Genomic DNA, 56,572 nt, shown 5'->3' on the forward strand with positions numbered 1-56,572 from the left:
GAGTTCTTGTGCGCCGTCGATGGCACCGTGTGTGAGCGTAGTGTCGGGTGTTGTGGCGGTGTCCTCAAGGCTTTTTGGTGAAGTGGTGGCGCAGGCGCCAAGCAGGATAAGACTGAGTGTGCCTGCGGTAAGGAGCCGTTTCATGCGGGGGCCTTCCGTGTAATGATGCTGCGGGAGCTGAGTGTGGAGATGAGGAAGATGAAGGCTGAGGTAAATGCGATACTTGCGCCGGCCGCTGTTGCCAGATACCACGAGGCGTAGAGGCCGATGACGACTGAGCTGGCTCCAAAAAGGGCTGCGAGGCACATCATGTGGAGTATGGAGCGTGACCATTGGGCGGCGGTGGCTGCGGGGGCAATGAGCAGTGCGACGACAAGGAGTGTGCCCACCGCGCGGTAGGAGGCGACGAGCGCCAGGGTGACGAGCAGGGTGAGGGCGATGCGGGCAAGGTTGGGGCGCATGCGCAGCGTGTGGGCGAGGGAAGCGTCGAAGGCGAGGGCGATGAGTGGTCGCCGCAGCAGGTAGGTGACAAGGATGGTGACGAGGAGTGCGATACCTAATGGGATGAGTTCGCTGGGGGTGATGGCCAGGATGTCGCCAAAGAGGATGGCGGTGAGGTCTGTGGCAAATGATGCGGAATAGGACACGATGATGACGCCGAGGGAGAGCATGAGGACGAAGGTGACGCCGATGCTGGTGTCGTCGCCAAGGCGGCTGCCTTTGCTGAGCCACCCGATGATGAAGGCCATTGCGAGGGCGCTGATGGCTGCTCCTAAGAGTGGCGGTAGTCCAATGAGGGCTGAGATGGCGACGCCGGGAAGCATGCCGTGAGAGAGAGCTTCGCCGAGGAAGGACATTCCGCGTATGACAACCCAGGTGCCGGCAATTGCACAGATGAGGGCTGCGAGGAGGCCGCCTAGGAGGGCATTGGTGAAGAAAGGAGCGTGAAGGGGTGTGAGGAGAGAAGTCACGCCAGCGACTATATAATGAAAACGGTTATCGGTATAGGTTAGGGTTGGTGGGTGACCAACGAAAGCTCCACACCATGCCCGAGTCGTCTTGACATTGAAAACCTCAGCATTCGCAGGGGTGATGTCCTGGCCATTGACAGCCTTCACCTGCACTTAGACGCGGGAAAGGTCACATTAATTCGTGGCGCTAACGGCAGTGGAAAGACCACTTTGATCCACGCTATCGCGGGCTTGCTGCCCAGCCAGGCAGGCACGATAGTGGGGACCCATCAGCGCCGTATCGCTCTGGTCCCTCAAATGCTCCCCGCTGCCCAGTCCCTACCGCTGACAGTCAAAGCCGCCGTCACCATGGGGTGCTGGCCGATTAAAGGGCTGCTGCGTCCCACCGATACACGCGATGTGAACGCTGCCCATCGCGCACTCGAAGCGGTGGGATTAGGAGATCTAGCTCACCGACAGCTCGCAACCCTGTCAGGCGGACAACGGCAACGCGTGCTCGTTGCACAAGCCATCGTGCAAGCACCGCATATTTTATTAATGGATGAACCCACAGCTGCGGCCGATGCTCACAGCTGTAAGGTGATATTTGAATCAGCAAAGCGTTGCGCCCAGGCAGGCGCGATTGTGCTGATAGCCAGTCATGACGACGATGCTCACCAGTGGGCTGATCGCGTGATCACACTTGAGGCAGGGCGCGTACTGAGTGACACCCTTGCCAAGCCAGGTAGGATTACCTAAGTTGCACACAATGTCCGCTGACAACGCGGGCCAAGTCCGACCTCGGCGATCAGAGGCGGAAGCGAATGGAGGATTGCCGCGTGACTACACTCAATGTCGCCGTTGTTGGCGCAGGCCCCGCAGGTATCTACGCCTCGGATATCCTGTCAAAATCAGAGCTTGATGTCAGTATCGACCTTTTCGAGCGTCTTCCCGCACCCTACGGGCTTGTCCGTTACGGCGTCGCCCCAGACCATCCACGCATTAAACAAATCATTGTGGCCCTCTACCGTATTTTGCAGCGCGGCGATATTCGCCTCCTAGGCAATGTGGAAGTTGGTCGAGACGTATCCATTGACGACCTACGTGAGCACTACGATGCCGTCATCATCGCGACCGGTGCCGACCGTGATGCACCCCTGCCCATCCCCGGCATTGACCTCCCTCAATCCTATGGTGCAGCGGACTTTGTCAGCTGGTACGACGGGCACCCCGATTACCCGCGCACATGGCCACTTGAAGCCAAAGAAATCGCTGTCCTTGGTGTGGGTAATGTTGCCCTCGACGTGGCGCGTGTCCTAGCAAAACATGCGCAGGACATGCTCGTGACCGAAGTGCCAGAAAATGTGGCCACCGCGCTAGCGGCCAACCCCGTCACCGATGTGCACGTCTTTGGTCGACGAGGCCCAGCCCAAGTGAAATTCACGCCACTGGAACTGAGAGAACTTGGGCATGTACCAGATGTTGACATCATCGTGTCCGAAGAAGACTTCGACTTCGACGAAGGGTCACAGGAACAGCTGCGTAGCTCCAACCAACAGCGGCAGGTCGTGAAAACCCTCACCCAATACGCGTCACTTGACCCAGAAGACCGTACCGCCTCGCGCCGCATCCATATCCACCTCTTCCAATCCCCAGTCGAAATTGTGCCTGACGAACACGGTAACGTGCGTGCCATTCGCACTGAACGCACAGAACTAACCGGCGACGGTTCGGTTCGCGGCACTGGTGTGATCACCACATGGCCCGTCCAAGCGGTGTACCGCGCAGTTGGCTACTACTCCAGCCCCATCCCTGGCATTCCCTTCGATACAGCGCGCGGTATCGTGCCCAACGACGAGGGACGTGTTCGCGCGGATGTGAGCGACAATGCCGACGTGATCAACGGACTTTATGCCACCGGCTGGATCAAACGTGGTCCCGTTGGTCTGATTGGTTCCACCAAATCAGATGCCCAACAAACCATTGCTCACCTCGTTGAAGACGCTCAAGCAGGCAAATTACATGCCCGCGGCACCCATGTTGGACATGAGGCAATGGTGGCGTTACTGGCCGACCGCGGCGTGGAATACACGACATGGCAGGGTTGGGAACTCCTCGATGCCTACGAGCAAAGCCTGGGGCAGGCCTTTGGTGAAGTGCCCGGCGACCGTGGAGGACGTGAACGCATCAAGGTCGTGTCGCGGCGTGCAATGACGGATATTTCACGAGGCGAAGCCGTCGATCCAGCAACAGCTGACCTCATCGGTCAAATGGGAGAGATGGGTGTGCCGACAGCACCTGATCGTTTTGACGACTACACGGGCCCAGGACGCCGCCGCTGAACGTGTCTTCTGAGTAAGGCCTGAAAAACTCCTGCCGAGTTGCTGCTCGGCAGGAGTTTGTTGCACGGGACGACTAATCTTGAGGGAAGACCTACCGCACACTGACCGTGCGACGCGCAGACTGTATGTTTGCTCCGCAAATGGGAAGACCTCGCGCGCACAGACCGTGCTATCGGTGGGATAGATTCGATGACGTGCAAAGAAAGACCTCCCCATGCCAGATCGACATTTCAACGGCCTTAAAACAGCCCTCTTGCTGGGCGGTATGTGGTTCCTTTTGCTCCTTGTTGGCGGTCTGATCGCAGGTGGGACGAGAAACTCCATATGGCTATGGATCTTTGCCGGTATTGGACTAGCCTCAACACTGTGGTCATATTGGAATAGCGCCACACTTGCACTACGTTCCATGAATGCCCGTCCCGCATCGCCCACCGAGTATCCACAACTCCACGCCATCGTGAACGAGCTAGCTTCTCGGGCAGGTCAGGTTGCCCCCACCGTGTGGGTGGCACCTACGCGCACCCCCAATGCGTTTGCTACAGGCCGAAATCCTCAGAACGCCGCTGTGTGCTGTACAGAAGGGATCCTTGAAATCCTGGGTGAACGTGAACTGCGGGCCGTGCTGGGGCATGAACTGATGCACGTGTATAACCGCGATATTCTCACCTCGTCCATTGCTGCAGCAATGGCGGGCATTATCACCTCCATCGCGCAAGTGATGTTTTTCTTCGGTGGGGCTGGCCGCAATAACGAAGGCGGTAACGTCCTATCGGTTATCGGGATGCTTGTGGCTGCACTAGTGGCACCATTTGCCGCCATGCTCATCCAATTTTCGATTTCACGTACGCGCGAATACGACGCAGATGAGGATGGGGCGCGGCTCACCGCAGACCCGTTGGCGCTTGCCTCGGCATTGAAAAAGCTGGAGCGGGCCACAGATCACGTCCCTATGGAACCCACTCCAGCCAATCAAAATGTTGCGGCAATGATGATCGCCAACCCCTTCAGGGGGGCATCGCTGACACGTTTGTTTGCCACGCACCCGCCAATGGAAGACCGGATTGCCAGGCTGGAACGGATGGCTGGCTACCGGTAGGGGAGTGGGCGTATTCGACCTTGTCTTGCGCTGGCCTTAGCGGTAGTTGACGAATTGAAGGGCCACGTCGAGTTTTTCTCCTTCAGGCCCCTTAAGTAAGGCAATGACGGCTTGGAGGTCGTCACGAGACTTTGAAGAAACGCGAATTTCGTCACCCTGTATTTGAGCCTTGACACCTTTGGGGCCCTGCTCGCGAATAATCTTTGTGATTTGTTTCGCAATATCTTGGGCAATGCCTTCACGTAAAGGCGCAGAAAGCTTATAGATTTTGCCCGACGCCTTCGGTTCGCGATCTTTCAAATCAAGCGCCTTGAGGGAAACGCCACGGCGGAAAAGCTTTGACTGGAGCACATCAACGATGGCCATAATGCGCTCCGGTGTATTTGCTTCCATTTCAACAACGTCGCCAGATAGGCGAATTGCTGCATCAACACCGCGGAAATCGTAGCGTTGCCCAATCTCTTTCGCCGTTTGATTGACAGCGTTATCAACCTCTTGGCGGTCAAGTTTGGAGACAATGTCAAATGAGGAATCAGCCATGGGTGGCTCCTTATTTTCGTCAGTGTGGTTCCGTTACGGCCAGGCGATTGGCGTTACGGTATCGATCTCTGCTATTCTTCCACGGCACCAACATTTTTGTGGTGCAAGGCGGGATACCCGAGTGGCCAAAGGGAGCTGACTGTAAATCAGCCGCGGAATGCTTCGGGGGTTCGAATCCCTCTCCCGCCACGTATCCAGGTCACTGGAATAACTCCCAGGTCACTGGGAAACGCATGTGAGGTCATTCTCAATGGTGCGGATTGCGTGAACAATCCGAACTAAGATAGGCTTTCCGGCGTTGCCCCGATAGCTCAGTCGGCAGAGCATCTCCATGGTAAGGAGAAGGTCAAGGGTTCGATTCCCTTTCGGGGCTCTGGTTGCGGCCCGGAGCCGCTACCGCTGCGGCGGGGTAGCTCAGCTGGTCAGAGCGCACGACTCATAATCGTGAGGTCGCGGGTTCGAGCCCCGCCCCCGCTACCAGTTTCAAAACACCGTGCGCCGCACACAGACAGCAAGTGAGGAACCATCATGGCGAGCAAGTCGCAGGACGTCCGCCCCAAGATCACTCTGGCCTGCTCGGAGTGCAAGGAGCGCAATTACATCACAAAGAAGAACCGTCGTAACACGCCGGATCGTCTGGAATTGGCAAAGTACTGCCCACGCTGCCGCAAGTCGACAGCACACCGCGAAACCCGCTGATAGCGGCTCGCATATGCAAACCCCCGGCGTAATCCGGGGGTTTTCGCATACCTGCCCGGCAGCGCTGCCATTCCACCGACATAGCACCGGCCTGGCGCTTCCGGCATCGCATTCGAAGATGGGAGACTAGTAGGGTGAGCATACAGATCCACACCGCGGTTGCCCTATCCACGTTGACGACACTGCGCGTTGGTGGCCAAGCGGCGCGTCTCATCGAAACCGATAGCCGTGACGCGTTCATTGACGAGGCGGCGCGGGCTGACGCTGCGGGCATCCCTTTGCTGGTCCTAGGTGGAGGATCCAACCTCTTAGCCTCCGACAGTGCCTTTGACGGCGTCGTACTGCGCGACCTGCGCAGCCACATCACTACGGCCACTAGTGGCAACAAAATACAGGTGACCGCGACTGCTGGCACCACCTGGGATGACCTTGTGACAAGCACCTTGGAACAGGGCTTGGCGGGCCTGGAAGCTTTGTCAGGGATACCGGGTACCGTGGGGGCGGCGCCCGTACAAAATGTGGGCGCATACGGCTGCGAAGTTGCTGACACACTGCATTCCATCCGTGCATGGGATCGCGCGCAGCGCCGTCTGGTGACGTTAACAGCAGCCGACCTTGCGTTGAGTTACCGTTCGTCGCGCATTAAACGTTCCGTAGAGACTCCCGATAGTGCCGGACACATATGGGGCCCAACCGGCAGGTGGATCGTCCTGGATGTCACCTTCACCCTGAAGCGTGCACCCACATCGGCGCCAGTACGCTACGGAGAACTTGCCCGTGCCCTTGACGTGGAAGTGGGACACAGCGCTGACGCGTGGGCTGTACGCGACGCAGTGGTGAGGCTGCGCGCCAGCAAAGGTATGGTTTTGGATGCCGCAGACTATGACACGTGGAGTGCCGGTTCCTTCTTCACTAACCCATTGCTCACACCTGCAGAGGCTGCAACACTGCCCCCAGAGGCGCCACGCTTTGCTGCAGGTGGTAATGACGCTGGCCTCATCAAAACCTCCGCAGCATGGCTCATTGACCACGCAGGATGCCCTAAAGGTTGGGCCCCCGACGAGTGCCTCAATCAGGATGGGACACCGCGTGCCAGCCTGTCGACCAAACACGTGCTGGCTCTGACGAATCGAGGCAGCGCCTCGGCACGCGATATTGAAGCCCTCGCCCGAGCGGTGCGCGCGAAAGTGCGCGACTGTTACGGCATCACCTTGGTGCCTGAACCCGTTGCCCTAGGTATCAACTGGGACTAGGTAAGGCGTGGTCAATGTCCGTTGGAGTCTTCTAGCGGAAAGGTGCCAAGGGCATCGGCGATCACCTGCGCATATAGCGTCGTTCCTTCGCCGTGGGGATGCACAAGGTCTTGAGCAAGAAGATCGGTGCGCTCAGCGATAGCACGATCCCACGACGCTACACGTACCCGGTCAGGATGTGCCGAGGCGAAGGCGCGGATCGCGTCATTGGACGGTGGAATCCACGTGGTCCGAGGCGGCCCATAGGCGGTTACCACAACCAGGCGACGCTGGGGTGCCAATGAGGCAAACAGCGCTTCAAGCTGACCTGCATCCACCTGTGTATTCGTTGCCAGTGACACAACCACATAGTCACGCGCACCCCACGTGGCATCAAGGGTAGCGAGGACGTCACCGGCCACCATAAACGACCTGCTCACCTCGCCATCAACCACAATCCCCGGCAGTGCCGTTTGGAGGGCGCCCTGCGCGCCAAGGGTGACAGAGTCACCAATAACGCTCACCTGCTCGCCGTTAACCTGGGCGAACTGAGGCTGTTTCGCTGCTTCAGCAGCGGCCGCCTCCGCTGCACGCTGCTGGGCGTAGGCCGCTTCATTGTCGAGTGGGTTAAGACCAGTGAGTGGTGCAATGGTTCTGGCATCAATACGCGACGGTGTACTCGCGGCCTTTTGGCCCGCAATAATTGCCTCCTGGGCGCTTGAAAGTGTCGGCTGGCTCAGGAGCGCTGCCACGCAGGCACAACTCACGGCAATGGCCACACCAATACGTCGATTCGTCAGGCGTGATTCATCTTTCACATATGTGCGTCGAAGCCAGGCGCGTACCCCCATACGCCTGGCAGGGCTTTCAATCCAGCGGAATGAGGCGTCAGCAGCGATGGTGGCACCAACGGTGACCAACAAGGCGCTCAGCCACAGGGGCAGGTGAGGGAAGGCGTAGAAGGAAAGGACTGCAAGCGGCCAATGCCAGAGGTAGATGCCGTATGAACGCTGCCCAAACCACACTAATGGGCGCCATGACAGCAGCAATGCTAAAGACTGGGCAGGGTTGCGCCACATCAAACGCATCGACTGTTCGCAACGACGAACGATGCTGCGCTGAGACTCCAGGTGGGCGCAGGTTGGCTCGACATGAACCTCTGGAAGGAGGGCCGCAATCAATGCGGCGGCGGCAACGGATGCGAAGATCAGTATTCCGGTGTTTCCCAGCGGTGCCAACGAAGAAGAAAGCACGTCCGTAATATCGACAAAAGATGTCACCACAAGGATTACCAAGGCACACCAGCCGATGAGGCCACGTCGTTGCCGCACAGTCGGCGTAAGCGCCTCGTGGTCGCTGCCGTCAAGTCGGCTTCCGCGCCACAGCGCCATCGACGCGCCCAGCATGAGGCCGAAAGCGTGGGTATCAGTGCCCATATGGACCCGCGATGGGCTTGCGCCGTGAAACAGTAGGTACAGTGCCCACGCTGCTGACGCAATACTGAAGGCAGCAGCAACAACGGACGCGAGCCGCAGTGTTGGGCGTGCCACGCGTGTGACGAATACAAAAAGGGCCCACAGGAGCAGCGGCCAGACCACATAGAACTGGGCTTCCACAGCCAAAGACCACATATGGGTCAATAGCAGCGGTTGGGTATGGTCAAAGTAGCTCGACCCAGCACCAATCTCAACCCAATTCGACACAAAGACAAGCGACGAAAAGAACTGCCGCCGGATGGCGATAAGGGCGTCTCCCCCTACACATAACGCCAAAGTAGTACACACCAGCACCGTCAGTGCCAATGCAGGAAAAAGACGCCGAAGACGACGGCGTGTGAACGACACATAATCGACGCGACCGTGTATTTTCCACTGACCAATGAGCAGCGACGTGATCAGAAAACCTGAGAGCACAAAAAAGACGTCAACACCGAGTATGCCTGCAGGTACAGCACCAGGTATCAGGTGGTAGCCCAGTACGAAGGCAACAGCGATGGCACGTACGCCATCAAGGGCGTTGAGATGGGATGATGGCACACGAGTGTGCTGTGGCGTCGTTGAAACAGGACGACCTGCGTCCATATCATGCGACATCGGTGCCTCTCTTATTCGTCGGGTGCTACGGCGTGAGTGTCCTCGCACCTATTGACTCAGGCCAGCCCCCTTCACGATGGCCACGACGATCCTAACGGATCGCCAAAGAGTTACAGTGTAATACCATCTGGCAGACGCACTATGCACGCCGTAACGGGAAACACACTCACGTATCGAGCCATGCCCGAATCTGCTCATGCCACCGCGCTTTCGACGCGTCCTCCGCCAACGATGCGTCAACAGATTGGTGGGCCAGCATGGCAAGCTGAGTATCCGACATGCCGTGGATATCGCGGGCAGCACCATACTGTGCCAGTAGGCGCGAATGGAAGAGCAGCGGGTCGTCAGCTCCCAGCGCCACCGTCGCCCCCGCCTCGACAAGCACAGGTAACGGCACGCGGGAAAGATCCTGATAGACCCCCAGATGCACATTGGAAGCAGGGCACACCTCGAAGGCAATACCCGCATCAACAACGCGACGCAAAAGGTCAGGGTCTTCACTGGTACGCACCCCATGGCCAAGGCGGCGCGGCGCCAACGCCGCAACGACCTCGCGCACCGAATCCGGGCCCAGTAATTCACCACTATGCGGAAGAGCAGCCAGGCCCGCGTCCCGCGCAATACGGAAAGCAGGCGCAAAGGCAGACGTGTCACCAACACGTTCGTCATTGGACAGACCAAAACCCACAACGCACCCGGGGCCACTGCCCGCATATCGGGCCGCAAGGCGTGCCAGCGTGCGGGCATCCAACGGGTGGCGGATACGGGAAGCAGCTACGACAACAGCAACCTCCACACCGGTGATGGCCGAGGCGTGGCGGGCTTCGTCAAGCACAATCTCTAACGCTGGGGTAATGCCACCAACCCAAGGGGCGTATGACGTGGGATCTACTTGCATTTCGAGGCGCACAGAACCTTCGAGGGCCTCGTCTTCGGCAGCTTCACGCACGATACGGCGCATCGCCGCTTCAGAGCGCACCAGGGCGCGAGCCGAATCGTAAGAACGTTGAAAGCGGAACCATCCGCGCGCATCAGCAGGGACCGTTAAAGGGTCCAAATCCAATAGGTGCCCAGGTAGCCGCACACCTTGTTCCCGCGCCATATCCAGTAGGGTCTGCGGGCGCATCGCACCAGTGAAATGCAAATGCAGGTGAGCCTTCGGGAGGCGTTGAAGGTCACGGCGCCCCGGCGGCGATGCAGGAGCACTTGTTAACGTCAGGTGGTGCATTAGTGCGCATCCAGCCACAAAATAATGTCGCGAATAATACCTGGCCCCTCAACTTCATTGAGCACTTCATGGCGTGCTCCATCCACCATACGCAGGTGTGCATCCATGTTGCCGCCGGCACGGGCAGCCTCGATGAGGTGGACCGAACCTGCTGGTGAAACCAGCGTGTCGCTACTGCCGTGGAAAATCAGCGTTGGCGTGTGAAGGTGCGCCGCGCGACGCAGAACCTCATCACCCTGAACAATCATTGTGGCGCCGGTAATCAGGGGGACGGGGCCGTGGTGGCACAGGGGATCGGCATCAAAATCGCGTTGAACCTGCGGGTTGCGGGCAAGGACTGATTCTGCGGGCGCCGAGTGGGTGGTGCTGGCAGGTAGCGCTGGGAACGTGCGCGCCACATTCAGGAGGCGCCGCGCCACATGGGCTGGGACGGCTGGTAGTGGCCGCATCGCTGGGCCAGTCAGGATCGTGCCGCGCAGACGGGTGGGGTTGAGGATTGTCGAGGCGGCGGTGACCAGTCCGCCCATTGAGTGCCCAAAAAGGAATAACTCAGGTGTGCGTGCCTGGGTGAGGACATCGTCGCGGATTTTGAGGTGGATATTGATGAGGGCACCGAGGTCAACACGCGCTCGCGGACCGTCGGATGTGCCGTGGCCAGGATGATCGTAGGTTGCGCAGTCATAGCCTGCGCCATTGAGAGCCTCGATGAGCGCGCGGTATCGGCCATGATGCTCGCCATAACCGTGGGCGATCAGCACGGTGCCGTGGGGATGCTCAGTTGTCGTTGGGAAGTAGACAATCTGCATAGTGTCATTGTGCCAGGTTCTGGTGGTGTTCACGCGCCTATAGCTCAACGATCTGACATGTGGTCAGCCTTGAGGCAGGTCAGTGACACATGTCAAGAGTGCCGTCTCGTCATATCGCACACTGATGTGTTGTACGCAGCGGGCACACGTTACCAAGCCAGTACGGCACATAGCCGAGCCAAATAAGTGAGCCAAATAGCCCACTGTTCTGCCTTTTGGTATCTGCCGTTGCTCGGTTGGTGCAGGTCACAGCAGGTGTCGATGCTGATCTCTTGCAAAGGAAGTGGCCCCAAGGCTGAGCAGGTGACTGTTCATCCTTGGGGCCACTTTTTGGGTAGCCTGTAACGCGGAGGACTACTTCGCGAGGCGGGGCTGCCGCGCAGCGCGGGGACGTCGTGTAGCGGAGGGTTACTTCGCCTCGGCCATCAACGCTTGAATACGGCTCACACCTTCAACAAGATCCTCGTCGGAAAGGGCGTAGGACAAACGCAAGAAGCCAGATGGGCCAAATGCCTCACCGGGCACCACTGCCACCTCTACCTCACTGAGGATAAGATCCGCCAATTCAGATGAGGTCGTTGGCACGGTGCCACGAATCGACTTCCCTAGCACGCCATCCACATTCGCATAGCAGTAGAAGGCACCCTTGGGAGTCGGGACCTCAAAGCCATCAATATCACGCAGCATCGCCAGCATCGTGCGGCGGCGGCGATCAAAAGCCGTGCGCATCTGGTAAACAGCATCCAGCGAACCGGTCACCGCCTCCAATGCTGCGCGCTGCGCCACATTGGACACATTGGATGTCAGGTGCGACTGGAAGGATGTGGCAGCAGCAACAATGTCGGTAGGGCCAATCATCCACCCCACACGCCAACCTGTCATCGCATAGGTTTTCGCAACACCGTTAAGGACCAGCGTCTGGTTCGCCAACTCGGGAACCAATTTGACGATATGGGCAGGTGCGGCATCTTCGTACAACAGATGCTCGTAAATCTCGTCGGTAATCACCCAAATACCGTGCTCAAGGGCCCACTGGCCAATAGCAATTGTCTCCTCAGGCGTGTAGACTGCGCCGGTCGGATTCGACGGTGAACAATGCAACAGCAGTTTTGTCCGAGGGGTACGTGCCGCTTCGAGCTGTTCCACGGTGACCTTGTAGTCCTGGTCTGCACCTGCAAAAACCTCGACAGGTACGCCACCAGCCAGTTTGATGACCTCCGGGTACGTCGTCCAATACGGGGTTGGCAAAATAGCTTCGTCGCCCTCATTGAGTAGCGCCGCGAATGCCTGGAAAACGGCCTGTTTGCCGCCGTTAGTGATGAGCACCTGGGCAGGGGATACCTCATAGCCAGAGTCGCGCAGCGTTTTTGCGGCCACAGCCTCACGTAGTGACGGCAGTCCAGCAGCTGGCGTGTAACGGTGCATCGCTGGTTCTTGAGCGGCAGCGAGGGCTGCCTCGACAATGGGGGCAGGTGTAGCGAAATCGGGTTCGCCTGCACCGAAACCAATCACCGGACGGCCCTCGGCCTTCAGGGCCTTGGCACGTGCATCAACAGCGAGGGTAGCTGATGGGGTGATGGCAGCAAAACGAGCAGAGACACGAGAAAGTGGTGTATTTGTCACATGTACATGGTCCCACGCTTGATACACATCTGAAAGTATTAGTCGAATATCGGGCGCATGGACAAGACCACAAAAATGTTCCAATCGTGCTCCGGGTTGGACAGATAGCGAAAGTCCCCACTACACTCGACCGAGCAGGTTTCATGGCGCAGGTCGTCGTTGAAATATGCCGTAGGGCAGTGGCGCAATTGGTAGCGCACCGGTCTCCAAAACCGGCGGTTGTGGGTTCGAGTCCCGCCTGCCCTGCCATCACGTGATGACAGTTCTATTAACCGAGGGGAGAGCTCGCATGAGCGGCATTGAAGCCACCGGCGACGAGGTAGTCCACAAGGACCGCACGAAAACTGGTGCTACCCGCTCGCGCGCTGAAGCTGAGCGTGACGACAAGCCACGCCCCAATATTTTCCGTCGCGTCATCATCTATATCTCTCAGGTAATTTCTGAACTGAAGAAGGTCAACTATCCCACGGGGAAAGAAACCTGGACCTACTTCCTGGTCGTCATCTTTTTTGTGGCAGCTATCATGCTTTTCACTGGTGCTCTCGACTACGGATTCGGTAAACTAAACGCAGTCATCTTCGGCTGAGACCGAAATAACCCGCCCGCAGGAAACTGCAGGCGGGTTTCTTCTCAGTCGAACAACTCAGCCGACACCAGGAGTACGCCATGAGCGAAGACCTCACCACCGCCTCGGATGCCATTGAAGACGATATGGCAGCCGTTGACCAGACGCCACATGACGGCACCTCAGTGGACGCAGTCAACGATGGCTCCAACCAAGACGACACTGTTGACGCTGATCCCATTGAGCAATTCCGTAAAGAAATTAGCCTAATCCCAGGCGACTGGTACGTGGTGCATACCTACTCCGGTCATGAACGTAAGGTGAAAACCAACCTGGAGCAGCGCATCGCCAACCACAATATGGAAGATTCAATCTTCCGCGTGGAGGTGCCGGATGAATACGTCATGGAATACCGCGGCAACGCAAAAAAGCGTGTGCGTCGCGTGCAGATTCCAGGCTATGTCCTTGTGTGCATGGATTTTGACGAGGCCAGCTACCGTGTCGTCAAAGACACGCCTGCGGTCACGGGCTTCGTTGGTGACCAGCACAACCCGGTGCCGATCACAATCGACGAAGTCGTTCACCTTTTGACACCCAACGTCCTTGAAGCAGCTGCGGCAGTGGCCAAGACCGGTCCGGCGCCTGTTCAGCAGGTCCAGTTGGCCTACGAGGTGGGCGAAGTGGTGACCGTCACCGACGGCCCGTTCGAAACGATGACTGCGACAATCTCGGAAATCATGCCCGAAGCGCAAAAGCTCAAGGTCCTTGTCACCATCTTCGAACGCGAAACACCCCTGGAACTTGGTTTTGACCAGGTGGCTAAGCTTGAGAAGTGACGTCTCCCACCCTGGCTTGGGGATAGCCCTAGTCGGGGTTTAAGATCAAAGTCTGTGTGTTTGGGTGCATTGTGCCCAACATGCGACGCTGCAGTAGCCGCTGCGGCGTGGAAATACGAAGAAAGACCCGAAATATGGCACCGAAGAAGAAGGTCACCGGCCTCATCAAGCTGCAAATTGCAGCTGGCGCCGCGACCCCCGCTCCGCCTGTCGGCCCCGCACTGGGCCAGCATGGCGTCAACATTGTCGAGTTCACGAAGGCCTACAACGCTGCAACCGAATCGCAGCGTGGCTCCATCGTGCCGGTGGAAATCACCGTGTACGAAGACCGCTCCTTCACCTTCGTTCTCAAGACCCCTCCGGCCTCGGAAATGATCAAGAAGGCTGCTGGTGTGGCGAAGGCCTCCGGCCGTCCCAACACCGAGAAGGTCGGCAAGATCACCGACGCACAAGTGCGCGAGATCGCCCAGGCAAAGCTCGTTGACCTCAACGCCAATGACCTGGACGCCGCCGCTAAGATCATCGCCGGCACCGCCCGCTCTATGGGCATCGTCGTCGAAGGCTGACCTGAAATAGTCCCCCTGTGGTAGGGCCGCGCTGCCCACACCACAACTGCAAGGAGAAGAAGCAGAATGGCAAAGCGCTCAAAGGGCTACCGCGCCGCGGCGGAGAAGATTCACGCCGGCGAAATCTACGCCCCCCTGGCTGCAATGGAACTGGCCAAGGAAACCACCGTCACCAAATTTGACTCCACCGTCGAGGTTGTCCTTCGACTTGGCGTCGACCCCCGTAAAGCGGACCAGATGGTTCGCGGCACCGTTACCCTGCCGCACGGCACCGGCAAGACCGCCCGGGTCTTGGTCTTTGCCGTTGGCGAACGTGCACAGGAAGCAATCGCTGCTGGTGCTGACGAGGTCGGCGGCGACGAACTCATCGAAAAGGTTGCCAAGGGCTACACAGACTTCGACGTTGCTGTGGCAACCCCGGACCTCATGGGTAAAGTTGGCCGCCTAGGTCGCGTGCTCGGTCCTCGTGGCTTGATGCCCAACCCGAAGACCGGCACCGTCACCATGGATGTGGCGAAGGCTATCAACGAAATCAAGGGTGGCCGTATTGAGTTCCGTGTCGACAAACACGCGAACCTGGCTTTCATCGTTGGCAAGTCCTCTTTCGATGCCGTGCAGCTGGCTGAAAATTACGCCGCTGTCCTCGAAGAGGTCCTGCGACTCAAGCCGTCAGCAGCCAAGGGTCGTTACATCTCCAAGGGCACTGTGTCCACCACGATGGGCCCAGGTATCCCGCTGGACGTCACTAAGACACGTAACGTCGCATCTGCCGACGCCTCCTGAGGCCTCGCTCCAATAGCAACATAGGCCCCGCTCGTACTGAGGCGAGCGGGGCTATGCGCATACCAGGCGACTTTTCGGCACCGATCCCAGTACTGCGACTTTTTGCGCCAGCAGTGGGCCAGTCCACAGTGCTGCGACTTGGCGATGCGCCAGACAGCGACTAAAGTGGGTCGAGCCGAAGACCGTCGGATCTCTGGATTTCCAGAGCCAAGTGCGCAAGCTGCCGACGCAGGTGAGTGATAGTTCCTTGTGGGACCTATGGGTTTTGTTAGCCCGGCACGCACCTGCGCGCCGGGCTTTTCGCATTCGACGGTTACCAACTGGAAGGAGGACCATGGCGAGGTCTGACAAGGTGGCAGCTGTTGCCGAACTCGTGGAGCGTTTCCGCGGGTCCAATGCAGTCCTGCTTACCGAATATCGCGGCCTGACCGTGGGGCAGCTCAAGCAGCTCCGCCGCGGACTGGGCGACAACGCGAACTACGCCGTGGTGAAGAATACGCTGGCGCGACTGGCAGCTCAGGAAGTCGGCCTTGACTTCCTAGCTGAGGACCTCACCGGTCCAACCGCTATCGCCTTCGTCTCTGGTGACCCCGTTGAGGTCGCCAAGGCGCTGCGTAATTTTGCCAAGGAGAACCCTGCACTGGTCGTGAAGTCCGGTGCAATGGATGGTTCGCAACTCTCTGCAGAAGCAGTGAAGAAACTTGCCGATCTCGAATCCCGCGAGGTCCTGCTGGCCAAAGCTGCAGGTGCCCTCAAGGCCAAGATTTCCCAAGCTGCCTACGCATTCAACGCTCTGCCCTCCAAGGCAGTGCGCACCATCGACGCTCTGCGCGAAAAGCAGAGCGAAGCGGCCTGACCACGTGACAGGCCCCGCACGACTGGGCGTCCCAATGACTCGCAGACGATGCGGATCTCACAAACCCTCTGCTCACGTAGCAGGCCAAATTAGGAAGGATGCCAATCATGGCAAAGCTCTCCAACGATGAGCTCATCGAAGCTTTCAAGGAAATGTCCCTCATCGAGCTCTCCGACTTCGTGAAGCTCTTCGAAGAGACCTTCGACGTGACCGCTGCCGCTCCGGCCGCTGTTGCTGTTGCTGCCGCTCCCGCCGCTGGCGAAGAAGCTGCTGCTGAAGAGAAGTCCGAGTTCGAGGTTGTCCTCGAAAGCGCTGGCGACAAGAAGATCGCCGTTGTTAAGGCTGTCAAGGCCCTCACCGGCCTCGGCCTGAAGGAAGCCAAGGAGCTTGTTGACAACGCTCCTTCGACCATCTTCGAAAACGCCAAGAAGGAAGATGCCGAAAAGGCCAAGGCTGAAATCGAAGAAGCCGGCGGCACCGTCACCCTTAAGTGACCTCCCCTCCTTCACTGATCAACTGATCGCCGTATCCCCGAGTAGCTCCTATGCTGCTCGGGGATACGTGTATGTGCGACACGCGCCCAGCAGTCACTCGTCTGTTTCCCGCCTGATATGGGGAGGGCCATGATGCAGCCAGCTAAGCTTTGTGGCTCCACACCGGTTGACGTACGCCAGTAACTGGGGGTCTTATCGTTCGTGACGTTGTGCCCGCGCTAATCGCAGCCAAGGCCGAATCGGCAGCATCTGAGGCAGGTGAAATATTGGGTCGCACTGCCAGGTCGTCATGCATGGAAAGAATCAGGTATGATCTATCTGCCCTAGTAGCTCAGTCGGTTAGAGCAGCGGACTCATAATCCGTGGGTCACGGGTTCGAGCCCCGTCTGGGGCACTGCGCGCGACGAAACGCGAGATGCGACATAGTTGCCTCTTGCGATTTGCCAATCAGGGATAACCTCGCTAGAGTTTCATCTCGCGTCAGCATTCCGGCGTAGCTCAATGGCAGAGCATCCGACTGTTAATCGGACGGTTACTGGTTCGAGTCCAGTCGCCGGAGCAATACAGCCCCTGGCCCAACGGGTCAGGGGCTTAGTGTTATCGTGAAACTAACCACATACGCCTTATTGTCTTGAATGTCAAGTCTTTCGTGCCTAGTATGGGAAGTTGCGCCTTGCTATGCCCGAGGTGATCCGTGCCCACCCGCCGTAACCGGCGCTTGGCGGAATAGGGACGGAATCAGTTAATGGGTCGCAGGTGCCATGCGCATCGCAAACGCAGGGAAGGATCCTCGTGGCTGCAAGTCACTCCGCTTCCAATATTCCCACCCAGACTTCGCGTATCTCCTTCGCGAAACTGAGTGAACCATTGCAAGCTCCGAATCTCCTCGGACTTCAAATTGAAAGTTTTGATTGGCTCCTTGGTAACGACGCGTGGAAAGCGCGCGTCGAAGCTGCCAAAGCCGCTGGACGTAACGACGTCCCCGATACCTCAGGTCTGGAAGAAATCTTTGAAGAGATTTCCCCCATCGAAGACCTTGGCGCAACGATGGCGCTGTCCTTCAGGGACCACCGCCTCGAAAAGCCAAAGTACACGGTCGAAGAAGCCAAAGCTAAGGATTACACCTACTCGGCCCCCATGTACGTCACCGCCGAATTCATGAACTATATGACCGGCGAAATCAAGTCCCAAACCGTCTTCATGGGCGATTTCCCGCTGATGACGCCACGTGGCACCTTCATCATCAACGGCACCGAACGTGTGGTCGTTTCGCAGCTTGTGCGTTCCCCCGGTGTGTACTTCGAACGCACCAGCGACCGTAGCTCCGATAAGGACGTCTTCGGTGCCAAAATCATTCCAAGCCGTGGCGCATGGCTTGAATTCGAAATTGACAAGCGCGACTCGGTAGGTGTGCGCATCGACCGTAAGCGTAAACAGTCAGTGACCCACTTCCTCAAGGCAATCGGCATGTCCGAAGGCGAGATTCGCGAGGCCTTCGCTGACTACCCGGTCCTGCTGGAAACCCTGGAAAAGGACACAGTCCACACCCAGGAAGAGGCTCTGACCGATATCTACCGCAAGCTGCGTCCCGGCGACCCTGCCAGCGTTGAGGCCGCACAGGCGCTGTTCAACAACTACTACTTCGATGCTAAGCGTTACGACCTGGCAAAAGTTGGTCGCTACAAGATCAACCGCAAGCTGGCACTTGACGCTGATCCGAAGGGCTCCGTACTCACGCTCGAAGACATCGTGGCCACCGTGAAATACCTGCTTGCCCTGCACAAGGGAGACAAGCTCTTTGCAGGTGTGCGCAACGGTGAAGCCGTCGAGGTGCGCGTCGAATCGGACGACATCGACCACTTCGGTAACCGCCGTATCCGCGCCGTGGGTGAACTGATCCAAGCGCAGGTCCGCACTGGCCTTGCCCGCATGGAACGTACCGTCCGCGAACGTATGAGTACCCAGGAAGCTGATTCGATCACGCCTCAAACGCTCATCAATATTCGGCCGGTCGTGGCAGCCATCAAGGAATTCTTCGGAACCTCGCAGCTGTCACAGTTCATGGACCAAAACAATCCGCTGGCGGGTCTGACCCACAAGCGTCGCCTCTCTGCACTTGGCCCTGGTGGTCTCTCCCGTGACCGCGCCGGCATGGAAGTGCGTGACGTGCACCCCTCGCACTACGGTCGTATGTGCCCCATTGAAACACCTGAAGGCCCCAACATTGGTCTCATCGGTTCATTGGCCACCTTCGCGCGCATTAACCCCTTCGGTTTCATCGAAACCCCGTATCGCGTCGTGCGTGACGGCAAGGTGACAAACGAAGTAGCCTACCTGACTGCTGACGACGAATTCGGGCACTACATCGCCCAGGCTTCGTCACGCCTCAACAATGATGGTTCCTTCGCCGAAGAAAACGTGCTGTGCCGTGTCGCAGGCGAAGACCCGACGCTGATTGCACGCGATCGCATTGACTATATGGACGTGTCTGCACGCCAGATGGTGTCGGTCGCTACGGCATTCATCCCCTTCCTTGAGCACGACGACGCAAACCGCGCACTCATGGGTGCGAATATGCAGCGCCAGGCGGTGCCGCTCCTGACCACCGAAGCACCACTGGTTGGCACCGGCATGGAGCGCCGAGCCGCACAGGACTCCGGTGAAATGCTCATCGCTGCACGCTCTGGCGTCGTCACCGAAGTAAGCGCCGACCTCGTCGTTGTCACCACCGACGACGGTGGCCGCGACAGCTACCGCGTCGAAAAATTCGAACGCTCCAACCCAGGCAACTGCACCAACCAGCGCGTCATTGTTAATGCCGGTGACCGCGTTGAAGTTGGTTCTGTTCTCGCTGACGGACCTGCCACCGACAACGGTGAAGTGGCTCTTGGCAAGAACCTCCTCGTGGCATATATGTCGTGGGAAGGCCTGAACTTCGAAGATGCCATCATCCTGTCGCGCCGCGTGGTGGAAGAAGACATCCTCACCTCGATCCACATCGAGGAATACGAAGTGGACGCCCGCGAAACCAAACTCGGTGAAGAAGAAATCACTCGGGATATCCCCAACGTCTCCGAAGAATCTCTCGCAGACTTGGATGAACGAGGCATTATCCGCATTGGTGCTGAAGTAACCGCAGGCGACATCCTTGTAGGTAAAGTCACGCCCAAGGGTGAAACCGAACTCACCTCCGAAGAACGCCTCCTGCGTGCCATCTTCGGTGAAAAAGCCCGCGAAGTGCGTGACACCTCGTTGCGGGTGCCTCACGGCGAAGAGGGTATCGTCATCGGTGTCCGCGAATTCAACGACGACGAAGACGACCTCAACCCCGGTGTGCGCCAAACAGTGCGCGTCTACGTGGCACAGCGCCGCAAGATCACCATTGGTGACAAGATGGCTGGCCGCCACGGTAACAAGGGTGTTGTGTCCAAGATTCTCCCGGTCGAAGACATGCCATTCCTTGAAGACGGCACCCCGGTTGACATCATCCTCAACCCCCTGGGTGTGCCGGGCCGTATGAATGTGGGTCAGGTACTGGAATACCACCTTGGATGGCTCGCCCACCAAGGATGGGATGCGACCGCAGCTGTGGAAGCAGGCGAAGAATGGACCAAGCACCTGGCTGCTGACGCTGTGAAGGCCAATCCTGGCAGCCTTGTTGCCACCCCCGTCTTTGACGGTCTGGAAGCAGAAGAACTTTCCGGCCTGCTCCGCCACGTGAATCCAAGCCGTGATGGTGACGTCCTCACCAATGAATACGGCAAGGCACGCCTCTTCGACGGGCGCTCCGGTGAACCCTTCCCGTACCCCATTGCAGTGGGCTACGCCTACATGCTCAAACTCCACCACCTCGTGGATGACAAGATCCACGCACGCTCCACCGGCCCTTACTCCATGATCACCCAGCAGCCACTGGGCGGTAAGGCACAATTCGGCGGCCAGCGTTTCGGTGAAATGGAAGTGTGGGCACTGGAAGCCTACGGTGCTGCCTACGCACTACAAGAATTGCTCACCATCAAGTCCGATGACACCACTGGACGTGTCAAGGTATACGAAGCCATCGTCAAGGGCGAGGATATCCCCGAACCGGGTATCCCCGAATCCTTCCGAGTCCTTATTCAAGAAATGCGTTCACTGTGCCTGAACGTCGAAGCCCTCGACGCCGCCGGTAACGTCATTGACCTTAAGGACGAAGACGAAGCCTTCGACATGCGTGAAGAAATGGGCATCTCATTGGAGGCCCGTCCTAACGCTGCTGCCTCTATCGATGCGATCTGAGAACTGACTAGGAGAAATGACGTTGTTGGACGCAAAGACATTCGACAGCCTGAAAATCACCCTGGCAACCGCCGACAATATGGGTCCGGTGACCCAAGGCGGCTGGTCATGGGGTGAGGTGAAAAAGCCCGAAACCATCAACTACCGTACGCTCAAGCCCGAGCGCGACGGTCTTTTCGGCGAGCAGATCTTTGGCCCTACCCGTGACTGGGAATGCGCCTGCGGCAAATACAAGCGTGTGCGCTACAAGGGCATTATCTGCGAAAAATGTGGCGTGGAAGTTACCCGATCAAAGGTGCGCCGCGAACGCATGGGTCATATTGACCTTGCTGCACCGGTGACCCACATCTGGTACTTCAAGGGTGTGCCCTCACGCTTGGGATATGTCCTGAACCTGGCACCGAAAGACCTTGAGAAGGTCATCTACTTCGCTGCCTACATGATCACCGAAGTGGACGAAAAGGGCCGCAACGAGGACCTTGCTGACCTGCGCGGTGAACTTGAGGTAGAAAAGGGGCATTTGGAGAACCAGCGTGATGTGGCAATCAACGCCATCGCTGAAAATGCCGAAGCCGAACTGGCTTCCCTGGAAGCGCAGGGTGCTTCGCCCGCCGAACGGGACAAGGTCCGCAAGAATGCTGACAAGGAAATGGCGCGTATTCGTCGCCGTTTCGACGGCGATATTGAAGGCCTGGAAATCGTGTGGGACCGCTTTAAAGACCTCAAGGTCGGCGATTTGGAAGGTGACGAACGGCTCTACCGCGCGATGGTGGCACGTTATGGCACCTACTTCAAGGGTGATATGGGCGCATCCGCCATTCAAAAGCGCCTGCAAACCTTCGACCTTGAAGGTGAAGTTGCTTCGCTGCGACAGATCATCGCCACTGAAACAGGCCCGCGTAAGACCCGCGCTATTAAGCGCCTGAAGGTCATCAACGCCTTCGTGGCCACCGGCAATAAGCCCGAATCGATGGTGCTGACCTGCATTCCGGTGATCCCGCCGGATCTGCGTCCTATGGTGCAGCTCGACGGTGGCCGTTTTGCCACCTCGGACCTCAATGACCTGTACCGCAGGGTTATCAACCGCAACACCCGCCTCAAGCGTCTGTTAGAGCTGGGTGCCCCCGAGATCATCGTCAACAACGAGAAGCGTATGCTGCAAGAATCTGTGGACGCGCTCTTTGACAATGGTCGTCGTGGTCGTCCCGTCGCGGGCCCAGGCAACCGCCCCTTGAAGTCGATCTCTGACATGCTCAAGGGCAAGCAAGGTCGTTTCCGCCAGAACCTTCTGGGCAAGCGCGTGGACTACTCGGGCCGTTCGGTTATCGTTGTGGGCCCGCAGCTCAAGTTGCACCAGTGTGGCCTGCCTAAGCAGATGGCCCTGGAACTGTTCAAGCCTTTCGTTATGAAGCGCCTGGTCGAGAAGAACTTTGCGCAGAACGTCAAGGCCGCTAAGCGTAAGGTGGAGCGCCAGCGCCCCGAGGTGTGGGACGTCCTCGACGATGTCATCCGCGAGCACCCCGTGCTGCTGAACCGCGCCCCCACGCTGCACCGCCTCGGTATTCAGGCTTTCGAACCCCAGCTCATTGAAGGTAAAGCCATCCAGCTACATCCGCTGGCTTGTGAAGCTTTCAACGCTGACTTCGACGGCGATCAGATGGCAGTTCACTTGCCGCTGGGCGCTGAAGCTCAAGCTGAAGCACGTATCCTCATGCTGTCGACCAATAACATCCTTAAGCCTTCCGATGGTCGCCCCGTGGCTATGCCATCGCAGGACATGATTATTGGCCTGTTCCACCTCACGTCGGATCCTGATCCTGCTGTTGAGGTGGCACGCGACGAAAAGGGGAACGAGATTGTGCCGTCCTTCTCCTCGGTGGGCGAAGCCATCATGGCTTTCGATGCCGGGAATCTGCACCTCAATGCACGCGCCCTCATCCGTTTTGACGGCGTAGTGCCCCCCGCGCAGTGGGAAGCTCCTGAGGGGTGGACCGAAGGTGACGACATTCTGCTGGAAACATCCCTGGGCCGCGCGCTCTTCAACGAGCTGCTCCCAGTGGACTACCCCTTCGTCAATGAAGTGGTCGGCAAGAAGCAGCTGGCCAATATCGTGAACTCGTTGACCGAACGTTACCCGAATGTGCTTGTGGCCGAATGCCTCGATGCGCTGAAGGCAGCGGGCTTCTACTGGTCAACATGGTCGGGGATTACCATATCCTTCTCCGATATCCAGGCGTCGCCTCGTAAAGAAGAAATTCTTGCCGAGTACGAACAGCGCGCCGCATCCATCCAAGACCAATACGAAACGGGCTTCATCTCGGAAGATACCCGTTACGAAGAATTGGTGAAGCTGTGGCTGGAATGCACCGAGAAGGTCGCTAACGATATGCGGGCAAACTTCGATGAGCGCAACACCGTGTACCGCATGGTGTCCTCAGGTGCTCGTGGTAACTGGTCGCAGGTGCAGCAGTTGGCTGGTATGCGTGGCCTGGTGTCCGACCCGAAGCAGAAGCTCATTGAACGTCCGATTAAGGCAAATTACCGTGAAGGTCTGACCGTTCTTGAGTACTTCATCGCGACCCACGGTGCACGTAAGGGTCTTGCGGATACGGCGCTTCGTACCGCAGAGTCGGGCTACCTCACGCGTCGCCTCGTTGACGTCTCGCAGGACGTCATTGTGCGTGAGGCCGATTGTGGTACCCGCGGTGGTATTCGCATTCCGATTGCCGAACAGGACGAGGCCGGTACCTGGGTTGCGCTGGAAACGGTACAGACCACCGCGTATGCGCGTACCTTGGCGCGTGACGTTGTGGCCGAAGATGGGACGGTTCTTGCTACCGCTGGCCTTGACTTGGGCGATGATCTGCTGAAGTCCCTGATTCGTGCAGGGATTAACGAGGTTGTGTGCCGTTCCGTACTTACCTGTGAGTCAGCGGTCGGTACGTGCGCCACCTGCTACGGTCGTTCGTTGGCTACCGGTAAGCAGGTTGACATTGGCGAGGCCGTTGGCATTATTGCCGCGCAGTCCATTGGTGAACCTGGTACTCAGCTCACTATGCGTACATTCCACACGGGTGGTGCGGCCTCTGCTGCCGATATTACCCAGGGTCTGCCACGTGTTCAGGAACTCTTCGAGGCACGTACTCCCAAGGTGGAAGCCAAGCTTGTTGAGGCTGCTGGTCGTATTCACATTGACGACGAAGATCCGGCTGTGCGCCGTATCGTCGTTACTCGTGATGATGCGAAGGAAGACCTCGTGATCGAGCTGTCGCGCCGCCAGAAGCTGCTGGTCGCTGAAGGTGACCACGTTGAGGCGGGTACGCCGTTGACTGAGGGCCAATTGGATCCCAAGGAAGTGCTGCGTATTATGGGCCGCAATGTGGCTCAGAAGCAGCTGGTGGACGAAGTGCAGAAGGTCTACCGTGACCAGGGCGTGGGTATTCACTCCAAGCACATCGAGGTGATCGTGCGCCAGATGCTGCGTAAAGTCACCATCCTTGAACCAGGCGACACCTCCTTTATGCCCGGTGAACTGGTGGATCGTATGGCCTACTTGGCGCAGAACCGTAAGGTTGCTGCCGAAGGTGGACAACCTGCGTCGGGCCGCCAGATGCTGATGGGTATTACCAAGGCATCGCTGGCCACCGATTCGTGGCTGTCGGCTGCCTCCTTCCAAGAGACAACCAAGGTACTCACCGAGGCCGCGATGAACGGCAAGTCTGATGCACTTGTTGGCCTGAAGGAAAATGTCATCCTCGGTAAGCTCATCCCGGCGGGTACCGGCCTTGGCATTTACAACAATGTCACGGTTGAACCTACTGCGGAGGCACTGGCTAACTCCAACTATTCGGAGTTGGACTTCCAAGACGGCGAGGTATCTGAAGATTTCCTTGACGCCCTTGGGTCGATTGACTTTGGAATGTCCTTCCAGGAGTGATCTGACTGTACGGTAGTGAACCCGGTGAGTGCGAAGCGCTCACCGGGTTCACTGTTGTTGCAGCGCCTATGGGCCCTCATCTTGATTCGATGAGGTGGGCGTCGTGGTTACGTGTTCGTGTGAGCGTTGCACATCCCCATATTGCGGTATAGACCGGTATAGCAATAGATGGTATTGTGAGAGCTGGATCACCGCCAACTGTGGTTTCTGATCCTTTCCCTGATGCACCGAAGCATCAGAAACCACATTGCGCATAATCCGCGCACCCCCATTTGTCACCGCCACATAGGAGGATCAGTGAAAGCGTCAACCCTCGACATCGTCACCACCGCACTCCGGCGCGGCTACGCGGTCGGCGCATTCAATATCTTCAACGACGTCAGTTTGCGTGCAGTAGCCCGAGCAGCGCATTCACACCGATCGCCAGCGATCATACAGGTATCCGTGCGCACCGCTAAAGCCATCGGCGCTACCTTGCTGCATCACATGTTCGAGGCAGCAGCACACGAAGTGGACGTGCCCTTAGCGCTTCATCTTGACCACTGCCCGGACCCGGACTATGCCATCGAAGTCCTTGACGCAGGCTGGTCCTCGGTCCTCCTTGACGCCTCGTCACTTGAACTTGATCAGGCAATGGAAGCCACCGTTCGCGTCGTGGAGCACGCACACAGCTGCGGCGCACATGTGGAATCCGAAATAGAAAATATCGTTGGTGTCGAAGACGGCGTTGGCAGCGACGTTATCGTCCACGCATACACAGACGAACAACTCGTGGAGGTCGCCCAAGCAACTGGCGTGGATATGCTGGCTCCACAGCTAGGTACCGCACATGGCCTGTACAAAGGGCGTCCAGACCTCAAACCTGAGCGCGTCAAACGCCTCAGAGCATTGAGCACATTGCCGATCGTTCTCCACGGTGGAACCGGTTTAGCCGCTGATGATTTCACTGCTTTCATCCGCGCAGGCGTCAGCAAGATCAACGTATCCACTGCGCTGAAGCATTCCTTCCTTGATGCCATCGTCGATGTGGGCCTTGACGCGCAACACCATAAGCGCAGTGAACCACTGCCCATCATTGATGCCGTAGAGCAACGACTTATGGCAACTGTGAGCCAACACCTAGAAATGTTTGGCAGCTGCGCACAGGTGAAAGGGGCGCAGGCATGACACGGGCACTGATATTTGACTGCGATGGTGTACTAGCTGACACAGAACGTGATGGACACCGGGTGGCATTCAACCAGGCCTTTGCCGAATTCGACCTACCCATCACCTGGGACGACGAAACCTACGCCCGCCTCGTCAAAATTGGCGGCGGCAAAGAACGCATCGCCTCGGTCCTCACGCCCGAATTACTCCGCCACGCTGGGCTAAACGTCGACGAAGCCCAGCGGCAACAGCTCATCCGTGACCTTCACCAGAGAAAAACAGCCCTTTTCCAACACCGTATCCACAGCGGCGCCATCCCAAGTAGGACAGGGGTTGCGCGCCTTATCAACGAGGCGTTGAATGCGAATATCCGCGTCGCTGTCGCCTCAACCTCGGCACCACAATCAGTTCGCTCAGTGTTAATCCATGCAGTGGGGGAGCAGCTGGCCAATGAGATCCCAGTTTTTGCCGGTGACATAGTTGCCAGAAAAAAGCCCGCGCCCGATATCTACCTTCACGCACTGGCTGAACTCGGTATTGGCAGCGCAGAGGCGATAGCAGTGGAGGATTCGCACGTCGGCGCAACTGCCGCACACCAGGCTGGCATGCAGGTACTCGTTACCGTAGCAAGCTACACCCGCAATGAAGATTTTACGGGCGCCGCACTAGTGGTCGACCACCTAGGCCACACCAATCAGCCTGCAACGGCACTCCACGACCCGCATGGACTCATGACGGGACATTCCATCATCGATATGGAAGTGATCGAAGCGATCTATGCATTGTCGAGGCAATAACACTGAACGCAACGACCCTGTGCAGCGGTGCAATGACGCGCGAAATAAGGGAGGTTACCAATGTATCTGACAGATCATCAGCACCCCACGCCATTACATTTAACACTCGCCGATCTCGAGCTGACCCCAAAGACGGGGCACGAGGCGCTGATCCAGCGAGTCCTCACAACACCTATCGACCGCGACACCTACGAATTTTTGTGTCGCCACGCGACCTCTATTGATGTGGGCGATGAGCTAAAAGCAGTGGTGTCCTATTTCAATGTTCCCTATGGTCACACGCCGCCAGGTTTTCGCCGTGTACTGCATCTAAACCATCAGGGTGAAGTCACGGTCGATCTGGTCAGGGACATTGGTTGCGACATCGACGGCACACAACGACCTACTCGGGTGCTGTACTCGGCAGATTCAGCCAATCCATACGAAGTGGCCCATGTGGCACCGTTCGTTGCCAATTTGACATGTAATCCAGGCATTATTTACGACCTATTCCTCAACGATCCAAAGGCAAATGTCGGCGGCCACTTTAAAGACCGTGACGAGGTGATGGGTGAAATTGGGCGTCTTCTCGGCCCAGGCTGCGATATTTCTGTCGAATTGAATAACCCTTTCGAGGCCGATTTCTCGCAGATACTCGATGAGGCACAACGTTTCCGCGACATACTCTCGCCGTGGCGCGTCGTCATTAAAGTACCTCACACCGGACCGGTGAACGCGGCAAACGTCACTGACCTGCTTGAAGGCGACAAGCGGCTTGCGTTACGTCCATCCCAAGGAAGTACCGAAGACCGCATGCGCGGACACCGCCTCGCCTTGAAGCTGCGTGAAGAAGGTTTTCGGGTGAATTTCACCTTAATGTTCGAACCCTACCAAGCGCAGATGGCCTTACAAGCCAGGCCATATTTCATTAACGCCTTTATCCGACACCGCAAGATGCAATCGGAGCGTATGGCGGGCCTGCTCCACGCCTATCACATCACCCAGGACGATAGTTTCCTCAAAGATCTGCGCTCCTACATGCTGAGCAATGACTATCTTGCCTCCCATGAAGACATGCTGGACCTTCACAGTGTGCACACTTTGGCCCAGACAATCCTCAAAATACGCGGCATCACCATTGGGGATGGCAACGGCACCGTTGGTGACGGACTGGACTCTGCGCGGCACTGTCTGCGCCTTCTCAGACACGCCAACCTTCCTGATACGCGCCTCATTATCTGTTCAATGGAAGGTGAGCTGAACTACCCCGACATTGATCGGATGCTTGTCGAAGACGAATTTGCAGATATGACCGACAAAGTGGTGGTTACTGCCGAGCCGCAGTACCTTGCGCGTTTCACGTCAACGAATCAGGTAATCAGCTATCAAAGGAGGTTCATGGCAGCAGCACGTGGAAATAAATAATGGCGGCTGAACGATTCAACTGCAGTGATATGCCAAATGCGCAGGCAGTGGTAACGGTGCCACTCCTTAGTGCATATCAGATCAATACGTTGGCGGCTCACAACCGTGCCGCTGTCACACCTGTAGGGGATACATTATGAAACTGACTGTCTCAGAATACGCCAAACACTTCGATATGGCCCTTCACCTGCAAAGCTCCACAGAAGATGACATTCGCAAACATGCACGTCAAGCGCGCGAAACAGGTGTTGCCGCCTGTTACACCAATTCCATGTGGACACCGGTGGTGGCCGAGGAACTAGCAGGGTCAGACGTTCGTGTTGGCACGGCCATCTCATTCCCATATGGCTGTACCTCGACGGCGATGAAATTTGCGGAAATCGACGAAGGTCTAGACCTTGGTGCAACCGCAGTGGATATGGTGATTAATATTGGTCGGCTTCGTGAAGGTGATCATGATTACGTCAGGCGCGAGGTGGAAGGCCTTGTTGAACGCACCAGCGGAAAAGCGCTGTCGAAAGTCATCTTCGAAGTGTGCTTCCTCACCGACGCTGAAATTGCGCTGTTGACCCGTATCTGCTCCGACGCTGGCGTTGACTACGTGAAAACGGCGACCGGATCTGAAGGGTTTCCTACCGAAGCCCAAGTCGCGGTGATGAGGGCCAATATTACAAATCCGAATACGAAACTCAAGGTCTCGGGTGTACCACGTACATTCACCATGCCCGCCACCTTTTGGATGATCGAAAAACTAGGCGTGTCACTGATTGGTACCCGTTCTGCGGCAGCACTTGTTGCGCAATACGCCGCATATCTCAGCAAAGGCGCATAGGAAGGAGTACATCACATGGCTGACTATCTTGTTGGTATCGATGCCGGAACCACCGGATGTAAAAGTATAGTTTTTGACTTAGAAGGCAATGTTCTTGGTCAAGACTATCGTGAATACCCGTGCGTTTTCCCAGGTCCGGGCCTTGTGGAACAACGTTTCGAGGATATTATTCCTCCGCTAGAAGAATCATGCCGCGTGGCCGTCGAAGCATCCGGTGTAGCCAATAAGGATATTCGCGCGGTTGCGTTTTCTTCGCAGGCACCACTGTTGGCACTGGTTGACGAAGAAGGGGATCTGATACGTCCGTTCCTGTCCTGGCAAGATTTACGAGGCGCGCCTTATATTCCCCAACTCCGCCAAGCTTACGGAGCGGAACGTTTCTACCAAGAAACGGGCGACCCCCTTGGAACCAATAGTGCGGCACCGAAATGGGCATGGCTGCGTGACCATGAACCTGAGAACTGGGAGCGGACCAGATGGTTCTTATCCGAACAAGAATTTCTACTCAAGCATTGGGGTGCCCAAGGATACTGGACGGATCTGTCCTCTGCCTCGCGCGAAGGGATGCTTGATGTTGATGCCCAGGAATGGTCGGTACCTGTCCATGACCTCATTGGCATACCTCTGGACAAACGCGCCACAATCGCCCATGAGCCGGGGAAAGTTGTGGGGACAATTGGGTCTGACCTTGCGCGTCGCACAGGTTTAGCGGAAGGAACATTGCTGTGTGTCGGTGCGCATGACCAGAACTGTTCGACTTTCGGAGGTGGCGCTGTGCGGGGTGGCGACTGTGTGATGGTGATGGGCACCTTCGGGTCGTGTTATGTCGTGATGGACCAGCCTTTACGTGACCCCGAGCGTAAACTTGTCGTCAAACCCAACCATGGTGTCGGCAACTGGACGATTGAAGCATTTTCCAATACCTCCGCCTCCTCCTTTAGGTGGTACAGGGACACCTTCTGCCAGGGTGAACGTTTTGCCGGCAGTATTAGCGGCGAAGATCCCTATGACATTATTACCCGCCAGGTGGCAGCTTCACCTATTGGTGCAAATGGTGTGACATTCCTTCCCTATCTTGGGGGCGTGTCGGGTGCGCGACAAAACCCTAACGCCCGGGCAAATCTCAATGGAATGACGCTGGCAACGACGAAAGCCGATGTGGCACGGGCAGTGCTTGAGGGCATCTGTTTTGAAATGAAAGACATCCTTAACGCCCAAGCCGCTGCTGGTATTGAGGCCGAAACGATACGCCTGGTTGGAGGTGCCGCTAAATCTGCCCTGTGGTCGCAGATGCTTGCCGATATTTTCCAAAAGCCCATTGAAGTGCTTCGTACATCAGAGGCGGGATGTCTTGGTGCCGCCATGTATGCAGGTGTGGGTGCGGGCCTATTTTCCTCGTGTGAGGAGGCTGCTGACCGTTCGGTGGCGGTCACTGGACGTTTCGATCCTGATCCGGCAAAGAAACAGCCGTATGAGGAGGCCTTTAAGCGTTTCGTTGATGTCTACGAAGGGCTGGCTGAGCGCGTCTTCTGATACGTGTAGCGTATGGGTGCGCAACCAATGGGTCGCATACATGGAATGTCGTATGCCGTGCCAACCGATGGTGCTCTTGCCCCTTCCTGTGGTCGGAATGTTGTGGGAAGGGGTAAGGGCGCCGTAGGGTCTCGGACTCACCTTAAGTTGTGAAGTCAAAATGCAATGTGATCCGGTCACCGCGGAAAAGGATCTTCGAGTATTCAAATATGCGGCCCGAGGCGTCGTAAATATGGTCCTTTAACAGCAGCAAAGGGGCGCCCGCTTTGAGTCCAAGGTGGGTCGCCTCCTCGCGCGTGGCGGCTGTGGCCTCGAGAAACTCTTTGGTGTGTGCAGCGCTAAGGCCGTATTTGGTGCTGAGAACAACGCATAGCTGTTCGGTGATGACGTCATCATCTTCGATGTCTGGCGCCAAGTGAAGGGGGATATAGGAGCGGTGAAGGCTCACTGGTCCCTCATTGACGAGGCGGCGGCGGAGTATCTCGCGAACGGGCGTAGAGGTGTCGGTCCCAAGTGCCCTGCGGATTTCTGGCGCTGGAATGGTGGTGCGGCATTCGACTAATTCAGTGTGGGTAGCAAAGCCCATCGCCTCAAGTTGTTCCCGCACGCCCATGTAGGCAGGGGAGCGTGCTTCGATACGGCGCTCGGTGACAAAGGTTCCTTTGCCGGGGACGCGGTAAAGGAGTCCTTCGTTCACGAGGGTACTGAGTACGCCTCGTACCGTCATCCTGGAAGCGCCAAGTTGTTCGTGAAGTGCCACTTCGGAGGGGATACGTGCGCCTGGGGCCCATTGGCCGCGGGCGATTGCCTGGCGAAGATAGTCTTCAATTTGCACATACAAAGGGATAGACGAGTTGCGGTCCAGTGTGGTGTGAGCCATTGAATGTCGTACCTTCGGTTGCGTGGAGATGATGTGCTGGGGGCGGATGAGTATCTCACACTGATGATATCTGGCTCCTGCCCGAGTGGGCCCAGATCACAACATGCACATCGTTTGCTTATGGTTGCTGAGTGGTGATCCTTTACGGCTCAGGCTGCGAGGAAGGTGCCGGGAATCACCAGGCGGCGGATTGACCCAAGTCGGCGGGCGAGACTAGGCTTGTGGGCGGTGAACCGCGTCGATATGCGGTCCCTCATACACTTTGGCCTCACAGTTGAAATTGTATGAGCTGGTCACTGGCCAGCACGCGGGCTCCCTCCGTCGGAGCTCCGGGCGTCATTCTCTGACCCCTTGGCATGTACAAGCGACGTGCGGGTTATCATGGCGCACCGGCCCCTGATGGAGACATGTGCGTCCGCAGGGGACCTGGCCATTTGGGCACTATCAACGCGGCAGACTGACCCATAAGGGCGTGGCCGCTGACGCAGCCCCGCCAAAGACGGAACAAGAACTGGAGTCCCAGTGCCAACTATTCAGCAGCTCGTCCGCAAGGGCCGCAGCTCCAAGCGCTCCAAGGTGAAGACACCTGCGCTTAAGGGCTCACCTCAGCGTCGCGGCGTATGCACCCGTGTGTACACCACCACCCCGAAGAAGCCGAACTCAGCACTTCGTAAGGTTGCTCGTGTGCGTCTTTCCTCCGGCATCGAAGTGACCGCCTACATCCCCGGTGAAGGTCACAACCTGCAGGAGCACTCGATCGTCCTCGTTCGTGGCGGTCGTGTGAAGGACCTCCCCGGTGTCCGCTACCGTATCGTCCGCGGCTCCCTCGACACCCAGGGTGTCCGCAACCGCAAGCAGGCTCGTTCCCGCTACGGCGCAAAGAAGGAGAAGAAGTAATGCCTCGTAAAGGCCCAGCTCCCAAGCGTCCCCTGGTTGACGATCCCGTTTACGGCTCAAAGCTCGTGACCCAGCTGGTCAACCGCGTTCTCCTCGACGGCAAGAAGACCGTTGCTGAGCGCATCGTTTATGGTGCTCTTGAAACGGTGCGCGAACGTACCGAGCAAGATCCTGTAGCTGTTCTTAAGCGCGCCATGGACAATATTCGTCCTGCCCTTGAGGTGCGTTCCCGCCGCGTCGGTGGCGCCACCTACCAGGTGCCTGTTGAAGTTCGCCCCGCCCGCGCCACCACCCTGGCTCTGCGTTGGCTGGTGGACTTCTCTCGTCAGCGCCGCGAAAAGACCATGACCGAGCGTCTTGCCAACGAGATTCTTGACGCCTCCAATGGTCTGGGTGCCGCTGTGAAGCGCCGCGAAGACATGCACAAGATGGCCGAGTCGAACCGCGCCTTCGCTCACTACCGCTGGTAGTTTCTTTCCTGCCGAGGCGGTGGCGGCTTACGGTGCCTGCGCCTCGGCAAAGAAAAACATCAGACCACGTAACAACCAACTGAGAAGGATCTCTCGTGGCACTAGAGGTGTTGACCGACCTGAAGAAGGTCCGCAACATCGGCATCATGGCTCACATCGATGCCGGCAAGACCACCGTGACAGAACGCATCCTGTTCTACACGGGCATTAACTACAAACTCGGCGAAACGCACGACGGTGCGTCCACCACTGACTGGATGGAACAGGAAAAAGAACGTGGTATTACCATCACGTCCGCAGCTGTTACCTCCTTCTGGAATGGCAACCAGATTAACGTGATCGACACCCCCGGCCACGTTGACTTCACAGTCGAAGTTGAGCGCTCCTTGCGCGTGCTCGACGGCGCTGTTGCTGTCTTTGACGGCAAGGAAGGTGTGGAACCGCAGTCTGAAACCGTGTGGCGTCAGGCTGATAAATACGACGTTCCGCGTATCTGCTTCATCAACAAGATGGACAAGATGGGTGCGGACTTCTACTTCTCGGTTCAGACTATCAAGGATCGTTTGAACGCGACCCCGATCGTCATGATGCTACCCATCGGTGCTGAAAGCGAATTCGAAGGCACCGTTGACCTGGTGACCATGGAATCGGTGCGCTACCCCGCTAAGGATGACAAGGGCGAACCCACCAACGGTTCCATCGTCGTTCGCGGCGAAATCCCCGCAGATATGGTGGAAAAGGCTGAGGAATACCGCGAAGCCCTGATGGAAGCGGCTGCTGACGCCAATGACGAACTCACCGAGGCATACCTGGAAAACGGCGAACTGACTGTTGAACAGATCAAGGCCGGTGTGCGTGAACTGACGATCTCGGGTCGTGCATTCCCCGTCTACTGCGGTACCGCATTGCGCAACATGGGCGTGCAGCCCGTTCTGGATGCTGTCGTCGACTTCCTGCCCTCTCCACTGGATATTCCTCCAGTGAAAGGCTTCAAGCCTGGTTCTGAAGATGAAGAGCCCACCGAGACCCGTCTTCCCTCCGAAGATGAGCCGTTCTCTGCTCTTGCCTTCAAAATCGCAGCGCACCCCTTCTTCGGCAAGCTCACCTTCATCCGTGTGTACTCCGGCAAGGTTGAATCCGGCTCTCAGGTGGCTAACTCCACCAAGGGCAAGAAGGAACGCATTGGCAAGATCTTCCAGATGCACTCCAACAAGGAAAACCCTGTGGATGTTGCACACGCCGGTCACATTTACGCCGTTATTGGCCTTAAGGACACCACCACGGGTGACACCCTGTGTGCCTTGGACAAGCAGGTGATCCTTGAATCCATGACCTTCCCCAAGCCGGTTATTCACGTGGCTGTTGAGCCCAAGTCGAAGGCCGACCAGGAGAAGATGGGCGTCGCCATTCAGAAACTTGCTGAAGAAGACCCGACCTTCACCGTTGAGTTGGATAAGGAAACCGGTCAGACCGTTATCGGTGGTATGGGCGAACTCCACCTCGACATCATCGTGGACCGTATGCGCCGTGAATTCAAGGTTGAAGCGAACGTCGGTAAGCCGATGGTTGCGTACCGTGAAACCATTCGTAAGGCTGTTGAGAAGCACGAATACACGCACAAGAAGCAGACCGGTGGTTCCGGCCAGTTCGCGCGCGTCATTATTGCTCTTGAGCCGATCGAAGCGGATGCAGAGAAGGATTACGAATTCGTAGACAAGGTCACTGGTGGCCGTGTTCCTCGCGAATACATTCCTTCCGTTGATGCAGGTATTCAGGCCGCAATGGAGACCGGTGTCCTCGCCGGTTACCCGATGGTGGGCGTGCGAGCAACACTGCTTGATGGTGCCTACCACGACGTTGACTCTTCTGAAATGGCCTTCAAGATCGCTGGCACCATGGCAATGAAGGAAGCCGCTAAGAAGGCTGCCGCCGTGTTGCTTGAGCCGATCATGGACGTCGAAGTACGTACGCCCGAAGAATACATGGGTGACGTCATCGGCGACCTCAACTCTCGTCGTGGTGCCATCCAGTCAATGGATGAGCAACACGGTGTGCGCGTTGTCCGCGCGCACGTTCCGCTGTCCGAAATGTTCGGTTACGTTGGCGACCTGCGTTCCAAGACGCAGGGCCGTGCAGTGTACTCGATGCAATTCGATAGCTACGCCGAGGTCCCGCGTAATGTCGCGGACGAGATCATCGGAAAGTCTCGGGGCGAGTGAGTCCCACGGGGCTGGGCGCCTCGGAAATTGACGGATATCTCTTAGTATTTCCCCATTTCCGAGGCGACCCGCCTCACACATTGGTAAACCCTGTAGGTCTCATGCCCCAATGGGTGTTAAAGTGACACCTAGCCATAGGCTGAGAATTTCTACCCGAGTCCAGGAGGACACAAGTGGCGAAGGCCAAGTTCGAGCGCACCAAGCCGCACGTCAACATCGGTACCATCGGTCACGTTGACCACGGCAAGACCACGCTTACTGCAGCGATCACCAAGGTGCTGCACGACAAGTACCCAGATCTCAACGAGTTCACCCCCTTCGATCAGGTTGACAACGCTCCTGAAGAGCGCGATCGTGGCATCACGATCAATGTCTCCCACGTCGAATACCAGACCGAGGCGCGTCACTACGCACACGTTGACGCCCCCGGCCACGCTGACTACGTCAAGAACATGATCACCGGTGCTGCCCAGATGGACGGTGCAATCCTCGTGGTTGCCGCCACTGACGGCCCGATGGCGCAGACCCGCGAGCACGTGCTGCTCGCTCGCCAGGTGGGCGTTCCCACCATCCTCGTCGCACTGAACAAGTCCGATGCTGTCGACGATCCCGACATGCTCGAACTCGTCGAAGAGGAATGCCGCGAACTGCTCTCTTCCCAGGGCTTCGATGGCGATAACGCTCCGATCGTTCAGGTGTCCGCTCTGAAGGCCCTTGAGGGTGACCCGGAATGGACCGTGAAGGTCGAAGAGCTCATGGATGCGGTTGACTCCTTCGTTCCCACGCCCGAGCGTGACATGGACAAGCCGTTCCTCATGCCAATCGAAGACGTCTTCACCATCACCGGCCGTGGCACCGTTGTGACCGGCCGTGTTGAGCGTGGCAAGCTGCCGATCAACTCCGAAGTTGAAATCCTCGGTATCCGCGAACCGCAGAAGACTACCGTTACCGGTATCGAAATGTTCCACAAGTCCATGGACGAAGCATGGGCAGGCGAAAACTGTGGTCTGCTCCTGCGTGGCACCAAGCGTGACGAAGTTGAGCGTGGCCAGGTTGTTGCCAAGCCCGGCACCATCACCCCGCACACCGACTTCACCGGTCAGGTGTACATCCTCAAGAAGGAAGAAGGCGGCCGTCACAACCCGTTCTTCTCCAACTACCGTCCTCAGTTCTACTTCCGTACCACCGACGTGACCGGCGTCATCACCCTTCCCGAGGGCACCGACATGGTCATGCCTGGCGACACCACCGAGATCACCGTTGAACTGATCCAGCCCATCGCCATGGAGCCCGGCCTCGGCTTCGCTATCCGCGAAGGTGGCCGCACCGTTGGTTCCGGTCGTGTGACTGAAATCCTTAAGTGAACCTGACCGGACATATGCGTGACTGAGCGCAGTCCGGAGGCTTCGTGCCTGGGCCCACTACTCACCTTGGGTAGTGGGCCCAGGTTTTTGTTATGTTGTGTATTGGCGCATTTGCTTTGTGATGCTTTGAAAGGATTGGAGCGATCCCCACATTTCGTGCTGCGCTATTGATCGCTGCCAAGAGGCGGGGAGGTCGTGCTGTGTTGCGTGCGGGAAGGTGAAGATACCACCGCTTAGGGTTGTGTGTTTCTTGGGTACATCCACATAATATATTCCAACTGGTAAACTACAAAAATTGCAGTTTATCAGTGATGTGGCTGACTTCACCACTGTTTTGGCTATCAAAATCTGTGCGTTGTTCAGTAAAGTATCGGCGATGCAGTAATTGTTGCGCCATCGTATCTTGGGCTAGCGAATTGCCTTTTCTTCTGTGTGGCGCATTTTGAGGAGCGAAACCTGATGTATGCGATGTGCCCTTGGCGTGCAAAGACAGTAGCGGTGATTTCAGGAATTATTGCCGCCCTTGTAATGATGCTCACCATATTCAGTGCCACACCAAGTATGGCTGACGATACTACGACACAAGAGACACCCACAACGATCACCGTTAATGTAGCGAGTCACCGCGCCTCCTGGAACTCAACCGTCGAGGGTGTTCTTTCCGCCTTGCAGATGAATGGCGCACGTTACGCGCTATTTACATCGATGACCGACCTTGCTCACGTACCTGGAACAGAATGTACCGTTACCGACGGAACTACCTGCACGATTACTGTGCCGACAGCGCTACGCGAAAAGCCACGCATATTTGTGGGTGAGATCGCGGCAGAACCCGGAAGCGAATACGTAGCGGCCTACCAACCGATTACAAAGATCGTTGCGACACTCAACCCCAGTCAAGCCCCCGAGCGTGCAACATTTGACCGTCGCGAAGTGGTTTTTACTCCCGGCGTCTACACCTACACGGCATCACACTTCACTGTACGCAAAAACAATCCCGACTTTGAGCGCCGTTGCCCAGCGGTACTAGCAAGCGACGGGTTGGATATCGCACTGGTCTACGACATGTCGTATTCCGTGGTACAAGCAAAGGCCGGTGACACGATGCGCGACGCCAGCGCAGCCTTCGTTAACAGGCTTGTGGGGACAAACTCTGCTGTGTCTCTATATTCTTTCGGTACTGATGCACCAGCACTGGGAAGCACCCACTACCCGAATCACTACAATGTTGACGATGCAACCCAATTAGCTCAACTGCAAGAAGGTATTCGCCTCTACGGTGTTGCGGTCAACACGATGCCACGACACGGCGGCTTGACAAATTGGGACGCTGGCTTGTGGGCGGTAGCAGCGGAATCGCAAAACAACAAGCATGACCTGGTGATTGTCCTTACTGACGGTTATCCCACGCTGCATAACACGCGCTATGCAGTCAATCCGCGTGTCGCGGGATATACAACTCAAGAAGCAGTCGCATGGGGGGCTTATTCAGCAAATGCTGTCAAGGCTACTGGCGCGCATATGTTAGTTGTGGGCATACAAGCTGCCGCAGATGACTATAATTCGTCAGCTATCTCGGGAAGTCGCCATTACACCGACGGTATGTATGTCGGACAAACCGACTACATCAAAGTGAAGCAGTGGGCTGACCTCGCACCAGTACTGCAGCAGATCGCCGAAAATATTGCCGCGCCTTGCCAGGCAAACATAACCGTCACCACCCACGAGCAGTCCGTGAACGGTGCTGCAACGCCGACAGGCAATTGGACTGTGACCGCAGCAGCAGCAAATGGTGTCACCATCGCTAACGCCACCCAGCAGGTCACTGACGTAGCCGCTGGACAAGCGCATTGGACGGCAAACCTCAATGCACCCAATGCAACAGGCACCGTCAGCCTCACTGAAACGATGCGCCCAGGGTGGCGTCTCGCCCAGGCGGTGTGCCACCGTGGCACCGAAGAGGTGCCAACGCGAGTGGACGCAGATACTGTGCACATTGACGGGGTAGGCGTAGGCGACAATATTGCCTGCACCTTCGTCAATGAGCAGCTACCTCCTGCCACTCTCACGCTACGCCACCACCTCGACAATACCGCGACCACCCACACTTGGGCACAACAGGGCAGTGCTGACGACTGGACCGTGGCGGCCACCAGGGGGCAGCAGCGCTGGGAACAGGCAGGCACGCTTACCGACATCACCCTTGACGCAGGTACCGTTACCTTGAGTGCAACGGCCCAGCAGATCACCGGCGGACTACCGAGCGATACCTACACAACCGGTGCCTGGCATTGCGTCGCAGATGGTGAGGACGTGCCCGTGAGTCCGCAAGGCGAGGTGACCCTGGCTGCCGGCAAGACATATGTATGTGAGGTAACGACAAGCCTCAAAGTCGGTGCCGTGACATGGGCAAAAGTTGATGAGTCAGGCGGCCCACTGGTTGGTTCCCAGTGGAGGATTGAGCGAGTCGGTAGCGATGCCGCAGTGCTCGCTGATATCACTTCGGCACATGCTTCTTTTGCCGTAGAAGGGCTGCCAGTTGGCCGCTATCTTCTACACGAGGCGCAGGCACCGCAAGGCTATCAAGCGCGTACCGAGCCGGTCGCCTTTGATGTGGTGCAAGGCTCCAGCACTGATCTTGGCACCTTGGCCAATACGGCTATGCCCGCTGCGCCCAGCAGTGGTGTCGACGCAGACAACGCGCCAACGACACAAGTTTCAGGTGGTGCCACCAATATCGCACCCGCGCGAGTTCAACTTGCATTGACGGGCACACATGCCGCCTCCATTGGTGCTGTAACACTTGTCTTGGCTGCTTTTGGTGTCGTCAGTGTGCGTGCATCGCGCTGTCGCACTCATCGTTAATAGCTCCTGGTGACACCTGGCCCGTGCTCGGAACAGTTTTGTTGACGAGGCGGTGCCAGGTGAGCGTTCCAATGCCCTTACTGGTTTGCGGAGACGACACCGGTACCGATGATGCGGATGTTTGGCACGTGTTCACACTGAAGTGTGACGCACTCCGTATGGACGACACGCCCGAGTGCGGGTACATTAGTTCTTTGGCGGTTGTGCGGTAAACGCTGATTCGATCGGTGTGGACCATGCAATGTGTCAACAAATGCTTTTCCTGTCGGTGGATTCACACGAAAACCAGCCTCTCGGATTTGCTCCGAGATAGGTGAATCTGCCAGACTAGAACGGTTGCCCCGCTTACTGGGGCGGTTCTGTGTGGACAGTGCTCCGCGCAGACAGGGCAAAATTGCCCGTGATCTTTGGACAAGACAGCGGTCCATTCCCCAAAAGGGGAGCCGTGCGTTAGGACAGTGTCGCTCCGATAGCGACACACCCGAGTGCGGGGACCGGTGGCGAATCTGGACGAGAAGAGGTAGACGGCATGGCGGGACAGAAGATCCGCATCCGGCTGAAGTCGTATGACCACGAGGTCATCGACAGCTCCGCGCGCAAAATCGTGGAGACAGTGCAGCGCGCAGGTGCCACAGTAGTTGGCCCAGTGCCCCTGCCGACCGAAAAGAACGTATTTGTCGTCATTCGGTCGCCCCACAAGTACAAGGACAGCCGCGAACACTTTGAGATGCGCACGCACAAGCGGCTCATCGACATCATCGACCCGACTCCGAAGGCCGTCGACTCGCTCATGCGTATTGACCTGCCTGCGGACGTCAACATCGAGATCAAACTCTGAGGACATCTGCAATGACAATCAACAAGAAGCAGCACGCTGGCAGGCCAATTACGGCACTGCTTGGCCGCAAGCTCGGTATGACCCAGGTGTGGGATGCCGACGGCCGTCTCGTGCCCCTGACTGTCGTGCAGGTCGGCACCAACGTTGTGACCCAAGTCCGAACCGAAGAAGTTGACGGCTACACCGCCATCCAACTCGGCTTCGAAGACATCGATGCACGTAAGGTCACCAAACCGCTCGCAGGGCACTTCGCTAAGGCTGGAGTAGCCCCCAAGCGTCACCTCGCTGAGATCCGTACCTCCGAAGCCGATAGCTTCGAAGTTGGGCAGGAACTCGCCGCTGACGTATTCGAGGCAGGTACTGCGGTCGATGTATCTGGCAACACCAAAGGCAAAGGTTTCGCTGGCGTTATGAAGCGCCATGGCTTTGCTGGCGTGTCAGCCTCCCACGGTGCACACCGCAACCACCGCAAGCCCGGTTCGATCGGCGCTTGCGCAACCCCCGGACGTATCTTCCGCGGCCAACGCATGGCTGGCCGCATGGGTGGCGTTCGCCGTACCGTTCAGAACCTCAAGATCCAGGCTGTGGATGCCGAAAAGGGTCTGCTGCTTATTAGCGGCGCTATCCCCGGCCCCAAGAACGGCGTGGTCCTGGTTCGTACCTCCGTGAAAGGTGCGTGATCATGTCTGAAGTTCGTACCATTGACGTCCTCGACGCAAAAGGCAAAAAGGCCTCGACCGTCGAACTCCCCGCAGAAATCTTCGACGTCGCAACTAATATCCCGCTGATGCACCAGGTCGTCGTGGCTCAGCTTGCAGCTGCCCGCCAAGGCACCCACGCCACCAAGACGCGCGGCCAGGTTTCCGGTGGCGGCAAGAAACCGTTCCGCCAAAAGGGCACCGGCAATGCTCGCCAAGGCTCCATCCGTGCCCCACACTTCACAGGTGGTGGCATCGTTCATGGCCCGCAGCCTCGTGACTACTCGCAGCGCACCCCCAAGAAGATGAAGCAAGGCGCATTGCGCTCTGCTCTGTCCGACCGTGCACGCGCTGGTCGTATCCACGTGGTGACCGCCCTCGTTGAGCTCGAAAAGCCCTCGACCAAAGCTGCAAAGGCAGCGCTGGAAGCTCTCGTCGAGAACCGCCAGGCACTCGTTGTCCTCGAGCGTCATGATGAGCTCACCGCACTGTCCCTGCGCAACCTACCCGAGGTTCACGTCCTGTGGGCCGACCAGCTGAACACCTACGACGTTCTTGACGCCGATGACATCGTGTTCACCCTGGGCGCCCTTGAGACCTTCCTCGGCACCAAGGAGGAAGCCAAGTGAGCACGATTGAGCCGGGTAAGAACCCCCGCGACATCATTCTCAAGCCTGTCGTGACAGAAAAGTCCTCGATCCTCATGGATCAAGGGAAGTACACGTTCGAGGTCGACCCCCGCGCAAATAAGACCGAAATCAAGATCGCCATCGAGCAGATCTTCGGCGTCAAAGTTGGCGCAATCGCGACCCAAAACCGCAAGGGCAAGGTGTACCGCACCCGTACCGGCACCGGTCGTCGCAAGGACGTCAAGCGCGCCATCGTTACCCTGCGTGAAGGCACTATCGACATCTTTGGCGAGCAGGCCTGAGGCGTCCGAGGTAGAGGAACATCATGGGAATTCGTAAGTACAAGCCCACGACCCCGGGTCGTCGTGGTGCGAGCGTTGCCGACTTCGTCGAACTCACTCGCTCCACCCCCGAAAAGTCGCTGGTGCGCCCCCTGCACAAGACAGGTGGCCGTAACAACAATGGTCGCGTGACGGCACGTCACCGTGGCGGCGGACACAAGCGTGCCTACCGTCTGATCGACTTCCGTCGTCATGACAAGGATGGTGTGCCCGCAAAGGTTGCTCACATCGAGTACGACCCGAACCGCACCGCACGCATCGCACTGCTGCACTACGCAGATGGTGAAAAGCGTTACATCCTATGCCCCGCCAAGCTCAACCAGGGCGATATTGTCGAAGCCGGCCCCGCAGCCGACATCAAGCCCGGCAATAACCTGCCTCTGCGCAACATCCCCCTGGGTACCGTTGTGCACGCCGTTGAGCTCTACCCAGGCGGCGGAGCCAAAATCGCTCGCTCCGCAGGCACCTCCGTTCAACTTGTCGCCAAGGAAGGCCGCTTCGCACAGCTGCGTATGCCCTCAGGCGAAATCCGCAACGTTGAGGTCACCTGCCGCGCCACCATCGGCGAAGTAGGCAATGCTGAGCAGGCAAATATCAACTGGGGTAAAGCAGGCCGTATGCGTTGGAAGGGCAAGCGCCCCCACGTTCGCGGTGTCGTCATGAACCCGGTTGACCACCCGCATGGCGGTGGTGAAGGCCGCACCTCCGGTGGTCGTCACCCTGTGTCCCCCTGGGGCAAGCCCGAGGGTCGCACCCGTCGTCCGAATAAGGCCAGCGACCGCCTCATCGTGCGTCGTCGCAAGACCGGCAAGAAGCGCTGATAGGGAGCTGGAAGAATGCCACGTAGCCTGAAGAAGGGTCCCTTCGTTGACGACCACCTCATGAAGAAGGTCGATGCAGCGATCGAGACCGGCTCGAAGAACGTTATTAAGACCTGGTCACGCCGTTCGGTCATCACCCCGGATTTCCTGGGTCTGACCTTTGCGGTCCACGACGGTCGCAAGCACGTGCCCGTGTTTGTTACCGAATCAATGGTGGGCCACAAACTCGGAGAGTTCGCTCCTACGCGTACTTTCCGCAGCCACGACAAGGACGACCGCAAGGGACGTCGGCGCTGAGCCGGCCCCTAGATAAGTAGAGGCAGGAAGCTATGGAAGCCAAGGCGCAGGCGCGTTACGTCCGCGTCACGCCCCAGAAGGCACGCCGTGTTGTGAACGAAGTTCGCGGCAAGCGTGTACTGGAGGCCGCCGACATCCTGCGGTTCGCTCCGCAGGCAGTCGCCACCGATGTCCGCAAGGTGCTGCTCTCGGCAGTTGCCAACTCGAAGGTGAAAGCTGAACTTGTCGGCGAAACCTTCAACGAGGCCGATTTGCTCGTCCTCGAGGCATACGTCGATGAAGGCCCGACCATGAAGCGGTTCCGTCCGCGTGCACAGGGTCGCGCAGGTCGCATCCTCAAGCGGACCAGCCACATTACTGTCGTGGTTGGCACCAAAGAAGATAAGAAGAAGGGAGACCGGTAATGGGCCAGAAGGTTAACCCCACCGGGTTCCGCCTGGGAATCACCACTGATCACCGGTCTCGCTGGTTCTCTGACTCCTCAGCAAAAGGCCAGCGTTACGCTGACTATGTCGCAGAGGACGTCGCAATCCGCAAGACTCTGTCCGAAACCCTTGAGCGCGCCGGTATCGCCAAAGTCGATATCGAACGTACCCGCGACCGCGTCCGCGTGGATCTGCACACCGCACGCCCCGGCATCGTTATCGGTCGCCGCGGCGCGGAAGCAGACCGTTTGCGCCAGTCGCTGGAAAAGCTCACTGGTAAGCAGGTACAGCTCAACATCCTCGAGGTGAAGAACCCCGACCTGGATGCTCAGCTGGTCGCTCAAGGTATCGCTGAACAGCTCACCGCACGCGTTTCCTTCCGTCGCGCCATGCGTAAGGGCATCCAGTCCGCACAGCGCGCAGGTGCTAAAGGTATCCGCGTGCAGGTTTCCGGTCGCCTCGGCGGCGCCGAAATGAGCCGCAGCGAGTTCTACCGGGAAGGCCGTGTGCCCCTGCACACGCTGCGCGCCAATATCGACTACGGCTTCCACGAAGCCCGCACCACCTTCGGCCGTATCGGCGTGAAGGTATGGATCTACAAGGGTGACGTTACCGAACGCGAATTCGCACGCCAACAGGCCGAACAGGCTAACCGTGGCGGACGCCGTGGTGAACGTCGCGGCGGTGGCCGCCGTGGCACACGTCCCCAGCAGGACAACAGCCAAGCTCAGGCTGCACCCGCAGCCGCTGGCTCCGAGACCGGAACGGAGGCCTGAGCCACATGCTCATTCCCCGTCGTACCAAGTGGCGTCGCCAGCACCGTCCGCATCGCACGGGCAACGCAACGGGTGGCACTGAACTGGCATTCGGCCAGTACGGTATCCAAGCCCTCGAAGGCGCATATGTGACCAACCGCCAAATCGAAGCGGCACGTATCGCCATGACCCGTCACATCAAGCGTGGCGGTAAGGTCTGGATCAACATCTTCCCAGACCGTCCGCTGACCAAGAAGCCTGCTGAAACCCGTATGGGGTCCGGTAAAGGTTCCGTGGAGTGGTGGGTCGCTCCGGTCAAGCCTGGCCGCATTATGTTCGAGCTTGCCGGCGTCAACGAAAGCCTCGCACGTGAGGCAATGCGCCGTGCACAGCACAAGCTTCCAATGAAGACCCGTTTCGTGGTCCGAGAGGGTGGTGATTTCTGATGGCCGACAAGGGTCTGACCACCGCCGACCTCGACGCCATGGACGATGCACAACTGTCCAAGGAACTCGAGAAGGCCAAGGCCGAACTTTTCAACCTGCGTTTCGCACAGGCTGTTGGTTCCCTGGAAGACCACGGTCGCATGCGTACCGTGCGTCGCGACATTGCCCGCATCTACACCATCGCGCGTGAGCGGGAGCTCGGCTACCGCACCGCCCCGAGCACCAAGGAGTGATCAGCATGTCTGAATCCACCCCCCGCAATCAGCGCAAGGTCCGTCGCGGCTACGTCACAAGCGACAAGATGGATAAAACCGTTGTTGTCGAAATCGAGGACCGCGTCAAGCACGCCCTCTACGGCAAGGTTATGCGCAAGTCCAAGAAGGTCAAGGTTCACGATGAGCACAATGAGTGCGGCATCGGCGACCTCGTCCTCATCATGGAGACCCGCCCGTTGTCAGCCACCAAGCGCTGGCGCGTCGTGGAGATCCTCGAAAAGGCGAAGTGACCTTCGCCCTATAGACCGAAATCCGTTCGGCAAGGCTCGGCGGCGAGGCTAAATACCTCGCCGCAGAGAACCGGCTCGACGACAGGAGTCACAGAAAATGATTCAGCAGGAGTCGCGACTGAAGGTCGCCGACAACACAGGTGCCAAGGAAATCCTGACCATCCGTGTTCTCGGTGGCTCGGGTCGGCGTTATGCGGGCATTGGCGACACAATTGTCGCCACTGTCAAAGACGCTATCCCCGGCGGCAACGTCAAGAAGGGAGACGTCGTTAAGGCGGTTATCGTGCGTACACGCAAGGAAACCCGCCGTCCCGACGGTTCCTACATCCGTTTCGATGAAAATGCGGCCGTCATCTTGAAAAACGATGGCGAACCCCGCGGTACACGCATCTTCGGCCCTGTGGGTCGTGAGCTGCGTGAGAAGAAGTTCATGAAGATCGTGTCGCTCGCACCGGAGGTGATCTGATGGCAGCGAAAATCCGTAAGGGCGACCTGGTTGAGGTCGTACGCGGCCGTACCTCCGACGAAAAGAAGCTTGCTAAGCGCAATGCGCGTCGCGAAGCCGAGGGCCTCGAACCCCTCAAGCCAGGCGACAAGGGCCGTCAGGGCCGCGTGATCAAGGTTCTGCCCGCCGAAGGCAAAGTCATCGTCGAAGGCATCAACCTCAAGACCCGTCACGTGCGTCAAGGAGCACAAGGCCAAGCCGGTGGTATTGAAACCATCGAAGCGCCTATCTCCCTGGCAAAAGTTGCCCTGGTTGACCCCGACACCAAGCAGCGCGTTCGCGTTGGTTTCCGCGAGGACACCATCGAGCGTGACGGTCGCACCCGCACCGTGCGTGTTCGCGTGACACGCGGCGGCGCCAAGCGCGGCATTGAACAGGGTAAGGAGATCTGAGATGGCACCTCGTTTGAAGGAAAAGTACAACTCGGAGATCAAGGACGCCCTGCGCACTGAGTTCGGTCACGCCAACGTCATGGAGGTCGGCGGCCTCGTCAAGATCGTCGTCAACATGGGCGTCGGAGAAGCCGCGCGTGACTCCAAAGCCCTGGAAGGTGCAATCCGCGACCTCACGGCGATCACCGGCCAAAAGCCGGTTGTCACCAAGGCCAAGAAGTCCATCGCGCAATTCAAGCTTCGCGAAGGCCAAGCCATCGGCGCACATGTGACGATGCGTGGCGATCGCATGTGGGAATTCCTGGACCGTCTCCTATCCACCGCGCTGCCCCGCATCCGCGACTTCCGTGGTCTGTCGGCAAAGCAGTTCGATGGCAATGGCAACTACACCTTCGGTCTCACCGAACAGTCAATGTTCCATGAGATCGATCAGGACTCCATCGACCGAGTGCGTGGCATGGACATCACCGTCGTCACCTCGGCCAAGACCGATGCAGAAGGCCGTGCGCTGCTGCGTCACCTCGGCTTCCCCTTCAAGGAGGACTGACACATGGCCAAGACGTCCCTCAAGATCAAAGCCGCACGCACCCCGAAGTTCGCGGTGCGCGGCTACACCCGGTGCAACCGTTGCGGTCGTCCCCGCTCGGTGTACCGTAAGTTCGGACTGTGCCGCGTGTGCCTGCGCGAGCTCGCCCTTCGCGGCGAACTCCCCGGCGTCACCAAGAGCAGCTGGTAAAACTGACGTCGTAGGTCCCGGTGCGCCGGAGAAACCGCGACGAGGAAGGGGAGAAACCCCCAATGACAATGACTGATCCAATCGCAGATATGGTCACACGTCTGCGTAACGCTACACGGGCCCACCACGATGCGGTTTCCATGCCGTATTCGAAACTGAAGGCCGCTATTGCGAAGATCCTCGTCGACGAAGGCTACATCGCCTCCATCGAAGTTGAAGACGCTCGCGTCGGTAAGACGCTGATCCTGAACCTCAAGTACGGCAACCACCGCGAAGCCGCACTGCAGGGTCTTCAGCGCGTCTCCAAGCCGGGTCTGCGCGTATACGCAAAGTCCACCAACCTGCCTAAGGTCCGCGGCGGCCTCGGCGTGGCTATTCTGTCCACGTCCTCCGGCTTGCTTACCGACCGTCAAGCAGCCGACAAAGGCGTGGGCGGCGAAGTCCTCGCCTACGTTTGGTGATAGGGAGGCTGAACTATGTCGCGTATCGGTAAGAACCCCGTCGTCATCCCAGCAGGCGTTGACGTCACCATCGACGGCCAAACCGTTTCGGTTAAAGGCCCTAAGGGTACCCTCAGCCACGTTGTGGCAGAGCCCATCGAGGTCACACTCGAAGAAGGCACTGTAGTCGTGAGTCGCCCTGATGACGAACGCCTGTCGCGTTCGCTTCATGGCCTGAGCCGCACCCTGATTAACAACATGATCATCGGCGTAACCGAGGGCTACTCGAAGCAACTCGAAATCACCGGTACCGGTTACCGTGTGGTCGCCAAGGGTAAGGACCTCGAGTTCTCCCTCGGCTTCTCCCACACTGTGCTGGTACCTGCTCCTGAAGGCATCGAGTTCACCGTCGAGTCCCAAACCAAATTCACGGTTAAGGGCATCGACAAGCAGCTCGTTGGTGAAACCGCCGCACGTATTCGCAAACTGAAGAAGCCTGAACCCTACAAGGGCAAGGGTATTCACTACGTTGGCGAAGTTATCCGTCGCAAGGTCGGAAAGGCAGGTAAGTGATGTCCCCCGTTATCAAGGGCAAGGGCAAATTCGTTGCCCGCAAGCGCCGTCACCTGCGCCTGCGCAAGAAGATCAGCGGCACCACCGAGTGTCCACGTCTCGTGGTTACACGCTCCAACCGCCACATGGTGGCACAGGTCGTCGACGACACTGTCGGCAAGACCCTCGTGTCCGCCTCGACAATGGAAGCCGACATTCTTGCTGCCGAAGGCACCAAGAAGGACAAGGCTGCCAAGGTTGGCGCACTGATCGCCGAGCGTGCTCAGGCCGTCGGCATCACCACCGTGGTCTTTGACCGCGCTGGCAATAAGTACCATGGCCGCGTGGCCGCCGTCGCTGAAGCCGCCCGTGAGGGCGGATTGGCGCTGTGACCCGACCCAGAGAAAGAGAGATCAACTGATGGCTGCACAGCAGCGAGGCAGGAACGGTCAGGAAGGCTCTGAGCGTTCGGGCGACGGCGAACGTCGCGAACGCCGTGGCGGACGTGGGGAAGCCCGCGATAGCCGCCGAGGCGAAGAGAAGAACCAGTACATCGAACGCGTTGTCACCATCAACCGCGTGTCCAAGGTGGTTAAGGGTGGACGTCGTTTCTCCTTCACCGCATTGGTCGTCGTTGGTGATGGTGAAGGCACCGTCGGTATCGGCTACGGAAAGGCGAAGGAAGTTCCCCAAGCCATTTCCAAGGGCGTTGAGGAGGCGAAGAAGAACTTCTTCCGCGTCCCGATGATCCGCCGCACTATTACACACCTCGTTCAGGGACGCGACGCTGCAGGTGAAGTTCTGCTTCGACCCGCAGCTCCCGGTACCGGCGTTATCGCCGGCGGCCCGGTGCGCGCTGTCCTCGAAGCAGCAGGTGTCCACGACGTGCTGACCAAGTCCCTTGGCTCAGACAACGCAATCAACATCGTCCACGCAACGGTTGCCGCGCTCAAGCAGCTTGAGCAGCCCGAAGCTGTGGCGGCTCGCCGTGGCCTGTCGCTCGAACGTGTCGCACCAGCGGCAATGCTTCGTGCGCGCGCCGAAGGTGAAGCTGAAAAGCGTGCCGAGGCTGAAAAGGCCGAGGCTGATAAGGCAGCTGCAGGGGTGAGCGAGTAATGGCGAACCTGAAGATCACGCAGGTCAAGTCCACGATCGGCGCGAAGCAGAATATGAAGGACACACTGCGTACCTTGGGGCTACGCAAGATCGGTCAAACGACCGTGCGTCCAGATACTGATGCTGTTCGCGGCGCCGTGCGCACCGTGCGTCACCTCGTAACCGTTGAGGAGGTCGACTGACCATGGCGGACTCCAAGAAGACAGCCGCAACTGAGCAAGTGAGTGTTGTGAAGCTACACCACCTGCGTCCTGCCCCAGGTGCCAAGACCGCGAAGACCCGCGTGGGTCGCGGTGAAGGCTCCAAGGGTAAGACCGCAGGCCGCGGTACCAAGGGCACTAAAGCCCGTTACCAGGTTCCCGCAGGCTTCGAAGGTGGGCAAATGCCTATCCACATGCGCTTGCCTAAGCTCCGCGGATTCAAGAACCCCTTCCGTGTCGAATACCAGGTCGTCAACGTGGGACGTCTTCAGGAACTATTCCCTGAAGGTGGCACCGTGACGGTTGAAGACCTTGTCGCCAAGAGCGCGGTCCGTGACGGACACCCCGTCAAGGTTCTGGGCACCGGTGACATCTCGGTCAAGCTTGAGGTAATTGTGGACTCCTGGTCCGCCTCGGCTGAAGCCAAGATCACCGCAGCCGGCGGAACCCTCCAGGCCCGCTGAGACACCCAGGAGGGTGGTCCGATCACGGACCACCCTCCTTTGTCTCACAACCATTAATCCCGTACAGTTGTGCACGGGTCCGCACAGTGTGACACGCCTCGGCGATGAGGCACTCGTCCCACTAGGACCTCAGAACGTGCCACCGACCTCGGCAATCCGGTAGTCTGACCTGGTTGCCAGGCTGGTTTCATACCAGCGCCCATCACCAACAGGAGGAAGCCTTGCTCAGTGCATTCGCACAGGCGTTCCGCACACCCGACCTTCGTCGGAAGCTGCTGTTTTCGTTGTTCATTATGGCGATGTTCCGCATGGGTTCGTATATCCCCGCACCCGGCGTTGACTCCGCGGCCGTTCAACGATGCCTCGCAGCACAGAACGACGCCTCCCTGCTTGATTTGGTTAACCTTTTCTCGGGTGGCGCCCTCCTTCAGCTTTCCATCTTCGCGCTTGGCATCATGCCGTATATCACCGCGTCGATTATCATTCAGCTGCTGCGCGTAGTGGTGCCCCGATTCGATGACCTCCACAAAGAGGGGCAAACCGGGCAGGCAACACTGACCCAATACACTCGTTATCTCACCATCGGTTTAGGTGTCCTTCAATCTGCCACATTGATTTCGCTGGCACGCTCCGGTGGGATGTTCCCTGGCTGTAGCGAAAATATTATCGCCGACACTTCGGTGATTGGGTTCCTTGTGATGCTCATAGTGATGACTGCTGGCACTGCTGTCATCATGTGGCTAGGTGAACTCATCACTGAACGCGGTATCGGCAACGGCATGTCACTGCTGATCTTCACCTCGATCACTGCCACGATGCCCACCCAGCTGCTTGCCATTGGACAGTCGGGTAAGTGGGGTGCGGTCGGCGCCATTATCCTTATGATGCTTGGTGTGACTGCGGTCGTTGTCTACCTCGAGCAGGCGCAGCGGCGCATTCCGGTGCAATACGCCAAACGTATGGTGGGACGCCGCCAATATGGTGGTTCGACAACATACCTGCCGTTGAAGATCAATATGTCGGGCGTTATCCCCGTCATCTTCGCAACATCGATCCTGGCATTGCCTCCGATGTTTGCGCAATTTGGTGATCCGACATCTGCGTGGGTGCAGTGGATCGGCACGAATTTCAACCAGACCGCATGGCCCTACCTGACAGCCTACGGTTTGTTGACGCTTTTCTTTACCTTCTTCTACACCGCAATCACCTTTAACCCGGACGAAGTTGCTGACAATATGAAACGCTACGGTGGTTTCGTTCCCGGGTACCGCGCAGGTCGGCCCACCGCTGAATACCTGCGTTATGTCATCAACCGTCTGACCACAGCAGGTGCTTTGTACCTTGTCGTGATCGCTCTGCTTCCCGCCTTGTTGATCATCCCTCTGAGCCTTTCAGCAAATCAAATGCCCTTCGGTGGCACGACGTTGCTGATTGTGGTCGGTGTTGGTCTGCAGACGGTGAAGGAAATCAATACGCAGCTCCAGCAGCATCACTATGAAGGATTCCTTCGATGACACGCATCATCCTGCTTGGTCCTCCGGGAGCAGGCAAAGGTACTCAGGCTCGAAAGATCGCTGAGAGGCTTAGCATTCCGGCTATCTCTACCGGTGAAATCTTTCGGTCGAATATGGCTGCAGGAACCGAATTAGGTAACCGGGCACGCCAATACATGGACAATGGTGAATTTGTTCCCGATTCGGTGACGAACCCGATGGTGAAAGTCCGTTTGTCAGCGCCCGATACTGATGCAGGTTTCTTACTTGACGGCTATCCGCGTACCGTATCCCAAGCACAGGTCCTGGCAGAATACCTGGAGGAATCGGGCCGAGGTATTGACTTGGTCTTGGCTATTGAAGTGGATGAGGACGTTGTCGTCGAGCGGATGCTCAAGCGTGCGCAGGAGCAGCATCGTTCTGACGACACCGAGCCAGTGATTCGGCACCGTCTTGAGGTCTATCACGAGCAGACAGAGCCAATTGCCGCTTACTACAGCCAACGTGGTTTACTTGAAACGGTCGATGGCAGTGGGACGGTCGACGAGGTGTGGGCAAGTATCGAAGAGGTCCTTGACCGCCTTGCCAAGTAGTGTGCAGTGCCGCATTCGCTGTCAAAGCGAGTGCGGCACTTCCATACTGTGCATGTGGGTGTTGGCTGGTGTGACACACGCTGAGCTGGGTACCGTGGCATATCGGTGAGGCTTTGCTAACTATGGGGTCACGGCACGCACATCGGTGGGCGCAAAGACTAGCACCTCCCATCGGTTGGGCCAGGAGTATCTTAGGCTTATCACACGAAAGTAAGGACAATGATGGGTCGCATCGAATACAAAACCCGAGACGAAATACGCCACATGCGCCGTGCGGGCCTAATTGTGGCGCAGATCCACGCCGCTCTGCGTGAGGCAGCGGTTGCTGGCGTTTCGACTGGTGAACTTGACGATGTGTGCCGTGCGGTGATCGCGCGCAACGGCGGGCATTCGAATTTCTTGAACTATCACGGCTACCCGGCAACCGTATGTATCTCGGTGAACGACATCGTCGTTCACGGGATCCCTGGAAAACAGAAACTCTGTGACGGCGATATCGTAAGCTTCGACTGTGGGGCTTGGGTGAGTGCCTCGGGTAAGCAGTGGCATGGCGATGCTGCATTTACGTGCGTAGTCGGTGATCCGTGGGTTGATGATGTTACGTTTGCTGCCATGCGAGGCGCTGGCAAGCAGGGGTCCGTAGCAGATCCTCATGCCGTAGAACGGGGAGCCGTAGTGACGAGGCGTCGCGAGCTTGACGCTGTGACCCGCGAAGCGCTGTGGGCAGCGTTGGCCGCCGTTGCCTCGTCAAAACGCCTATCGTGCGTGGGGCAGGCAGTTGAGGATGTCGTTGCTGACCGTGCTCTGGAACTGGGGTGGGAAGCAGGCATCATCGAGGAGTTTACTGGTCACGGTATTGGCACCGCTATGCACCAGGAGCCGGAAGTTTTGAATTATCGTGCGCGCGGCATGTCTCCACGCCTTAAGCCTGGCATGGTCCTCGCTGTAGAACCGATGCTGACCACTGGTGGAATTGATACGCGTACGGAGGCTGATGATTGGACTGTGCGGTGCAGTGATGGTTCAGATGCAGCCCAGTGGGAACATACCATCGCAATTCTCGATGACGGTATTAGTATTCTGACCGCGGTTGACGGTGGGGTAGCGGGACTGGCACCCTACGGTGTCACTCCGGTGGACCTCGACTAGCGGGCTGATACGCACCTGTTGGCAGGCATGCGAATACAGCCGCAGACCCAGAGGCAAGTGTGGACACCGAGGCGGGTGTGAGTGTTGCCGATCGGCTCAATGGTGAGGCAGTCGACACTGCTGCGGACTAGCGTCCTCACCTCGTTTTCGCGTAGTGTTGATCCTTGGGCGTGTCGCCTTTGGATGATTCATATCCGCAGCACGCGCCCTCCCGGTCGCGTTGCGGCTGGGAAGTCCGAGATGCGTAGAGGTGAGTCCGAGGCACATGGCGAAGAAAGACGGCGTCATCGAAATGGAAGGCACGGTCATTGAGGCCTTGCCAAATGCGATGTTCCGCGTCGAGTTGAACAACGGTCACGTTGTTCTCGGCCACATTGCCGGCAAGATGCGTCAGCACTATATCCGTATCCTCCCGGAGGATCGCGTAGTTGTTGAACTCAGCCCGTACGACCTATCCCGTGGTCGTATCGTCTACCGCTACAAGTAAAAGCACCGACACAAGCTGCCGTGAGGCAGTGGAGGTATACACCATGAAGGTCAAGCCGAGTGTCAAGAAGATCTGTGACAAGTGCAAGGTGATTCGTCGCCACGGCAACGTCATGGTCATCTGTGACAACCCCCGGCACAAGCAGCGTCAAGGCTGAGCCTGACACTGCTGCCAAAGTGGGCATAAGCCCAACAGCATTCCTCTAAACGCGATAGCGACCCTCGGTTCGGAGGCCGGGGCCGGGTGGCTCACCCGGAAAGGGGAGTGACGACCTCCGAAGAGCAAATGGAGCACAAACATGGCACGTATTGCCGGCGTCGACCTGCCCCGCGAAAAGCGGATGGAGATCGCGCTTACCTACATCTACGGCGTTGGACGTACCCGCGCCAAAGAAACTCTTGCAGCAACCGGCGTCAGCCCGGATGTGCGCGTCAAGGACGCCACTGAAGACGACCTGGTCAAACTGCGCGAGTACATCGAAAATAACTTCAAGGTTGAAGGTGATCTTCGCCGCGAAGTCCAAGCAGACATTCGCCGCAAGGTCGAAATTGGTTCTTACCAGGGCCTTCGTCACCGTCGTGGTCTGCCGGTCCACGGTCAACGTACCAAGACCAACGCGCGTACCCGTAAGGGCCCCAAGCGCACTGTTGCAGGCAAGAAGAAGGCCAAGTAATAGGCCGCGGTCGGCCAGGCAATTACTGTACCGCCGACCACTACTCATACGACTTCGAAGGAAAATACACACATGGCTGGAAAGACCACCCGCACCGGTGCAGGCCGCAAGCCTCGCCGCAAACTCTCCAAGAACGTCACCCACGGTCACGCGTACATCAAGTCGACGTTCAACAACACCATCGTTTCCATCACCGACCCCACAGGCGCCGTTATCTCTTGGGCCTCGTCAGGTCAGGTCGGCTTCAAGGGCTCACGCAAATCGACCCCCTTCGCTGCACAGCTCGCTGCCGAGGCCGCCGCGCGCCGCGCACAAGAGCACGGCATGAAGAAGGTTGATGTCTTCGTTAAGGGGCCCGGTTCCGGTCGTGAGACTGCGATCCGTTCCCTGCAGGCAGCAGGCCTCGAGGTTGGCTCCATCCAGGATGTCACCCCGCAGGCACATAACGGCGCACGTCCTCCGAAGCGTCGCCGCGTCTGAGCGCCCAGCGGGGCACCGCCTCGGCAATTGCCGAGCAGGCCCCCACGTCTGGAAGCGAGCATCCTGCTTCTTCCACACCCCTTGACCGCAACTGCGGACCCCTATCCGACGTCATATAGTGGGCGTCGGTCAGAAAGGAACAAGACGTGCTCATTGCAGAACGCCCCATCCTCACCGAGGAGAAGGTCAGCGATTTCCGTTCGCGTTTTACACTTGAACCCCTTGAACCAGGCTTCGGCTACACGCTGGGTAACTCGCTGCGTCGTACGCTGCTGTCATCGATCCCTGGTGCGGCTGTGACCACTATCCGCATTGACGGAGTGCCTCACGAGTTCCGCACCGTCGACGGTGTCAAGGAAGATGTTGCTGAGATCATCCTCAACATCAAACAAATCGTGCTGTCTTCGGAAAACGACGAGCCTGTCGTGATGTACCTGCACAAATCCGGCCCTGGCCCGGTTTACGCGGGCGATATCACGCCTCCGGCCGGCGTGGAAATCCACAACCCTGAGCTTCACCTCGCGACCCTGAACGAAAAAGGCAAGCTGGAAATTGAACTGACTGTCGAACGTGGTCGCGGCTACGTATCAGCAGCGCAGAACAAGGATCCTCAGGCAGAAATTTCCCGGATTCCGATCGACTCGATCTACTCGCCGGTTGTCAAAGTGACCTACAAGGTTGAAGCAACCCGTGTTGAGCAGCGCACCGACTTTGATCGCCTCATCATCGATGTGGAGACCAAGCCGGCCATTGCCCCACGCGACGCTATCGCTTCGGCAGGTAAGACCCTGGTTGAACTCTTCGGCCTCATGCGCGAACTGAACGAAGAAGCAGAAGGTATCGAAGTTGGCCCCTCCACCACGGACGCCACCCTCGCTGCTGACCTCGCGTTGCCAATTGAAAACCTTAACCTGCAGTCACGCTCGTACAACGCTCTGCGTCGTCGCGGCATCCTCTCGGTGGGCGAACTTGTTGCCCACTCTGAGGCAGACCTGCTTGACATCCGTAACTTCGGCACGAAGTCCATTGAGGAAATCAAGGATGCGCTTGCAACCCTTGGAATGACCCTCAAGGACTCTGTCATGCCCACAATTGGTGGCGACGCAGTCGATCCCGGTTCGATCTTCAGCGACGACCAGTCCATCTGACAATTGCGCGTCCGATGGACGCCACATAACGTAGGAGAAACCTATGCCTACCCCTAAGAAGGGTGCACGTCTGGGTGGGAGCCCAGCACACCAGAAGCTCATCCTTTCCAACCTTGCCGCTCAACTCATTGAGCACCGCGAGCTGGTGACCACTGAGGCTAAGGCCAAGATGTTGCAGCCGTATGTGGAAAAGCTTGTGACCAAGGCCAAGCGTGGCGATCTGCACGCTCGTCGTACTGTTGCTAAGAAGATCCCTAATAAGGACGCCGTCTACGTGCTATTCGACGAAATCGTCCCCGCAATGGATCCTGAACGCGCTGGTGGCTATACCCGCCTGACCCGCGTGGGCAACCGTAAGGGCGACAATGCCCCCATGATGCACATTGCATTTGTGATGGAGCGCGTGGAGAAGAAAGCTGTCGTTTCTGCTGCAGAAAAGACCGCTGAGGCTGCTGCCGCCAAGGTTGAAGAAGCCAAGGAAGAACCCGCGGTTGAAGAAACGGAAGTAACCGAGGAAACGGAAGCCGTAGAGCGCGATGCCGCGGAAGATGTAGCTGAGGAAACCACTGAAGAGAAGTGACCTTCTCGTCACGTTCTTAGAGGGCCGGAGCGATTGTTAATCGCTCCGGCCCTCTGGTTTTGCCGAATCTTTGGACCAGGTCGTGTGTGATTCGCTTATGTGGGGTGTGTGAGTGGGCGGGGAGTTTTTCTCAGGGGCTTGCTGATTTGCCGGATCCGAGTTGGTCTACTGGGGAGGTTGCGGCGTGGTGGCAGGCGTTGACGGTTGCGGAGCGGGAGCGTTTGGTGAGGGAGTTTCCGGAGGTGGTGGGTAATCTTGATGGGGTGGATGCGGCGTCGCGGGATGCGGCGAATCGGTGTCGTTTGCCGGTGTTGGTGCAGGAGTTGGAAGGTGAGGTTGAGCGTTTAACGTCGTTGCATGAGGAGTGGCAGGAGCGTGTGGGGGCAGAAGGGTTGGTGGATCCTGGTGGGGTGAGGCATGCGGTGTCTCCGTATCTTGCTGCTTTGACGATGGCGCAGAAGCGGTTGCGTGATGC

61 protein-coding genes, 6 tRNA genes and 1 pseudogene (2 of these 68 cut by a window edge) are annotated in these 56,572 nt (G+C 57.9%); 60 read left to right on the forward strand and 8 right to left on the reverse strand.

Annotated elements, in window-relative coordinates; genetic code table 11:
* Together G438_RS0102275 and aztB are read right to left on the reverse strand one after the other, a co-directional pair.
* Positions 1-144 carry the beginning of a hypothetical protein gene (locus tag G438_RS0102275; RefSeq protein ID WP_026459983.1) on the reverse strand. It extends 1,026 nt beyond the left edge of the window, so only the first 144 of its 1,170 coding nucleotides appear in the window; it begins with the start codon at positions 142-144; its stop codon lies beyond the left edge, outside the window.
* Complete coding sequence (gene aztB / locus G438_RS0102280) at positions 141-971, reverse strand: zinc ABC transporter permease AztB (RefSeq protein ID WP_026459984.1); 831 nt, start codon at positions 969-971, stop codon at positions 141-143. The genes G438_RS0102275 and aztB overlap by 4 nt, the downstream gene beginning before the upstream one ends.
* Positions 972-1,022: 51 nt before the next feature.
* Between aztB and G438_RS0102285 the strand changes: the two genes are divergently transcribed.
* From G438_RS0102285 to htpX, 3 genes are all read left to right on the forward strand, one after another.
* The gene (locus tag G438_RS0102285; protein WP_084402958.1) at positions 1,023-1,709 is read left to right on the forward strand and encodes a metal ABC transporter ATP-binding protein; all 687 of its coding nucleotides are present in this window, start codon (positions 1,023-1,025) and stop codon (positions 1,707-1,709) included.
* An 80-nt stretch (positions 1,710-1,789) separates the two neighbouring features.
* Complete coding sequence (locus G438_RS0102290; RefSeq protein ID WP_026459986.1) at positions 1,790-3,292, forward strand: FAD-dependent oxidoreductase; 1,503 nt, start codon at positions 1,790-1,792, stop codon at positions 3,290-3,292.
* Between the two features lie 214 nt (positions 3,293-3,506).
* The gene (htpX, locus tag G438_RS0102295) at positions 3,507-4,388 is read left to right on the forward strand and encodes a zinc metalloprotease HtpX (RefSeq protein ID WP_026459987.1); all 882 of its coding nucleotides are present in this window, start codon (positions 3,507-3,509) and stop codon (positions 4,386-4,388) included.
* A gap of 36 nt (positions 4,389-4,424) precedes the next feature.
* Here htpX and G438_RS0102300 read toward each other — a convergent pair whose 3' ends face one another.
* Complete coding sequence (locus tag G438_RS0102300; protein ID WP_026459988.1) at positions 4,425-4,928, reverse strand: YajQ family cyclic di-GMP-binding protein; 504 nt, start codon at positions 4,926-4,928, stop codon at positions 4,425-4,427.
* A 107-nt stretch (positions 4,929-5,035) separates the two neighbouring features.
* On the opposite strand from G438_RS0102300, the gene G438_RS0102305 reads away from it, so the two are divergent.
* From G438_RS0102305 to G438_RS0102320, 5 genes are all read left to right on the forward strand, one after another.
* Positions 5,036-5,117 (forward strand) — tRNA-Tyr (locus G438_RS0102305).
* A 111-nt stretch (positions 5,118-5,228) separates the two neighbouring features.
* Positions 5,229-5,301: transfer RNA gene (locus G438_RS0102310), tRNA-Thr, on the forward strand.
* A 30-nt stretch (positions 5,302-5,331) separates the two neighbouring features.
* Positions 5,332-5,408, forward strand: a tRNA-Met gene (locus tag G438_RS0102315).
* Positions 5,409-5,456: 48 nt separating this feature from the next.
* Positions 5,457-5,627 (forward strand): 50S ribosomal protein L33, encoded by a 171-nt coding sequence (gene rpmG, locus G438_RS12160; RefSeq protein ID WP_006680816.1) that lies wholly within the window; start codon positions 5,457-5,459, stop codon positions 5,625-5,627.
* Positions 5,628-5,761: 134 nt separating this feature from the next.
* Positions 5,762-6,880, forward strand: coding sequence for a UDP-N-acetylmuramate dehydrogenase (locus tag G438_RS0102320; protein WP_240470955.1), 1,119 nt, complete (start codon positions 5,762-5,764; stop codon positions 6,878-6,880).
* Between the two features lie 11 nt (positions 6,881-6,891).
* On the opposite strand, the gene G438_RS10375 is transcribed toward G438_RS0102320, so the two are convergent.
* From G438_RS10375 to G438_RS0102340, 4 genes are all read right to left on the reverse strand, one after another.
* Positions 6,892-8,952 (reverse strand): acyltransferase family protein, encoded by a 2,061-nt coding sequence (locus G438_RS10375; RefSeq protein WP_051259208.1) that lies wholly within the window; start codon positions 8,950-8,952, stop codon positions 6,892-6,894.
* Positions 8,953-9,118: 166 nt separating this feature from the next.
* Positions 9,119-10,180, reverse strand: a complete 1,062-nt coding sequence (locus G438_RS0102330; RefSeq protein ID WP_026459990.1) for an adenosine deaminase — start codon at positions 10,178-10,180, stop codon at positions 9,119-9,121.
* Positions 10,180-10,986 (reverse strand): alpha/beta fold hydrolase, encoded by an 807-nt coding sequence (locus G438_RS0102335; RefSeq protein WP_026459991.1) that lies wholly within the window; start codon positions 10,984-10,986, stop codon positions 10,180-10,182. Before G438_RS0102335 ends, G438_RS0102330 begins: the two co-directional genes overlap by 1 nt.
* A gap of 408 nt (positions 10,987-11,394) precedes the next feature.
* Positions 11,395-12,609 carry a pyridoxal phosphate-dependent aminotransferase gene (locus G438_RS0102340; RefSeq protein WP_026459992.1) on the reverse strand — a complete coding sequence of 405 codons (1,215 nt, stop codon included), beginning with the start codon at positions 12,607-12,609 and terminating at the stop codon, positions 11,395-11,397.
* 173 nt (positions 12,610-12,782) lie between these two features.
* Here G438_RS0102340 and G438_RS0102345 point away from each other — a divergent pair.
* The 16 genes from G438_RS0102345 to G438_RS0102430 all read left to right on the forward strand — a co-directional run bounded on the left by G438_RS0102345 (position 12,783) and on the right by G438_RS0102430 (position 30,639).
* Positions 12,783-12,858, forward strand: a tRNA-Trp gene (locus G438_RS0102345).
* A 40-nt stretch (positions 12,859-12,898) separates the two neighbouring features.
* On the forward strand, positions 12,899-13,195 hold the full coding sequence (gene secE / locus G438_RS0102350; RefSeq protein ID WP_026459993.1) for a preprotein translocase subunit SecE: 297 nt from the start codon (positions 12,899-12,901) through the stop codon (positions 13,193-13,195).
* An 80-nt stretch (positions 13,196-13,275) separates the two neighbouring features.
* Positions 13,276-14,010 carry a transcription termination/antitermination protein NusG gene (gene nusG / locus G438_RS0102355; RefSeq protein ID WP_026459994.1) on the forward strand — a complete coding sequence of 245 codons (735 nt, stop codon included), beginning with the start codon at positions 13,276-13,278 and terminating at the stop codon, positions 14,008-14,010.
* A gap of 134 nt (positions 14,011-14,144) precedes the next feature.
* A complete protein-coding gene (gene rplK / locus G438_RS0102360; RefSeq protein ID WP_026459995.1) occupies positions 14,145-14,576 on the forward strand; it encodes a 50S ribosomal protein L11 in 432 nt (143 codons plus the stop codon).
* Between the two features lie 66 nt (positions 14,577-14,642).
* On the forward strand, positions 14,643-15,359 hold the full coding sequence (gene rplA, locus G438_RS0102365; RefSeq protein ID WP_026459996.1) for a 50S ribosomal protein L1: 717 nt from the start codon (positions 14,643-14,645) through the stop codon (positions 15,357-15,359).
* Positions 15,360-15,693: 334 nt separating this feature from the next.
* Positions 15,694-16,215 (forward strand): 50S ribosomal protein L10, encoded by a 522-nt coding sequence (rplJ, locus tag G438_RS0102375; protein ID WP_026459997.1) that lies wholly within the window; start codon positions 15,694-15,696, stop codon positions 16,213-16,215.
* Positions 16,216-16,322: 107 nt separating this feature from the next.
* Complete coding sequence (gene rplL, locus G438_RS0102380) at positions 16,323-16,709, forward strand: 50S ribosomal protein L7/L12 (protein WP_026459998.1); 387 nt, start codon at positions 16,323-16,325, stop codon at positions 16,707-16,709.
* 320 nt (positions 16,710-17,029) lie between these two features.
* A tRNA-Ile gene (locus G438_RS0102385) sits at positions 17,030-17,103 on the forward strand.
* A gap of 93 nt (positions 17,104-17,196) precedes the next feature.
* Positions 17,197-17,268 (forward strand) — tRNA-Asn (locus tag G438_RS0102390).
* A 233-nt stretch (positions 17,269-17,501) separates the two neighbouring features.
* Entirely contained in the window at positions 17,502-20,987 is a 3,486-nt protein-coding gene (rpoB, locus tag G438_RS0102395; protein ID WP_026459999.1) for a DNA-directed RNA polymerase subunit beta, read from the forward strand.
* 22 nt (positions 20,988-21,009) lie between these two features.
* A complete protein-coding gene (locus G438_RS0102400; protein ID WP_026460000.1) occupies positions 21,010-24,924 on the forward strand; it encodes a DNA-directed RNA polymerase subunit beta' in 3,915 nt (1,304 codons plus the stop codon).
* A 297-nt stretch (positions 24,925-25,221) separates the two neighbouring features.
* Positions 25,222-26,091: a class II fructose-bisphosphate aldolase gene (locus tag G438_RS0102405; protein WP_026460001.1), complete on the forward strand. Its 870-nt coding sequence runs from the start codon at positions 25,222-25,224 to the stop codon at positions 26,089-26,091.
* Complete coding sequence (locus G438_RS0102410; RefSeq protein ID WP_026460002.1) at positions 26,088-26,870, forward strand: HAD-IA family hydrolase; 783 nt, start codon at positions 26,088-26,090, stop codon at positions 26,868-26,870. Before G438_RS0102405 ends, G438_RS0102410 begins: the two co-directional genes overlap by 4 nt.
* A gap of 60 nt (positions 26,871-26,930) precedes the next feature.
* A complete protein-coding gene (locus G438_RS0102415; protein WP_026460003.1) occupies positions 26,931-28,274 on the forward strand; it encodes a transaldolase family protein in 1,344 nt (447 codons plus the stop codon).
* Positions 28,275-28,410: 136 nt separating this feature from the next.
* Positions 28,411-29,106, forward strand: coding sequence for a deoxyribose-phosphate aldolase (gene deoC, locus G438_RS0102425; RefSeq protein ID WP_034284643.1), 696 nt, complete (start codon positions 28,411-28,413; stop codon positions 29,104-29,106).
* A gap of 15 nt (positions 29,107-29,121) precedes the next feature.
* Positions 29,122-30,639 carry a xylulokinase gene (locus G438_RS0102430; protein ID WP_026460005.1) on the forward strand — a complete coding sequence of 506 codons (1,518 nt, stop codon included), beginning with the start codon at positions 29,122-29,124 and terminating at the stop codon, positions 30,637-30,639.
* 142 nt (positions 30,640-30,781) lie between these two features.
* Here G438_RS0102430 and G438_RS0102435 read toward each other — a convergent pair whose 3' ends face one another.
* On the reverse strand, positions 30,782-31,519 hold the full coding sequence (locus G438_RS0102435; protein WP_026460006.1) for a GntR family transcriptional regulator: 738 nt from the start codon (positions 31,517-31,519) through the stop codon (positions 30,782-30,784).
* A 522-nt stretch (positions 31,520-32,041) separates the two neighbouring features.
* Here G438_RS0102435 and rpsL point away from each other — a divergent pair.
* The 36 genes and pseudogenes from rpsL to G438_RS0102615 all read left to right on the forward strand — a co-directional run.
* Positions 32,042-32,416, forward strand: coding sequence for a 30S ribosomal protein S12 (gene rpsL / locus G438_RS0102440; RefSeq protein WP_026460007.1), 375 nt, complete (start codon positions 32,042-32,044; stop codon positions 32,414-32,416).
* Positions 32,416-32,886: a 30S ribosomal protein S7 gene (gene rpsG / locus G438_RS0102445; protein ID WP_026460008.1), complete on the forward strand. Its 471-nt coding sequence runs from the start codon at positions 32,416-32,418 to the stop codon at positions 32,884-32,886. The genes rpsL and rpsG overlap by 1 nt, the downstream gene beginning before the upstream one ends.
* A 95-nt stretch (positions 32,887-32,981) precedes the next feature.
* Entirely contained in the window at positions 32,982-35,105 is a 2,124-nt protein-coding gene (gene fusA / locus G438_RS0102450) for an elongation factor G (RefSeq protein WP_026460009.1), read from the forward strand.
* A 173-nt stretch (positions 35,106-35,278) separates the two neighbouring features.
* Positions 35,279-36,469: an elongation factor Tu gene (tuf, locus tag G438_RS0102455; RefSeq protein ID WP_026460010.1), complete on the forward strand. Its 1,191-nt coding sequence runs from the start codon at positions 35,279-35,281 to the stop codon at positions 36,467-36,469.
* A 498-nt stretch (positions 36,470-36,967) separates the two neighbouring features.
* Entirely contained in the window at positions 36,968-39,334 is a 2,367-nt protein-coding gene (locus G438_RS0102460; RefSeq protein ID WP_165569218.1) for a SpaA isopeptide-forming pilin-related protein, read from the forward strand.
* Positions 39,335-39,863: 529 nt separating this feature from the next.
* Positions 39,864-40,172 carry a 30S ribosomal protein S10 gene (gene rpsJ / locus G438_RS0102465; protein WP_005872737.1) on the forward strand — a complete coding sequence of 103 codons (309 nt, stop codon included), beginning with the start codon at positions 39,864-39,866 and terminating at the stop codon, positions 40,170-40,172.
* Positions 40,173-40,183: 11 nt separating this feature from the next.
* Complete coding sequence (rplC, locus tag G438_RS0102470; protein WP_034284648.1) at positions 40,184-40,852, forward strand: 50S ribosomal protein L3; 669 nt, start codon at positions 40,184-40,186, stop codon at positions 40,850-40,852.
* A 2-nt stretch (positions 40,853-40,854) separates the two neighbouring features.
* Positions 40,855-41,499, forward strand: coding sequence for a 50S ribosomal protein L4 (rplD, locus tag G438_RS0102475; protein ID WP_026460013.1), 645 nt, complete (start codon positions 40,855-40,857; stop codon positions 41,497-41,499).
* Positions 41,496-41,801: a 50S ribosomal protein L23 gene (gene rplW / locus G438_RS0102480; protein WP_026460014.1), complete on the forward strand. Its 306-nt coding sequence runs from the start codon at positions 41,496-41,498 to the stop codon at positions 41,799-41,801. Before rplD ends, rplW begins: the two co-directional genes overlap by 4 nt.
* A 23-nt stretch (positions 41,802-41,824) precedes the next feature.
* Positions 41,825-42,661 (forward strand): 50S ribosomal protein L2, encoded by an 837-nt coding sequence (gene rplB, locus G438_RS0102485; protein ID WP_026460015.1) that lies wholly within the window; start codon positions 41,825-41,827, stop codon positions 42,659-42,661.
* A gap of 15 nt (positions 42,662-42,676) precedes the next feature.
* Positions 42,677-42,958 (forward strand): 30S ribosomal protein S19, encoded by a 282-nt coding sequence (gene rpsS / locus G438_RS0102490; protein ID WP_026460016.1) that lies wholly within the window; start codon positions 42,677-42,679, stop codon positions 42,956-42,958.
* Positions 42,959-42,990: 32 nt separating this feature from the next.
* On the forward strand, positions 42,991-43,362 hold the full coding sequence (gene rplV / locus G438_RS0102495) for a 50S ribosomal protein L22 (protein ID WP_026460017.1): 372 nt from the start codon (positions 42,991-42,993) through the stop codon (positions 43,360-43,362).
* Positions 43,362-44,159: a 30S ribosomal protein S3 gene (gene rpsC / locus G438_RS0102500; RefSeq protein ID WP_026460018.1), complete on the forward strand. Its 798-nt coding sequence runs from the start codon at positions 43,362-43,364 to the stop codon at positions 44,157-44,159. Before rplV ends, rpsC begins: the two co-directional genes overlap by 1 nt.
* A 5-nt stretch (positions 44,160-44,164) precedes the next feature.
* Positions 44,165-44,584 (forward strand): 50S ribosomal protein L16, encoded by a 420-nt coding sequence (gene rplP, locus G438_RS0102505; protein ID WP_026460019.1) that lies wholly within the window; start codon positions 44,165-44,167, stop codon positions 44,582-44,584.
* Positions 44,584-44,817 carry a 50S ribosomal protein L29 gene (rpmC, locus tag G438_RS0102510; protein ID WP_026460020.1) on the forward strand — a complete coding sequence of 78 codons (234 nt, stop codon included), beginning with the start codon at positions 44,584-44,586 and terminating at the stop codon, positions 44,815-44,817. The genes rplP and rpmC overlap by 1 nt, the downstream gene beginning before the upstream one ends.
* 5 nt (positions 44,818-44,822) lie before the next feature.
* Positions 44,823-45,089 carry a 30S ribosomal protein S17 gene (gene rpsQ / locus G438_RS0102515; RefSeq protein WP_026460021.1) on the forward strand — a complete coding sequence of 89 codons (267 nt, stop codon included), beginning with the start codon at positions 44,823-44,825 and terminating at the stop codon, positions 45,087-45,089.
* Positions 45,090-45,186: 97 nt separating this feature from the next.
* Entirely contained in the window at positions 45,187-45,555 is a 369-nt protein-coding gene (gene rplN, locus G438_RS0102520) for a 50S ribosomal protein L14 (protein ID WP_026460022.1), read from the forward strand.
* Positions 45,555-45,986, forward strand: a complete 432-nt coding sequence (rplX, locus tag G438_RS0102525; RefSeq protein WP_026460023.1) for a 50S ribosomal protein L24 — start codon at positions 45,555-45,557, stop codon at positions 45,984-45,986. Before rplN ends, rplX begins: the two co-directional genes overlap by 1 nt.
* 1 nt (position 45,987) lies before the next feature.
* Positions 45,988-46,533 (forward strand): 50S ribosomal protein L5, encoded by a 546-nt coding sequence (rplE, locus tag G438_RS0102530; protein WP_034284651.1) that lies wholly within the window; start codon positions 45,988-45,990, stop codon positions 46,531-46,533.
* A 3-nt stretch (positions 46,534-46,536) separates the two neighbouring features.
* The gene (locus G438_RS0102535; RefSeq protein WP_026460025.1) at positions 46,537-46,722 is read left to right on the forward strand and encodes a type Z 30S ribosomal protein S14; all 186 of its coding nucleotides are present in this window, start codon (positions 46,537-46,539) and stop codon (positions 46,720-46,722) included.
* 62 nt (positions 46,723-46,784) lie between these two features.
* The gene (gene rpsH, locus G438_RS0102540) at positions 46,785-47,183 is read left to right on the forward strand and encodes a 30S ribosomal protein S8 (protein ID WP_026460026.1); all 399 of its coding nucleotides are present in this window, start codon (positions 46,785-46,787) and stop codon (positions 47,181-47,183) included.
* A gap of 15 nt (positions 47,184-47,198) precedes the next feature.
* Complete coding sequence (gene rplF / locus G438_RS0102545; RefSeq protein WP_026460027.1) at positions 47,199-47,735, forward strand: 50S ribosomal protein L6; 537 nt, start codon at positions 47,199-47,201, stop codon at positions 47,733-47,735.
* Positions 47,735-48,106 carry a 50S ribosomal protein L18 gene (rplR, locus tag G438_RS0102550; RefSeq protein WP_026460028.1) on the forward strand — a complete coding sequence of 124 codons (372 nt, stop codon included), beginning with the start codon at positions 47,735-47,737 and terminating at the stop codon, positions 48,104-48,106. The genes rplF and rplR overlap by 1 nt, the downstream gene beginning before the upstream one ends.
* A gap of 28 nt (positions 48,107-48,134) precedes the next feature.
* Positions 48,135-48,830: a 30S ribosomal protein S5 gene (gene rpsE / locus G438_RS0102555; RefSeq protein ID WP_026460029.1), complete on the forward strand. Its 696-nt coding sequence runs from the start codon at positions 48,135-48,137 to the stop codon at positions 48,828-48,830.
* Complete coding sequence (rpmD, locus tag G438_RS0102560) at positions 48,830-49,012, forward strand: 50S ribosomal protein L30 (protein ID WP_026460030.1); 183 nt, start codon at positions 48,830-48,832, stop codon at positions 49,010-49,012. Before rpsE ends, rpmD begins: the two co-directional genes overlap by 1 nt.
* 2 nt (positions 49,013-49,014) lie before the next feature.
* Positions 49,015-49,494 carry a 50S ribosomal protein L15 gene (gene rplO / locus G438_RS0102565; RefSeq protein WP_034284653.1) on the forward strand — a complete coding sequence of 160 codons (480 nt, stop codon included), beginning with the start codon at positions 49,015-49,017 and terminating at the stop codon, positions 49,492-49,494.
* A gap of 221 nt (positions 49,495-49,715) precedes the next feature.
* Entirely contained in the window at positions 49,716-51,008 is a 1,293-nt protein-coding gene (gene secY, locus G438_RS0102570) for a preprotein translocase subunit SecY (RefSeq protein WP_026460032.1), read from the forward strand.
* Positions 51,005-51,580 carry an adenylate kinase gene (locus tag G438_RS0102575; RefSeq protein ID WP_026460033.1) on the forward strand — a complete coding sequence of 192 codons (576 nt, stop codon included), beginning with the start codon at positions 51,005-51,007 and terminating at the stop codon, positions 51,578-51,580. Before secY ends, G438_RS0102575 begins: the two co-directional genes overlap by 4 nt.
* Positions 51,581-51,802: 222 nt before the next feature.
* The gene (locus G438_RS0102580) at positions 51,803-52,729 is read left to right on the forward strand and encodes a type I methionyl aminopeptidase (protein ID WP_026460034.1); all 927 of its coding nucleotides are present in this window, start codon (positions 51,803-51,805) and stop codon (positions 52,727-52,729) included.
* Positions 52,730-52,994: 265 nt separating this feature from the next.
* Positions 52,995-53,216: a translation initiation factor IF-1 gene (gene infA / locus G438_RS0102585; protein ID WP_026460035.1), complete on the forward strand. Its 222-nt coding sequence runs from the start codon at positions 52,995-52,997 to the stop codon at positions 53,214-53,216.
* A 43-nt stretch (positions 53,217-53,259) separates the two neighbouring features.
* Complete coding sequence (rpmJ, locus tag G438_RS0102590; protein WP_003790577.1) at positions 53,260-53,373, forward strand: 50S ribosomal protein L36; 114 nt, start codon at positions 53,260-53,262, stop codon at positions 53,371-53,373.
* Between the two features lie 141 nt (positions 53,374-53,514).
* Complete coding sequence (gene rpsM / locus G438_RS0102595; RefSeq protein WP_026460036.1) at positions 53,515-53,889, forward strand: 30S ribosomal protein S13; 375 nt, start codon at positions 53,515-53,517, stop codon at positions 53,887-53,889.
* Between the two features lie 72 nt (positions 53,890-53,961).
* Positions 53,962-54,369 (forward strand): 30S ribosomal protein S11, encoded by a 408-nt coding sequence (rpsK, locus tag G438_RS0102600; RefSeq protein WP_026460037.1) that lies wholly within the window; start codon positions 53,962-53,964, stop codon positions 54,367-54,369.
* Positions 54,370-54,515: 146 nt separating this feature from the next.
* Positions 54,516-55,517, forward strand: a complete 1,002-nt coding sequence (locus tag G438_RS0102605; RefSeq protein WP_026460038.1) for a DNA-directed RNA polymerase subunit alpha — start codon at positions 54,516-54,518, stop codon at positions 55,515-55,517.
* A gap of 43 nt (positions 55,518-55,560) precedes the next feature.
* The gene (gene rplQ, locus G438_RS0102610) at positions 55,561-56,097 is read left to right on the forward strand and encodes a 50S ribosomal protein L17 (RefSeq protein ID WP_026460039.1); all 537 of its coding nucleotides are present in this window, start codon (positions 55,561-55,563) and stop codon (positions 56,095-56,097) included.
* Positions 56,098-56,183: 86 nt separating this feature from the next.
* Positions 56,184-56,572, forward strand: a pseudogene (locus G438_RS0102615) (alpha/beta hydrolase); its annotated part runs 158 nt beyond the window's last position; the annotation flags it as partial.

The organism is Schaalia suimastitidis DSM 15538, assembly GCF_000429105.1.
GTDB lineage: Bacteria > Actinomycetota > Actinomycetes > Actinomycetales > Actinomycetaceae > Pauljensenia > Pauljensenia suimastitidis.

What these genes read in the sequence shown, in the direction of transcription:
- rplR (WP_026460028.1), top strand. Translation starts at nt 47,735, where the DNA reads ATGTCCCCCGTTATCAAGGGCAAGGGCAAATTCGTTGCCCGCAAGCGC.
- nusG (WP_026459994.1), top strand. Translation starts at nt 13,276, where the DNA reads ATGAGCGAAGACCTCACCACCGCCTCGGATGCCATTGAAGACGATATG.
- secE (WP_026459993.1), top strand. Translation starts at nt 12,899, where the DNA reads ATGAGCGGCATTGAAGCCACCGGCGACGAGGTAGTCCACAAGGACCGC.
- rpmJ (WP_003790577.1), top strand. Translation starts at nt 53,260, where the DNA reads ATGAAGGTCAAGCCGAGTGTCAAGAAGATCTGTGACAAGTGCAAGGTG.
- rplJ (WP_026459997.1), top strand. Translation starts at nt 15,694, where the DNA reads ATGGCGAGGTCTGACAAGGTGGCAGCTGTTGCCGAACTCGTGGAGCGT.
- G438_RS0102435 (WP_026460006.1), bottom strand. Translation starts at nt 31,519, where the DNA reads ATGGCTCACACCACACTGGACCGCAACTCGTCTATCCCTTTGTATGTG.
- rpsJ (WP_005872737.1), top strand. Translation starts at nt 39,864, where the DNA reads ATGGCGGGACAGAAGATCCGCATCCGGCTGAAGTCGTATGACCACGAG.
- infA (WP_026460035.1), top strand. Translation starts at nt 52,995, where the DNA reads ATGGCGAAGAAAGACGGCGTCATCGAAATGGAAGGCACGGTCATTGAG.
- rpmC (WP_026460020.1), top strand. Translation starts at nt 44,584, where the DNA reads ATGGCCGACAAGGGTCTGACCACCGCCGACCTCGACGCCATGGACGAT.
- rpsE (WP_026460029.1), top strand. Translation starts at nt 48,135, where the DNA reads ATGGCTGCACAGCAGCGAGGCAGGAACGGTCAGGAAGGCTCTGAGCGT.
- rplC (WP_034284648.1), top strand. Translation starts at nt 40,184, where the DNA reads ATGACAATCAACAAGAAGCAGCACGCTGGCAGGCCAATTACGGCACTG.
- rpsM (WP_026460036.1), top strand. Translation starts at nt 53,515, where the DNA reads ATGGCACGTATTGCCGGCGTCGACCTGCCCCGCGAAAAGCGGATGGAG.
- rplD (WP_026460013.1), top strand. Translation starts at nt 40,855, where the DNA reads ATGTCTGAAGTTCGTACCATTGACGTCCTCGACGCAAAAGGCAAAAAG.
- G438_RS10375 (WP_051259208.1), bottom strand. Translation starts at nt 8,952, where the DNA reads ATGTCGCATGATATGGACGCAGGTCGTCCTGTTTCAACGACGCCACAG.
- htpX (WP_026459987.1), top strand. Translation starts at nt 3,507, where the DNA reads ATGCCAGATCGACATTTCAACGGCCTTAAAACAGCCCTCTTGCTGGGC.
- rplQ (WP_026460039.1), top strand. Translation starts at nt 55,561, where the DNA reads ATGCCTACCCCTAAGAAGGGTGCACGTCTGGGTGGGAGCCCAGCACAC.
- rplB (WP_026460015.1), top strand. Translation starts at nt 41,825, where the DNA reads ATGGGAATTCGTAAGTACAAGCCCACGACCCCGGGTCGTCGTGGTGCG.
- rplO (WP_034284653.1), top strand. Translation starts at nt 49,015, where the DNA reads ATGGCGGACTCCAAGAAGACAGCCGCAACTGAGCAAGTGAGTGTTGTG.
- rpsQ (WP_026460021.1), top strand. Translation starts at nt 44,823, where the DNA reads ATGTCTGAATCCACCCCCCGCAATCAGCGCAAGGTCCGTCGCGGCTAC.
- rplX (WP_026460023.1), top strand. Translation starts at nt 45,555, where the DNA reads ATGGCAGCGAAAATCCGTAAGGGCGACCTGGTTGAGGTCGTACGCGGC.
- rplV (WP_026460017.1), top strand. Translation starts at nt 42,991, where the DNA reads ATGGAAGCCAAGGCGCAGGCGCGTTACGTCCGCGTCACGCCCCAGAAG.
- G438_RS0102430 (WP_026460005.1), top strand. Translation starts at nt 29,122, where the DNA reads ATGGCTGACTATCTTGTTGGTATCGATGCCGGAACCACCGGATGTAAA.
- G438_RS0102410 (WP_026460002.1), top strand. Translation starts at nt 26,088, where the DNA reads ATGACACGGGCACTGATATTTGACTGCGATGGTGTACTAGCTGACACA.
- G438_RS0102535 (WP_026460025.1), top strand. Translation starts at nt 46,537, where the DNA reads ATGGCCAAGACGTCCCTCAAGATCAAAGCCGCACGCACCCCGAAGTTC.
- rpsG (WP_026460008.1), top strand. Translation starts at nt 32,416, where the DNA reads ATGCCTCGTAAAGGCCCAGCTCCCAAGCGTCCCCTGGTTGACGATCCC.
- rplE (WP_034284651.1), top strand. Translation starts at nt 45,988, where the DNA reads ATGGCACCTCGTTTGAAGGAAAAGTACAACTCGGAGATCAAGGACGCC.
- G438_RS0102330 (WP_026459990.1), bottom strand. Translation starts at nt 10,180, where the DNA reads ATGCACCACCTGACGTTAACAAGTGCTCCTGCATCGCCGCCGGGGCGC.
- rpmD (WP_026460030.1), top strand. Translation starts at nt 48,830, where the DNA reads ATGGCGAACCTGAAGATCACGCAGGTCAAGTCCACGATCGGCGCGAAG.
- rplL (WP_026459998.1), top strand. Translation starts at nt 16,323, where the DNA reads ATGGCAAAGCTCTCCAACGATGAGCTCATCGAAGCTTTCAAGGAAATG.
- rplP (WP_026460019.1), top strand. Translation starts at nt 44,165, where the DNA reads ATGCTCATTCCCCGTCGTACCAAGTGGCGTCGCCAGCACCGTCCGCAT.
- G438_RS0102335 (WP_026459991.1), bottom strand. Translation starts at nt 10,986, where the DNA reads ATGCAGATTGTCTACTTCCCAACGACAACTGAGCATCCCCACGGCACC.
- rpsK (WP_026460037.1), top strand. Translation starts at nt 53,962, where the DNA reads ATGGCTGGAAAGACCACCCGCACCGGTGCAGGCCGCAAGCCTCGCCGC.
- rplN (WP_026460022.1), top strand. Translation starts at nt 45,187, where the DNA reads ATGATTCAGCAGGAGTCGCGACTGAAGGTCGCCGACAACACAGGTGCC.
- rpmG (WP_006680816.1), top strand. Translation starts at nt 5,457, where the DNA reads ATGGCGAGCAAGTCGCAGGACGTCCGCCCCAAGATCACTCTGGCCTGC.
- rpsH (WP_026460026.1), top strand. Translation starts at nt 46,785, where the DNA reads ATGACAATGACTGATCCAATCGCAGATATGGTCACACGTCTGCGTAAC.
- G438_RS0102300 (WP_026459988.1), bottom strand. Translation starts at nt 4,928, where the DNA reads ATGGCTGATTCCTCATTTGACATTGTCTCCAAACTTGACCGCCAAGAG.
- rplF (WP_026460027.1), top strand. Translation starts at nt 47,199, where the DNA reads ATGTCGCGTATCGGTAAGAACCCCGTCGTCATCCCAGCAGGCGTTGAC.
- rpsS (WP_026460016.1), top strand. Translation starts at nt 42,677, where the DNA reads ATGCCACGTAGCCTGAAGAAGGGTCCCTTCGTTGACGACCACCTCATG.
- G438_RS0102575 (WP_026460033.1), top strand. Translation starts at nt 51,005, where the DNA reads ATGACACGCATCATCCTGCTTGGTCCTCCGGGAGCAGGCAAAGGTACT.
- rpsC (WP_026460018.1), top strand. Translation starts at nt 43,362, where the DNA reads ATGGGCCAGAAGGTTAACCCCACCGGGTTCCGCCTGGGAATCACCACT.
- deoC (WP_034284643.1), top strand. Translation starts at nt 28,411, where the DNA reads ATGAAACTGACTGTCTCAGAATACGCCAAACACTTCGATATGGCCCTT.
- rplA (WP_026459996.1), top strand. Translation starts at nt 14,643, where the DNA reads ATGGCAAAGCGCTCAAAGGGCTACCGCGCCGCGGCGGAGAAGATTCAC.
- G438_RS0102415 (WP_026460003.1), top strand. Translation starts at nt 26,931, where the DNA reads ATGTATCTGACAGATCATCAGCACCCCACGCCATTACATTTAACACTC.
- rplK (WP_026459995.1), top strand. Translation starts at nt 14,145, where the DNA reads ATGGCACCGAAGAAGAAGGTCACCGGCCTCATCAAGCTGCAAATTGCA.
- G438_RS0102580 (WP_026460034.1), top strand. Translation starts at nt 51,803, where the DNA reads ATGGGTCGCATCGAATACAAAACCCGAGACGAAATACGCCACATGCGC.